The organism is Streptomyces sp. NPDC042002, assembly GCF_055588305.1.
Genome location: NZ_JBVJCT010000003.1, coordinates 1 through 55,313 on the forward strand (window position 1 = coordinate 1; position 55,313 = coordinate 55,313).

55 protein-coding genes and 1 pseudogene are annotated in these 55,313 nt (G+C 70.1%); 31 read left to right on the top strand and 25 right to left on the bottom strand.

The features are described 5' to 3' along the window. Nucleotides 1-140 precede the first annotated feature (140 nt). On the bottom strand, nucleotides 141-1,829 hold the full coding sequence (locus tag ACZ6KY_RS05315) for a chitinase (RefSeq protein ID WP_469309385.1): 1,689 nt from the start codon (nucleotides 1,827-1,829) through the stop codon (nucleotides 141-143). Nucleotides 1,830-2,202: 373 nt separating this feature from the next. On the opposite strand from ACZ6KY_RS05315, the gene ACZ6KY_RS05320 reads away from it, so the two are divergent. From ACZ6KY_RS05320 to ACZ6KY_RS05390, 15 genes and pseudogenes are all read left to right on the top strand, one after another. Then, nucleotides 2,203-3,084, top strand: coding sequence for a hypothetical protein (locus ACZ6KY_RS05320; protein WP_469308984.1), 882 nt, complete (start codon nucleotides 2,203-2,205; stop codon nucleotides 3,082-3,084). A gap of 170 nt (nucleotides 3,085-3,254) precedes the next feature. Beyond that, the gene (gene cpaB, locus ACZ6KY_RS05325) at nucleotides 3,255-3,968 is read left to right on the top strand and encodes a Flp pilus assembly protein CpaB (RefSeq protein WP_469308985.1); all 714 of its coding nucleotides are present in this window, start codon (nucleotides 3,255-3,257) and stop codon (nucleotides 3,966-3,968) included. Nucleotides 3,969-4,028: 60 nt separating this feature from the next. Continuing rightward, nucleotides 4,029-4,169: a hypothetical protein gene (locus tag ACZ6KY_RS05330; RefSeq protein WP_469308986.1), complete on the top strand. Its 141-nt coding sequence runs from the start codon at nucleotides 4,029-4,031 to the stop codon at nucleotides 4,167-4,169. 90 nt (nucleotides 4,170-4,259) lie between these two features. Continuing rightward, the gene (locus ACZ6KY_RS05335; protein WP_469308987.1) at nucleotides 4,260-5,879 is read left to right on the top strand and encodes an AAA family ATPase; all 1,620 of its coding nucleotides are present in this window, start codon (nucleotides 4,260-4,262) and stop codon (nucleotides 5,877-5,879) included. Continuing rightward, nucleotides 5,876-6,355, top strand: coding sequence for a TadE family protein (locus ACZ6KY_RS05340; RefSeq protein ID WP_469308988.1), 480 nt, complete (start codon nucleotides 5,876-5,878; stop codon nucleotides 6,353-6,355). Before ACZ6KY_RS05335 ends, ACZ6KY_RS05340 begins: the two co-directional genes overlap by 4 nt. A gap of 17 nt (nucleotides 6,356-6,372) precedes the next feature. Further along, nucleotides 6,373-7,713, top strand: a complete 1,341-nt coding sequence (locus ACZ6KY_RS05345) for a CpaF family protein (RefSeq protein ID WP_469308989.1) — start codon at nucleotides 6,373-6,375, stop codon at nucleotides 7,711-7,713. Between the two features lie 118 nt (nucleotides 7,714-7,831). Then, a complete protein-coding gene (locus ACZ6KY_RS05350; protein ID WP_469308990.1) occupies nucleotides 7,832-8,773 on the top strand; it encodes a type II secretion system F family protein in 942 nt (313 codons plus the stop codon). 13 nt (nucleotides 8,774-8,786) lie between these two features. Beyond that, the gene (locus ACZ6KY_RS05355; RefSeq protein ID WP_469308991.1) at nucleotides 8,787-9,677 is read left to right on the top strand and encodes a DUF5936 domain-containing protein; all 891 of its coding nucleotides are present in this window, start codon (nucleotides 8,787-8,789) and stop codon (nucleotides 9,675-9,677) included. Then, the gene (locus tag ACZ6KY_RS05360; RefSeq protein ID WP_469308992.1) at nucleotides 9,677-11,059 is read left to right on the top strand and encodes a sensor histidine kinase; all 1,383 of its coding nucleotides are present in this window, start codon (nucleotides 9,677-9,679) and stop codon (nucleotides 11,057-11,059) included. Before ACZ6KY_RS05355 ends, ACZ6KY_RS05360 begins: the two co-directional genes overlap by 1 nt. Continuing rightward, nucleotides 11,052-11,783, top strand: a complete 732-nt coding sequence (locus tag ACZ6KY_RS05365; RefSeq protein WP_469308993.1) for a response regulator — start codon at nucleotides 11,052-11,054, stop codon at nucleotides 11,781-11,783. Before ACZ6KY_RS05360 ends, ACZ6KY_RS05365 begins: the two co-directional genes overlap by 8 nt. 102 nt (nucleotides 11,784-11,885) lie before the next feature. Next, nucleotides 11,886-12,086 (top strand): hypothetical protein, encoded by a 201-nt coding sequence (locus ACZ6KY_RS05370; protein WP_469308994.1) that lies wholly within the window; start codon nucleotides 11,886-11,888, stop codon nucleotides 12,084-12,086. A gap of 41 nt (nucleotides 12,087-12,127) precedes the next feature. Next, nucleotides 12,128-12,691, top strand: coding sequence for a pilus assembly protein TadG-related protein (locus ACZ6KY_RS05375; protein WP_469309386.1), 564 nt, complete (start codon nucleotides 12,128-12,130; stop codon nucleotides 12,689-12,691). A 15-nt stretch (nucleotides 12,692-12,706) separates the two neighbouring features. Then, nucleotides 12,707-13,300 (top strand): hypothetical protein, encoded by a 594-nt coding sequence (locus ACZ6KY_RS05380; protein ID WP_469308995.1) that lies wholly within the window; start codon nucleotides 12,707-12,709, stop codon nucleotides 13,298-13,300. Nucleotides 13,301-13,303: 3 nt separating this feature from the next. Then, a complete protein-coding gene (locus tag ACZ6KY_RS05385) occupies nucleotides 13,304-13,951 on the top strand; it encodes an OmpA family protein (protein ID WP_469308996.1) in 648 nt (215 codons plus the stop codon). 63 nt (nucleotides 13,952-14,014) lie between these two features. Further along, nucleotides 14,015-14,110: pseudogene (locus tag ACZ6KY_RS05390) on the top strand (LLM class flavin-dependent oxidoreductase); the annotation flags it as partial. A gap of 340 nt (nucleotides 14,111-14,450) precedes the next feature. On the opposite strand, the gene ACZ6KY_RS05395 reads toward ACZ6KY_RS05390, so the two are convergent. Further along, nucleotides 14,451-14,795: a DUF192 domain-containing protein gene (locus ACZ6KY_RS05395; RefSeq protein WP_469308997.1), complete on the bottom strand. Its 345-nt coding sequence runs from the start codon at nucleotides 14,793-14,795 to the stop codon at nucleotides 14,451-14,453. Nucleotides 14,796-15,203: 408 nt separating this feature from the next. After that, the gene (gene mgrA / locus ACZ6KY_RS05400) at nucleotides 15,204-16,280 is read right to left on the bottom strand and encodes an L-glyceraldehyde 3-phosphate reductase (RefSeq protein ID WP_469308998.1); all 1,077 of its coding nucleotides are present in this window, start codon (nucleotides 16,278-16,280) and stop codon (nucleotides 15,204-15,206) included. A 144-nt stretch (nucleotides 16,281-16,424) separates the two neighbouring features. Here mgrA and ACZ6KY_RS05405 point away from each other — a divergent pair, with 144 nt between their 5' ends. The 4 genes from ACZ6KY_RS05405 (at nucleotide 16,425) to ACZ6KY_RS05420 (ending at nucleotide 21,532) form a co-directional block, all read left to right on the top strand. Continuing rightward, nucleotides 16,425-17,198: an isoprenyl transferase gene (locus tag ACZ6KY_RS05405; RefSeq protein WP_261702254.1), complete on the top strand. Its 774-nt coding sequence runs from the start codon at nucleotides 16,425-16,427 to the stop codon at nucleotides 17,196-17,198. 320 nt (nucleotides 17,199-17,518) lie between these two features. Next, nucleotides 17,519-18,844, top strand: a complete 1,326-nt coding sequence (locus ACZ6KY_RS05410) for a PhoH family protein (protein WP_469308999.1) — start codon at nucleotides 17,519-17,521, stop codon at nucleotides 18,842-18,844. Nucleotides 18,845-19,254: 410 nt separating this feature from the next. Then, a complete protein-coding gene (locus ACZ6KY_RS05415) occupies nucleotides 19,255-19,980 on the top strand; it encodes an aggregation-promoting factor C-terminal-like domain-containing protein (RefSeq protein ID WP_469309000.1) in 726 nt (241 codons plus the stop codon). Nucleotides 19,981-20,116: 136 nt separating this feature from the next. Continuing rightward, nucleotides 20,117-21,532, top strand: a complete 1,416-nt coding sequence (locus tag ACZ6KY_RS05420) for an AI-2E family transporter (RefSeq protein ID WP_469309001.1) — start codon at nucleotides 20,117-20,119, stop codon at nucleotides 21,530-21,532. Between the two features lie 138 nt (nucleotides 21,533-21,670). Here the strand turns inward: ACZ6KY_RS05420 and ACZ6KY_RS05425 are convergent, their stop codons facing one another. Continuing rightward, a complete protein-coding gene (locus tag ACZ6KY_RS05425; RefSeq protein ID WP_469309002.1) occupies nucleotides 21,671-22,204 on the bottom strand; it encodes an alkyl hydroperoxide reductase in 534 nt (177 codons plus the stop codon). A 6-nt stretch (nucleotides 22,205-22,210) separates the two neighbouring features. After that, the gene (locus tag ACZ6KY_RS05430; protein ID WP_469309003.1) at nucleotides 22,211-22,765 is read right to left on the bottom strand and encodes a peroxiredoxin; all 555 of its coding nucleotides are present in this window, start codon (nucleotides 22,763-22,765) and stop codon (nucleotides 22,211-22,213) included. A gap of 333 nt (nucleotides 22,766-23,098) precedes the next feature. On the opposite strand from ACZ6KY_RS05430, the gene ACZ6KY_RS05435 reads away from it, so the two are divergent. The 4 genes from ACZ6KY_RS05435 to ACZ6KY_RS05450 all read left to right on the top strand — a co-directional run bounded on the left by ACZ6KY_RS05435 (nucleotide 23,099) and on the right by ACZ6KY_RS05450 (nucleotide 26,190). Then, the gene (locus ACZ6KY_RS05435; protein WP_469309387.1) at nucleotides 23,099-24,007 is read left to right on the top strand and encodes a LysR substrate-binding domain-containing protein; all 909 of its coding nucleotides are present in this window, start codon (nucleotides 23,099-23,101) and stop codon (nucleotides 24,005-24,007) included. Nucleotides 24,008-24,186: 179 nt separating this feature from the next. Then, nucleotides 24,187-25,245, top strand: a complete 1,059-nt coding sequence (locus ACZ6KY_RS05440; protein ID WP_469309004.1) for a MarR family transcriptional regulator — start codon at nucleotides 24,187-24,189, stop codon at nucleotides 25,243-25,245. A gap of 53 nt (nucleotides 25,246-25,298) precedes the next feature. After that, nucleotides 25,299-25,757, top strand: a complete 459-nt coding sequence (locus ACZ6KY_RS05445; protein ID WP_469309005.1) for a roadblock/LC7 domain-containing protein — start codon at nucleotides 25,299-25,301, stop codon at nucleotides 25,755-25,757. A 4-nt stretch (nucleotides 25,758-25,761) separates the two neighbouring features. Continuing rightward, nucleotides 25,762-26,190 carry a hypothetical protein gene (locus ACZ6KY_RS05450; RefSeq protein ID WP_469309006.1) on the top strand — a complete coding sequence of 143 codons (429 nt, stop codon included), beginning with the start codon at nucleotides 25,762-25,764 and terminating at the stop codon, nucleotides 26,188-26,190. 91 nt (nucleotides 26,191-26,281) lie between these two features. Here the strand turns inward: ACZ6KY_RS05450 and ACZ6KY_RS05455 are convergent, their stop codons facing one another. From ACZ6KY_RS05455 to ACZ6KY_RS05475, 5 genes are all read right to left on the bottom strand, one after another. Then, on the bottom strand, nucleotides 26,282-28,615 hold the full coding sequence (locus ACZ6KY_RS05455; RefSeq protein WP_469309007.1) for an ABC transporter permease: 2,334 nt from the start codon (nucleotides 28,613-28,615) through the stop codon (nucleotides 26,282-26,284). Further along, nucleotides 28,612-29,301, bottom strand: a complete 690-nt coding sequence (locus ACZ6KY_RS05460; RefSeq protein WP_469309388.1) for an ABC transporter ATP-binding protein — start codon at nucleotides 29,299-29,301, stop codon at nucleotides 28,612-28,614. The genes ACZ6KY_RS05455 and ACZ6KY_RS05460 overlap by 4 nt, the downstream gene beginning before the upstream one ends. Before the next feature lie 5 nt (nucleotides 29,302-29,306). Then, nucleotides 29,307-29,834, bottom strand: coding sequence for a PadR family transcriptional regulator (locus ACZ6KY_RS05465; RefSeq protein ID WP_469309008.1), 528 nt, complete (start codon nucleotides 29,832-29,834; stop codon nucleotides 29,307-29,309). Nucleotides 29,835-30,040: 206 nt separating this feature from the next. Next, nucleotides 30,041-30,298: a type II toxin-antitoxin system antitoxin gene (locus ACZ6KY_RS05470; RefSeq protein WP_469309009.1), complete on the bottom strand. Its 258-nt coding sequence runs from the start codon at nucleotides 30,296-30,298 to the stop codon at nucleotides 30,041-30,043. Beyond that, entirely contained in the window at nucleotides 30,295-30,534 is a 240-nt protein-coding gene (locus ACZ6KY_RS05475) for a hypothetical protein (protein WP_469309010.1), read from the bottom strand. Before ACZ6KY_RS05475 ends, ACZ6KY_RS05470 begins: the two co-directional genes overlap by 4 nt. A 248-nt stretch (nucleotides 30,535-30,782) precedes the next feature. Here ACZ6KY_RS05475 and ACZ6KY_RS05480 point away from each other — a divergent pair, with 248 nt between their 5' ends. Further along, the gene (locus tag ACZ6KY_RS05480) at nucleotides 30,783-33,101 is read left to right on the top strand and encodes a transglycosylase domain-containing protein (RefSeq protein ID WP_469309011.1); all 2,319 of its coding nucleotides are present in this window, start codon (nucleotides 30,783-30,785) and stop codon (nucleotides 33,099-33,101) included. A gap of 107 nt (nucleotides 33,102-33,208) precedes the next feature. Here ACZ6KY_RS05480 and ACZ6KY_RS05485 read toward each other — a convergent pair whose 3' ends face one another. The 5 genes from ACZ6KY_RS05485 to ACZ6KY_RS05505 form a co-directional block, all read right to left on the bottom strand. Beyond that, complete coding sequence (locus ACZ6KY_RS05485) at nucleotides 33,209-34,672, bottom strand: catalase (protein WP_469309012.1); 1,464 nt, start codon at nucleotides 34,670-34,672, stop codon at nucleotides 33,209-33,211. A 328-nt stretch (nucleotides 34,673-35,000) separates the two neighbouring features. Further along, nucleotides 35,001-37,172, bottom strand: coding sequence for a SpoIIE family protein phosphatase (locus tag ACZ6KY_RS05490; RefSeq protein ID WP_469309013.1), 2,172 nt, complete (start codon nucleotides 37,170-37,172; stop codon nucleotides 35,001-35,003). A 397-nt stretch (nucleotides 37,173-37,569) separates the two neighbouring features. Then, entirely contained in the window at nucleotides 37,570-38,262 is a 693-nt protein-coding gene (gene fomD, locus ACZ6KY_RS05495) for a cytidylyl-2-hydroxypropylphosphonate hydrolase (protein ID WP_469309014.1), read from the bottom strand. A gap of 115 nt (nucleotides 38,263-38,377) precedes the next feature. Beyond that, a complete protein-coding gene (locus ACZ6KY_RS05500; RefSeq protein ID WP_469309015.1) occupies nucleotides 38,378-39,781 on the bottom strand; it encodes a class II fumarate hydratase in 1,404 nt (467 codons plus the stop codon). A gap of 240 nt (nucleotides 39,782-40,021) precedes the next feature. After that, complete coding sequence (locus ACZ6KY_RS05505; RefSeq protein ID WP_469309016.1) at nucleotides 40,022-41,689, bottom strand: fumarate hydratase; 1,668 nt, start codon at nucleotides 41,687-41,689, stop codon at nucleotides 40,022-40,024. A gap of 250 nt (nucleotides 41,690-41,939) precedes the next feature. Between ACZ6KY_RS05505 and ACZ6KY_RS05510 the strand changes: the two genes are divergently transcribed. Then, on the top strand, nucleotides 41,940-42,668 hold the full coding sequence (locus ACZ6KY_RS05510; protein WP_469309017.1) for a DUF1707 SHOCT-like domain-containing protein: 729 nt from the start codon (nucleotides 41,940-41,942) through the stop codon (nucleotides 42,666-42,668). A 214-nt stretch (nucleotides 42,669-42,882) separates the two neighbouring features. Further along, nucleotides 42,883-43,254, top strand: a complete 372-nt coding sequence (locus ACZ6KY_RS05515; RefSeq protein ID WP_469309018.1) for a WhiB family transcriptional regulator — start codon at nucleotides 42,883-42,885, stop codon at nucleotides 43,252-43,254. A gap of 467 nt (nucleotides 43,255-43,721) precedes the next feature. On the opposite strand, the gene glpX is transcribed toward ACZ6KY_RS05515, so the two are convergent. Beyond that, on the bottom strand, nucleotides 43,722-44,753 hold the full coding sequence (gene glpX, locus ACZ6KY_RS05520) for a class II fructose-bisphosphatase (protein WP_451808938.1): 1,032 nt from the start codon (nucleotides 44,751-44,753) through the stop codon (nucleotides 43,722-43,724). 126 nt (nucleotides 44,754-44,879) lie between these two features. On the opposite strand from glpX, the gene ACZ6KY_RS05525 reads away from it, so the two are divergent. Further along, a complete protein-coding gene (locus tag ACZ6KY_RS05525; protein ID WP_469309019.1) occupies nucleotides 44,880-45,398 on the top strand; it encodes a DUF4245 domain-containing protein in 519 nt (172 codons plus the stop codon). A gap of 129 nt (nucleotides 45,399-45,527) precedes the next feature. Here the strand turns inward: ACZ6KY_RS05525 and ACZ6KY_RS05530 are convergent, their stop codons facing one another. The 3 genes from ACZ6KY_RS05530 to xseA all read right to left on the bottom strand — a co-directional run bounded on the left by ACZ6KY_RS05530 (nucleotide 45,528) and on the right by xseA (nucleotide 47,784). Further along, entirely contained in the window at nucleotides 45,528-46,118 is a 591-nt protein-coding gene (locus ACZ6KY_RS05530) for a malonic semialdehyde reductase (RefSeq protein ID WP_469309020.1), read from the bottom strand. A 214-nt stretch (nucleotides 46,119-46,332) separates the two neighbouring features. Next, nucleotides 46,333-46,566, bottom strand: coding sequence for an exodeoxyribonuclease VII small subunit (locus ACZ6KY_RS05535; RefSeq protein ID WP_469309021.1), 234 nt, complete (start codon nucleotides 46,564-46,566; stop codon nucleotides 46,333-46,335). Nucleotides 46,567-46,575: 9 nt separating this feature from the next. Further along, the gene (gene xseA / locus ACZ6KY_RS05540; RefSeq protein ID WP_469309022.1) at nucleotides 46,576-47,784 is read right to left on the bottom strand and encodes an exodeoxyribonuclease VII large subunit; all 1,209 of its coding nucleotides are present in this window, start codon (nucleotides 47,782-47,784) and stop codon (nucleotides 46,576-46,578) included. A 145-nt stretch (nucleotides 47,785-47,929) separates the two neighbouring features. Between xseA and ACZ6KY_RS05545 the strand changes: the two genes are divergently transcribed. Together ACZ6KY_RS05545 and ppgK are read left to right on the top strand one after the other, a co-directional pair. After that, on the top strand, nucleotides 47,930-48,934 hold the full coding sequence (locus ACZ6KY_RS05545) for a 4-hydroxy-3-methylbut-2-enyl diphosphate reductase (RefSeq protein WP_469309023.1): 1,005 nt from the start codon (nucleotides 47,930-47,932) through the stop codon (nucleotides 48,932-48,934). Nucleotides 48,935-48,963: 29 nt separating this feature from the next. Then, nucleotides 48,964-49,713 (top strand): polyphosphate--glucose phosphotransferase, encoded by a 750-nt coding sequence (ppgK, locus tag ACZ6KY_RS05550; protein WP_469309024.1) that lies wholly within the window; start codon nucleotides 48,964-48,966, stop codon nucleotides 49,711-49,713. 57 nt (nucleotides 49,714-49,770) lie between these two features. On the opposite strand, the gene ACZ6KY_RS05555 is transcribed toward ppgK, so the two are convergent. Continuing rightward, nucleotides 49,771-50,241 (bottom strand): DUF6542 domain-containing protein, encoded by a 471-nt coding sequence (locus ACZ6KY_RS05555; protein WP_469309025.1) that lies wholly within the window; start codon nucleotides 50,239-50,241, stop codon nucleotides 49,771-49,773. A 305-nt stretch (nucleotides 50,242-50,546) separates the two neighbouring features. Here ACZ6KY_RS05555 and ychF point away from each other — a divergent pair, with 305 nt between their 5' ends. Then, entirely contained in the window at nucleotides 50,547-51,635 is a 1,089-nt protein-coding gene (ychF, locus tag ACZ6KY_RS05560) for a redox-regulated ATPase YchF (RefSeq protein ID WP_469309026.1), read from the top strand. Between the two features lie 183 nt (nucleotides 51,636-51,818). Next, nucleotides 51,819-52,466, top strand: coding sequence for a hypothetical protein (locus ACZ6KY_RS05565; RefSeq protein ID WP_469309027.1), 648 nt, complete (start codon nucleotides 51,819-51,821; stop codon nucleotides 52,464-52,466). A 54-nt stretch (nucleotides 52,467-52,520) separates the two neighbouring features. On the opposite strand, the gene ACZ6KY_RS05570 is transcribed toward ACZ6KY_RS05565, so the two are convergent. The 5 genes from ACZ6KY_RS05570 to ACZ6KY_RS05590 form a co-directional block, all read right to left on the bottom strand. Continuing rightward, nucleotides 52,521-52,784: a type II toxin-antitoxin system RelE family toxin gene (locus tag ACZ6KY_RS05570; RefSeq protein WP_126640886.1), complete on the bottom strand. Its 264-nt coding sequence runs from the start codon at nucleotides 52,782-52,784 to the stop codon at nucleotides 52,521-52,523. Further along, nucleotides 52,777-53,046: a type II toxin-antitoxin system Phd/YefM family antitoxin gene (locus ACZ6KY_RS05575; protein ID WP_015578585.1), complete on the bottom strand. Its 270-nt coding sequence runs from the start codon at nucleotides 53,044-53,046 to the stop codon at nucleotides 52,777-52,779. Before ACZ6KY_RS05575 ends, ACZ6KY_RS05570 begins: the two co-directional genes overlap by 8 nt. 231 nt (nucleotides 53,047-53,277) lie before the next feature. Continuing rightward, nucleotides 53,278-53,547 (bottom strand): hypothetical protein, encoded by a 270-nt coding sequence (locus ACZ6KY_RS05580; protein WP_469309028.1) that lies wholly within the window; start codon nucleotides 53,545-53,547, stop codon nucleotides 53,278-53,280. 62 nt (nucleotides 53,548-53,609) lie between these two features. Further along, the gene (locus tag ACZ6KY_RS05585; protein WP_469309029.1) at nucleotides 53,610-54,437 is read right to left on the bottom strand and encodes a hypothetical protein; all 828 of its coding nucleotides are present in this window, start codon (nucleotides 54,435-54,437) and stop codon (nucleotides 53,610-53,612) included. Beyond that, on the bottom strand, nucleotides 54,437-55,117 hold the full coding sequence (locus ACZ6KY_RS05590) for a response regulator (RefSeq protein WP_469309030.1): 681 nt from the start codon (nucleotides 55,115-55,117) through the stop codon (nucleotides 54,437-54,439). The genes ACZ6KY_RS05585 and ACZ6KY_RS05590 overlap by 1 nt, the downstream gene beginning before the upstream one ends. Between the last annotated feature and the right edge of the window lie 196 nt (nucleotides 55,118-55,313).

Genomic DNA, 55,313 nt, shown 5'->3' on the forward strand with positions numbered 1-55,313 from the left:
CCCCCCCCCCCCCCCCCCCCCCCCCCCCCCCCCCCCCCCCCCCCCCCCCCCCCCCCCCCCCCCCCCCCCCCCCCCCCCCCCCCCCCCCCCCCGGGCCCGGGAGGGGCACCGCCGGGGAAGGGGGAAGGAGGCGGTGGGGACTACAGGGAGTGCACGTGCGGACCGACCGCGTTCGACCAGGCGTTGCCCGCCGAGGCGTCCCAGTTGGTCGACCAGGTCATCGCGCCGCGCAGGCCCGGGTAAGCCTTGGAGGGCTTGAACGAACCGCAGTTGGTGAGCTTGGTCAGGCAGTCGAGGGCGTTGTTCACGATGGTCGGGGAGACGTAGCCGCTGCCCGCGCCGCTGGTGGAGGCGGGGAGGCCGAGGCCGACCTGGGACGGGGCGAGACCGCCCTCCAGCTGGATGCAGGCGAGCGCGGTCAGGAAGTCGACCGAGCCCTGCGAGTAGACCTTGCCGTCGCAGCCGAGCATCGAACCGCTGTTGTAGTACTGCATGTTGACGACGGTGAGGATGTCCTTGATGTTCAGCGCGGTCTGGAAGTACGAGTTCGACGTGGACTGCATGTCGATCGTCTGCGGGGCCATGGTGATGACCAGGGACGAGCCGGCCTTCGCGGACAGGGACCGCAGCGCCTGGGACATGTAGGTCGCGTTGAGGCCGTTCTCCAGGTCGATGTCGACGCCGTCGAAGCCGTACGTCTGCATCAGGGAGTAGACGGAGTTGGCGAAGTTCGTGGCCGACGCCGAGTCGGTCACCGAGATGGTGCCGTTCTGGCCGCCGATGGAGATGATGACCTTCTTGCCGGCGGCCTGCTTGGCCTTGATGTCGGCCTTGAACTGGTCGACGGTGTAGCCGCCGAGCCCGGCCGAGTCGAGGGTGAAGCTCACCGCGCCCGGCGTGCTGGTGGCATCCGCGAAGGCGACGGCGATGATGTCGTACTGCGACTGCACGGCGGAGATCTTCTGCACGGTCGCGCCGTTGTTGAAGTTCTGCCAGTAGCCCGTCACGGCGTGCGCGGGCACGGAACCGCCGCCGCCCCCACCGCCGCCGGACGCGGTCGTCGTCCCGGTGACCGCCGACGACTTCGCCGACTCACCCGCCGAGTTGGTCGCCGAGACCTGGAACGAGTACGCCGTGGAGGCGGCGAGCCCCGAGACGGTCGCGGAGGTTCCGGTCACCGCCTGGACCTTGGAGCCGCCCTGGTACACGTTGTAGCCGGTCGCGCCCGACACCGTGTTCCAGGCCAGCGAGACGGACGAGGAGGTCGTGGAGGACACGGCGAGGCCCGCCGGGGTCGCCGGGACCGTCGGGGCCGGGTCGCCGCCCCCGCCGCCGTCGGGGCCGAACACCGAGAGGTCGTCCGCGAAGTAGGCGGGCTGCCCGTACCAGCCGTGCGTCCAGACCGTCACCGACGTCGTCGAGGCGCCGGTGGTGAAGGTGGTCGTCAGCTGCGTCCAGGTGGTGTTGGGCGTCCAGGTCGAGACGTCCGTCGTCTCCGTGCCGCTCGCGCCGAGGTAGGTGTAGGCGCCCTGGACCCAGGCGCTCAGTGTGTAGGTCGAGTTGGGCTTCACGGCGACGGACTGGGAGCACTGGGCGAAGTCCTGCCCCGCGGGCGTGGCCTTCAGCGCGGCCGAGCCGCTGTGCACCGGCGAGGAGACGGTCGTACCACTGCCCGCCGAACACGTCCAGTTGCTCAGGCCGGACTCGTAGCCGCCGTTCTTGGCGTTGTTGATGTCGGCGGCCTGGGCCTGGCCTGCCAGGCCCGTGAGCGAGAGAACGGACGCGGTGACGGCGGCGGCGAGGGCTCCCGCCCATCTCCGCCCGGGCATACGGATGACGCGGTCCACTGGGTCCTCCAGGGAGAGGTGGGGGAGGGGAACGGAACGGTGGCCACCGCCGGTGGATACAAGTTGGTCCAGACCAATCGGGTTGTCAAGTCCTGTGGAGTTCTCAACACCCTTGCGAGGGTGTTGAGTTGCCCGAACCGGCTTACTCTGTGTTGATCACGTCCGCACCTTCGGTGAGATGATCTCGGAGATTCGGTGTTGAGCGGGCCATGCCGTGGATATGGTGCTGATGCAAGAGGACGTCACAGTGACGATCTGCGGCCGTACGTGGTCGTCGGTGATGCTCCATGGCGATAAAGGGGCGATCTGAGGCGGTGGTTGACCACCCCGCCGCAGCGAACGGGGTGTGTGCAGCGTGCCGACCGCGATAGCCGTCACCAGTCCCGATCTGGTGCTCCCACCGCACGACCGGCAGACCCCGCCGGCGGTCGTCCAGCCGCTCGGCACCCTGGAGAACTCCCTCACCGGGATGCACGCGCTCATCGAACAGCACGGGTACGTCATCTCCCTCTACCCGTCCTCCGCCGAGAGCGCCGTCACCCAGCGGCTGCACACCGTCCGCTCCGTCCTGGAGAGCGACCGCATCGCACTGCTCGGCGTCGACCTGCCGCCGCTCGGAATCGCCCTGCTGGCCCAGCAGTTGCGCCAGCTCTCCGTCTGCGACTTCAGCCCCGGGGTGCTCGCCTCCGCCGCCCGGCTGCTCGCCCACTACATCTACGCCGGCGCCCTGCTCGGCTCGGTCGCCAAGCTCGACCGGATCCCGGTCTCCCTGAAGTCCCACGCCAAGTCATGGGTGCCGGGCGCCCAGTTCGCCGTACTCGCCAATCCGCGGCCCGAGCTGATCAGGGTCGGCCAGGACGAGCTGCCCGGACCGGAGTTCGGCACCCGGCTGCTCTCGGCCGCGGGCCAGCCGCCCTCCGGCTGGGTGACCTCGACCCTCGCGCCGGCCTGGCAGGTCCAGGGCGTGACGACCGTCCCGCTGCCCGAGGAGTCGGTCCGCTGGTGGGGGACGTCACGGCTCGTCGAATTCGCCGCCGGGCTGTACGACGTCTCCGTCCTCTACCAACTCGTCTCGTCCGTCCGGCGGGACGAGTGCCGCTGGTGCGGCCTCGAACTCATCGGTGACCGCTGCGGGTTCTGCGCCGCCCCGTTGCCACCGCCTTCCGCGCAGGAGCTTCCGGCCACTGTTGTCCGGGCAGCCTCTTCGGTACGCGCTCTGCCCCGAGGCGCCACATAGGCCCCCTCGGTCACATCTGAACAGCACGCCAGGCACGACCGCCCGACCCCGCCGTCCCCGTAGATCGAGGTTGTCCGGATCATGCTGCATCACCCCGGAGGTCCCCCGGATCCCCGGTAGGAACGACAGCTCGGTCCACTCCCCGGTACCGCCCCACGAGGTGAGATTCAGTGAACTCGCGCCAGCGCCGCGGCGTCATCCTGCTGGTCCTCTCGGTCCTGTGCGCCCTCGGCGCCTTCGCCGGAGTCCTGTCGGTGATCCGCGACGTGAACTCCAAGGTCGGCCCGGAGGTCACGGCGTACCGCCTGAAGAACGACATCGCGCCCTACAAGGAGCTGTCGGCCGACCAGTTCGAGAAGATCTCGATGCCCGAGCGGTGGCTGTCGGCCACCGCCGTCACCGACCTCTCCCGGATCCGCGGGAAGATCGCCGTCACCAAGCTGGAGAAGGGCTCCCTGCTACAGGCCGACATGATCGTGGCCAAGCCCCGACTGGCCGTCGGGCAGCAGGAGATCGCCATCATGATCGACGCGTCGACCGGTGTCGCGGGCAAGATCGACCCCGGGTCGCGGGTCAACATCTACGCCACCTTCAAGGCCCAGAACGACAAGGGCAGGGACCAGTCCAAGGTGATCGTCGAGAACGCCCGCGTCATCGACGTCGGCAAGCTCACCGCCCTGGAGCCCGACCAGTCCAGCTCCGACCGGCGCAACAGCGCCACCCAGGCCGTTCCCATCACCTTCGCGCTGGACACCGCCGACGCCCAACGCGTCGCGTACGCCGAGTCGTTCGCCGAACATGTCCGGCTCGCCCTGGTCGCCGGCGGCTCCGACACGATCGTGGCGCCCGGCGACCGTACGTACACCCTCGACCAGGACAAGTAGGAGGCCGCGCATGAGGTCCATGCCCACGGTGCGGAGCCTGGGGCCGCGTACGAGGCCCACGTGTACGGCGTCGGCCCGCCCGCGACCGGCGTGCGCGGGGCCGACGCCTACGGGGTCGACGCCCACACGACCGGCGTGCGCGAGGCTGACGTCTACCGGGCCGGATCCCCGTCCGGGAGCGTCGGCGCGGCAGGCGCCTGACCGGCGACGCCGGTGGTCCGTAGCGTCGCAGCCCCGTGGGGCGGGGGGCCGATGGTCCGGTGCGCGGCACGTGTGTGAGGGGCTTCGGCGATGACCATCCGTATCCTTCCCGCCGTCGGCGACATCGACTCGGCCCGCGCGCTCACCACCCTGCTGAGCCAGCTCGCCGACACCGAACCCGCCCCGCCCGTACCCGACTCGACGGCCCTCCTCGACACCCTCGCGCGCCTCGCCGCCGAGTCCCTCGACGAGCTCCCCGAAGTGGTCCTGGTCCATGAACGCATCGGCCCCGTACCGGCGTTGGACCTCATCCGCGACCTGGTGATGCGCTTCCCCGCGGTCGGCGTCGTCCTCATCACCGCCGACACCGGCAACAGCGTCCTCACCGCCGCCATGGACTCCGGCGCCCGCGGCATCATCGGCCTGCCCCTCGGCTACGACGCCCTCGCCGAACGCGTCCAGGCCGCCGCCGCCTGGTCCGCCGGCATGCGCCGCCACCTGCACAGCGGGGCGCCCGAGCTGTACGCGGGCCCCGGCGGCACCGTCATCACGGTGACCGGCGCGAAGGGCGGCGTCGGCGCGACCGTCACGGCGGTCCAACTCGCCCTCGCCGCACAGGCGTCCGGCCACAACGTGGCGCTGCTCGACCTGGACCTCCAGTCCGGGGACGTGGCCTCGTACCTCGACGTGCAGTTCCGCCGGTCGGTGGCCGACCTGGCGGCCATCACCGACATCAACCCGCGCGTCCTCCAGGACGCCGTCTACACCCACGACAGCGGCGTCGCCCTGCTGCTGGCCCCCGCCGAGGGCGAACGCGGCGAAGAGGTCACGGACCGCGTGGCCCGCCAGGTGCTCGGCGCGCTGCGCTCCCGTCACGACGTGGTGATCGTCGACTGCGGCTCCCAGATGAACTCGGCCACCGCGGCGGCCGTCGAGATGGCCGACCAGGCACTGCTCCTCGTCACCCCCGACGTCATCGCCGTACGCGCCGCCAAACGCATGGTCCGGATGTGGGACCGCCTCCAGATCCGCAAGGCTGAGGAGACCACGACGGTCGTGAACCGCTTCGCCCGCGGTACGGAGATCCAGCCGTCCCTCGTCGAACGCGTCACCGGCACCAAGGTCGCCCGCTCCGCGGTCCCCGCCGCCTTCAAGGAACTCCAGTCGGTCGTCGACGCCGGACGGCTCCAGGACCTGGACGCCCGCTCGACCGTCAAGCAGGCGCTGTGGGCACTCGCCGCCGAACTGGGACTCGTGGTCCCCCAGGAAGGCGGGGGCGGCGGCAGACGCCGCAAGGCGTCCGTGTCGGACCGGGGCGCGCTCTCGCTCCGCCGCCGGGGCGGCGACCGGGGAGCGGTCACCCTCGAATTCGCCGGGATGTTCCCGCTGTTGCTCGTCGTCATGACGATCCTGTGGCAGTGCGTGCTGTACGGCTACTCGTACTCGCTGGCCGGGAACGCGGCGGACGAGGCGGCACGGGCCGCCACCGCGGCGTACGCGGTGAACGGCGACGTCCCGGGCGCGTGCGCGGCGGCCGGGAGCAGGCATCTGCCGGGCTCCTGGAAGGACGCGGGCATCGACTGCGGCCCGGCGGGCCCGGTCATGAGGGCCACCGTCGACGTCGAGGTCCCGCTGTTCTTCCCCGGCTTCGACGCGGGCTTCCACGTACGGGGCACGGCGGGCGCGGCGCTGGAGGGGGACACCGGATGAAGACACACCTTTGGCGCGGACTCCGCGCCCCGCACGGCTTACGGGCATCGACCGGGCTCCGCCCCTCGCGCGGTATCCGTGCCGCGCGGCGGCACGGGCTCCGCCCCTCAGGCCGCTTCCGTGCCGCGCGCCGGCTCCGGGGCGACCGGGGTGTCTCCATCCTGGAGTTCGTGGGGTTCCTGCCCATCCTGCTGATGATCGGGATGGCGACCATCCAGCTCGGTCTCATCGGGTACGGCATCAACCAGGCCGGTTCCGGGGCGCGGGCCGCCGCGCGGGTCGCCTCGCAGGGTGGCGACGGCGGGGCGGCGGGACAGGCCGCGGTGAGCGGATGGCTCGACCCGAATGTGTTGTTGGAGGGAGGGCCCGGGGCCGACCTCACCACGGCCACGGTCACGGTCACGGTCCCCAACGTCATCCCCCTCTTCGACCGTTACCCCGTCACCCGCCACGCCACCATGCCCACCGACGACTGACCGGGAGGAGCCGCACCATGAGCCTGCGTTCCCGAATCGCCGCCCCCGACGAGGGGGGACCCGCCCGTGAGGACGGCCACCTCGTCGCCGTCTACCGGGCCAAACTCCTCGAAGAGATCGACCTCGCCGAGATGTCCAGCCTGGCGGCGGCCGAACGCCGGGTCCGTCTCGAACGCGTCCTCGGCCACATCATCAGCCGCGAGGGCCCGGTCCTCTCCACCGCCGAACGCTCCCAGCTGATCCGCCGGGTGGTCGACGAGGCCCTCGGGCTCGGCGTCCTCGAACCGCTCCTCGCCGACGCGTCCATCACCGAGATCATGGTCAACGGCCCGGACTCGATCTTCGTGGAGCGGGCCGGCCGCGTGGAACAGCTGCCGCTGCGCTTCGCGTCCAACGAGCAGCTCATGCAGACCATCGAACGCATCGTCTCGACGGTCAACCGCCGCGTCGACGAGTCCAACCCGATGGTCGACGCCCGCCTGCCCACCGGCGAGCGCGTCAACGTCATCATCCCGCCGCTCGCCCTGACCGGCCCCACCCTCACCATCCGCCGATTCCCCCGCGCCTACACGCTCTCGGAGCTGATCGGCCTCGGCTCCCTCGACGAGCAGACGCTCATGCTGCTCGCCGCCTTCGTCCGGGCCCGCTTCAACGTCATCGTCAGCGGCGGCACCGGCAGCGGCAAGACCACCCTGCTGAACGCGCTCTCCGGCCTGATCCCGTCCCACGAGCGCATCATCACCATCGAGGACTCCGCCGAACTCCAGCTCCAGCAGGAGCACGTCATCCGCCTCGAGTCCCGCCCCCCGAACGTGGAGGGCAAGGGCCAGATCACCATCCGCGACCTGGTCCGCAACTCGCTGCGTATGCGCCCCGACCGCATCATCGTCGGTGAGGTCCGCGGCGGCGAGACCCTCGACATGCTCCAGGCCATGTCGACCGGCCACGACGGCTCCCTCGCCACGGTCCACGCGAACTCCGCCGAGGACGCCCTCATGCGGCTCCAGACCCTCGGCTCGATGTCCGAGGTCCAGATCCCCTTCGAGGCGCTGAAGGACCAGATCAACTCCGCCGTCGAGGTCGTCGTCCAGCTCTCCCGGCACGCCGACGGCTCCCGCAAGGTCACGGAGGTCGCGCTGCTCGTCTCGCACGGCCGAGAGCAGTTCCGCGTCACCCCCGTCACCCGCTTCGTGCCCCGCCCGGTCGGCCCCGACCGTGTCGTCCGGGGCCACTTCGAGCATCTCCCGCTCCCGCGCTCGATCGCGGAGAAGCTGTACGTCGCCAACGAGCCGCTGCCGCCCGCCTTCGGCGTCGCCGAGGCCATCGACGTACGCAACACAAGGCAGGCCATCGGATGACGCCCCCCACCTCTGATTCCTCCAGGCCCGAGCCCTCCACCCCCGTGCCTCCCACCTCCGAGCCGTCCGCCCGGAAACCCTCCGCCCCCAAGCCCCCCACCTCCGAAGGGAGGCAGTCATGAACGACCCCGCCCTCCTCGCCCTCGGCGGGACGCTCCTCGGCGGCACGCTCGCCGTCGCGGGCGTGCACGCCTACGCCTCGGGCCGCGCCCAGCGCCGGGAGCTCGTCGACCGCCTCTCCGGCGGCGGTCCGCTGCGCACGGCGGGCGGCCGGGTCCGCCGCTTCGCGGGCGTCGACCGCCGGCTGCGCCGCACCCGCCTCGGCCGAACGATCCACCTGCGCCTGACGGCCACCGGACTCGACCTCACGGCGGGGGAGTTCTTCACCTACGTCGCCGTCGTGGTCGTCGCCCTGTGGCTGATCGCGGCCGCGACACTCGCCCCGTTCTTCGGTCCGATCGCCGCCGTCCTCGGCGTGTGGAGCGCGGCCGTCTTCCTCAACTGGCAGCGTCAGAAGCGTATCGAGGCGTTCATCAACCAACTCCCCGACGTGGCACGCCTGCTGGCGAACGCGACGGCGGCGGGCCTCGCCCTGCGCACCGCGCTCGCCATGGCGGCGGAAGAGCTGGAGGCTCCGGCGGGCGAGGAACTCGCGCATGTGGCGGACCAGTTGATGCTGGGGCGCACCATCGACGACGCCCTCGGTGAACTGTCCGAGCGGCTGCCCTCCCGTGAGCTGATCGTCCTCGTCACCACCCTCGTCCTCGCCAACAAGGCGGGCGGCTCCGTCGTCAGCTCCCTGCGCAACCTCACCCAGACCCTGGAGGACAGGAAAGAGACCCGCCGAGAGGTCCGCACGATGCTCTCCGAGGTCAACGCGACCGCCTTCACGGTCCCCTTCCTCGGCATCGGGTCGCTGGTCCTGATCAACTCCTCGAACGAGGGAGCCCTCGCCCGCGTCACCGGCTCCCCGCTCGGCCAGGGCCTCGTCCTGCTCGCCCTCGGCCTCTACACCGTGGGCTTCTTCGTCATCCGCCGGCTCGGCAAGATCGAAGTCTGAGGGAGGGATCACGTTGCTGCCGCTGCTGCTCGCCGTCCTGATGGGCGCGGCCGTCGCGGGCGTCCTCCTGGGCGTCCGGATGATCCGCGCCGACGTCAAACTCCCCAGCGACCTCCAGCTCGCCCTGGAAGTCGGCGGTACCCGCGTCTCGGTGGCGGACTCGGCCGTCGACCGCCTCGGCATGCGCTTCGCGCCGACCGTCCTGCGCCTGATGGGCCCCCGGCGCGTGGACGCCAAGCGCCGCCGCATCGACATGGCGGGCAACCCCGGCGGTCTGACGCTGAACCGCTACGCGGCCCGCCGCGCGGTGTACGGCGTCTTCGGCGTCGTCCTCGGCCTGGTCTTCCTCTCCAACGGCCAGCTTCTCTTCGCCGCGCTCACGCTGGCCTTCGGCCTGGTCGCCGCGGACGCCCTCATCTGGCAGGCCGTCCGGGAACGCAAGGAGGTCATCGACCGCACCCTGCCCGACTTCCTCGACGTCCTCGCGGTCGTCGTCTCCGCGGGCCTCGGCTTCCGTCAGGCCCTGGACCGCGTCGCGGAGAGGTACGAGGGGCCCTGGGCGGACGAACTGCGCATCACCCTGCGCCAGATGGACATGGGCGTCAGCCGCCGCCAGGCCTTCGACGAACTCCGCAGGCGCAACTCCTCCGAGCAGGTCGCCCAGTTCGTCTCGGCCCTCCAGCAGGGCGAGGAGCTCGGCTCACCGATCGCCGAGACCCTCATCCAGCTCGCCACGGACATGCGCCGCACCGACGCCCAGAACGCCCGCCGCCGCGCCGCCAAGACCATCCCCAAGGCCACCATGGTCACCCTCGTCTTCATGCTCCCGGCCACGATGATCCTCATCGCGACAGGCATGTTCCTGGGCTCGGGAACGAACTTCGGCTCGATCCTGGGGCGCTGATGAACGCCTTCCCGAGCAGTCGAGGTCACGCGGGCCGGGAGAGCCGACGGTGGTCCTGGTCCTCCCTGTCCGCGCGAAGCCGCGAGCGGGGCACCGGCTACCTCGCGGACGACGCCCCCGCCCCCGGCGGCATCCGCCTCCAGCTCAACGCCCTCCAGGCCCTGTGCCGTCAGGCCTTCGCGGTCCGCCTCGCGGCCATCGCGATCGGCGCCCCCTTCGCGATGTCGAACGCCACGGACGGCCTCCCGCGCTACGCGGTCCTCGCCGCGGCCGTCCTCGGCGTCATGGGCTCCTACGCCATGCTCCGGGACTGGGACCGCTTCGGCCCCCGTCTCCTCGCCCACCCGACCCTGATGGCCCTGGACCTCACCTTCGGCGCGGTCCTGCTCCTGACCGCGTCCCCGGCCTCCCCTCTCGCCTACGCCACGGTCTGCACCCCGCTCCTGTCGGGTCTGCTCTACGGCTGGCGCGGCGCGGGCGTCTTCACCGGATTCCAGCTCGTCGTCCTGTTCACGGTGTTCAGGGCCTGGGAGCACCGGCCGGGCGCGGGCGCCAACACCCTCCTCATCGCGGGCTTCTGCGTCGGCGCCGGCATCATCGGCGTCACCCTGCGCAATCTGATGTTCCGCTTCGGCACGGCGAGTCAGGCCCTGTCCGAGGCGACCAGCAGGCTCGCCGTCGCGGCGGCCGTGGACTCCGAACGGGCCCGCCTGGCACGCGAGATGCACGACTCGGTCGCCAAGACGCTGCACGGCCTCGCACTGGCGGCGGAGGCCCTGGCCGCCTCGGCGGACGCCGCGGACCCGCGGGCGCTCAAACGTCAGGCGACGGTCGTGGCCGACGCGGCGCGCCTCGCCGCCGCGGAGTCCCGCACCCTCCTGTCGGACCTGCGGCGCCACACCGACCTGACCGACCCGGACACCGACCTTCTTCCCGAACTCCGCTTCATGGCGGCCGACTTCGAGGCCCGCACCCGCCTCGCCGCCGTCGTACGGCACCGGGGCGCGGACCCGGTCCTTCCCAGCACCGCCGCTCACCACGTCCTCGCGGTCGTGTCCGAAGCCCTGGAGAACGCCCACCGCCACGCGGGCGCGAGCGCGGTGACGGTCGAACTCGACGTATCGGCACACGAGTTCTCGTTGCGTGTACGGGACGACGGGGCGGGACTGCCGACGCCCGCGACACCCGCCACCCTCGACGCCTGGACGAGATCCGGCCATTTCGGTCTGCTCGGGATGACCGAACGGGCCGCCTGTGTCGGCGGGCGCATCGCGCTGGACCGATCCCCGCGAGGGGGCACCGAGGTCCGGCTGACCCTCCCGCTCCCGTCGGCCGCCCTTCCCTCTCCCCCCACTCCCCAAGAGGAGGCCGCACATGTCTGACCAGGCACTTTCCGGGCCGCCCCTGCGTGTCCTCGTCGCCGACGACAACCCGGTCGTACGGGCCGGCCTGACCGCGCTGCTGGACGCGCACCCCGACATCGCCGTCGTCGCGGCGGCCCGGGACGGAGCGGAGGCACTGGCCTGCGCCACCCGTCTCATCCCGGACGTCGTCCTGCTCGACGTCCGCATGCCCGGCACGGACGGCCTCACCGCGCTGCCCGAACTGTGCCGGATCGCCCCGGTGATGATGCTGACATACAGCCGCGAACCCGAGGTCGTGGCGGAAGCCCTGCGCAGAGGCGCGTCCGGCTATCTCGTCCATGGCGAGTTCACGGCGGCCGAACTGATCGCCGCCGTACGGGATGTTCGCCACGGGCGCCCGACTGTCCCGGATTCACTCGGACTTTCGTACCAACCGACCTCTTCCTCTTCGCAGCTGCAATCAACTGTGGCACAGTCGTCGGAAGCCAGGCCCGTACCAACGGCGGGACTTCACCGTCACGCCGTCCATCAGCCCGACTTCGGCCTGAGTTCGAGGGAGGTGGAGGTGATGGACCTCATCGCGGCCGGCATGAACAACCGCCAGATCGCCGCCACCTGCTTCATCGCCGAGAAGACCGTCAAGAACCACATCAATCGCATCTTCGCGAAGCTGCACAGTTCTTCGCGCAGCGAAGCGATCGCCCACTGGCTGGGCACCGCCCACGAGGGGTGGGGCCGATGACCCCCCAGCCGAGAAGTTGGGCCCCTGGGCCCACCCGGAGTAGGCGCCAACTCACGTACGGTGCTCGGGTCGTTAGTGGCATCGGCCGGGAGGGCAGTCCTGATGAACAGGTTCACCATATGGACGCGAACGGTGATCTCCCGGACACGGGGCATCAACCGGGACGCGGGGGCGGGGTTCGTGGAGTACGCGGGGTTGATGATCCTCATTGCGGGGATCTTCACCATGATCCACGGCTTGGGGCTGGACGGCGTGATCTCGGGAGCCATCATGACTGCGGTCAGCAACGTCACCGGTGGCTGACCGACCCACGTTCGCGTGGTGACCGAGGGCAGACCCTCCCCATCTACATCTGGCTGACAGGGATTCTGCTCTTCGCCGCATTCGCTTTCTTCGCCTTCGCCCAAGCAGCGTCCGCCCGCAATGGAGCTCAATCCGCGGCGGACGCTGCGGCATTGGCAGCGGCACAGAATGCCCGGGATGAGCTGATGGACCGTCTGGCGGGCGCTGTCGGCAAGGACGACAACTGGCTGGGCTGGCTGAACGGCGATCAGAAGGCCGACGGGGCTGGAGCGGGCGCCGCAGCCCAGCAGCTCGCCGCCGCGAACAACTCCAGCCTTCAAGGTGTTCAGTTCGTCATGAGGAACGGCTATCCCGGGTACCAGGCCGACATCCTCACGAACTACACCGTCGGCCACTCCATCATCCCTGGCACCGAGGGCACACACGCGAAGGCCCATGCCATCGCCGTGATTCAGCCGCGCTGCGAATTCGATCCGGCCGCGGATCCGAAGAAGCCCGTCGAACTCGACTGTGGCGGGGAGACCTTGAACATCGACCCCGGAGACTTCAACCCGGACGACCTACCGGACGCGTCGGTGCTGTTCTCCGTGCACCTGGCCGAGTGAGAGGAAGCCGTACCGATGGACTTTCGGCACACCAGGAAGGGCCGTACGGCGCTGAGCGCGGTAGCGATCACGGCTGGGCTGCTTCTCACGGTGGTCGGTTGTGGCGGGGGAGGTGATGGGAAGTCCGACAAGGGGGCCTCGTCCCCGTCGGCTCCCGCCCAGAGCGGCAGCGGTGGCGACAAGGCGGAGTCTCAGACGCCCGAGGCCGACGCGGTGCTCGCCGAGGTCAAGGGCGAGAACGGGTTGGTGCTCACCGTCACCTCTGCCAAGCGTGATGGCGGCGGGTTCGTGACGGTCGAGGGAACGGTCACCAACAATACGGACACGCTCTGGGTCGCGGCCGACTGGCGCGGCGACGAGAAGGAGTTGGCGAGGAACGGCGGATCCATCGCCGGCGCCAGCCTGATCGACCAGAAGGGCAAGAAGAAGTACCTCATCCTTCGGGACACCTCAGGCCGTTGCCTGTGCACGCAGTTCACCGGTGGCGTCCGCCAGGGCGCAACCACCCAATGGTTCGCCCAGTTCCCCGCACCCCCCGCCGACACCACCGCCGTCGACTTCCAGGTCGGCTCCATGCCACCCGCCTCCATCGAGATCTCCGAGGGCTGAGCCATGGCCCTCCCGCCCCGCGGCGCCGCGACGACGTTCACGGCCCTCGCCGTGCTGATCACCCTCGGTCTCCCGGGCCCCGCGTACGCCGACGGCGGTGACCCCAGCGCCCCGCCCGGCAGCGTCACCACCCCTTCGCCCCCCGAGGTCGACGCCACCAGTCCGGGGCTCAAGCTCGCCGACGGTGCGACGCTGGCGCCCGCCAAGGTGCTGGACATCAAGTCGGTCGTGGAGGACCTCGGGGGTGAGGAGCGCCGGGAGGACACCAACTCGGATGTGACGTTCGCGCTCCAGGCGGAGGTCCTCTTCCCCAAGGACAGCTCGAAACTGAACCCGGACTCCCAGTCCCGTATCCAGGCGATCGCGGACGAGATCAAGGCCCAGCACGCGACGACCGTCCGCGTCTTCGGATTCACCGACAACCTCGGCTCGTACGCGCACGGTCTGGTCCTCTCCAAGAACCGTGCGGAACAGGTGCACGACCAGCTGGCCGCCGCGCTCGGTTCCGCGGAGTCGGACATCACCTTCGAGGTGCGTGGCTACAGCGAGGACTACCCGATCGCCGACAACACCTCGGAACAGGGCCGCCGCAAGAACCGCCGCGTGGAGGTGACCTTCCCCAGGGGCCCGGCCGACGGGAACAGCGCCTGACGCGCGTCACCTTCTCCGGTGCCCGGCCTCCTGCGCTACGCGATCGACCGCGCCGCCGACACCACCTCCGACACGGTGGTCCTCCAGCCCACCGCCGACGAGCCGGACCCCGAGGGCCTCGTCCGCTTCGCGGCCGAACAGGTGCGCCCGCTGGCCCCTCGGAGGCCGGGCCGGACGCCTCGGGTGGGGCGCTCCCGCGAGGCGCGCCACGCGGGCGGACAGGCTGATCGACGCGCGCCTGAGCAGATTGACCGAAAACATCCCGTTGAGGGTTGCTCGGCGTGAGATGTCCGTCCGGATGGCGGACGGGGCTCGGTCGGGAGCCGGGCGGTGCGCACCACATCCGCACGGGTTTTCCACATCGTTATCGAGCGTGTGTCGCCATGAATGTTCGGCTCACGTAAGTTCGGACCAAGGTAATTCGCGTGAGCAAATCTGCGCGTGTGGCACCGCGCGGAGGAGGGGGCTGCGCGGTGCCGCCCTGCCCGGTGACGTGCTGTCAGCCGTCCTGGACCATGATCCGCGTCCCGCGCCGCACTCCCCACAGTCGCATCGCCCCGGCCTCCGCCTCCAGGACGTGCCGGGCCCGCGGCCGGGGCAGCCCCAGCCGGCCCGGACGCATCGTGCGCACCGCCAGGACCCGCGACGACCGGTCCAGATAAGCGACGTCGATCGCGAACCGCATCCCCAGCGTGTGCACCGAGTTCGCCGGTGTCAGCAGCAGCGCGCCCTCGATCCCCGGGCGCCCGAGCAGTCCGCGCCGCCGGGCTCGCGGGCTCGCGGCGACCTCCAGGGGCACCGGCCCGGCCGTCCCCTCCGTCGTGTCCGTCGTGAACGTGGCCATGGGTGCGAAGTTAGCGGCCGGGTCAAGCGGGAGCGCGCCACGCGGATCACTCGCCCGGAGTACATGGGGACAAGTCGGCGCCACGCCCCACAAGCGGGCGCAGACCCATTGGATCTCTCCCGATCCTCCGCGATTCCCTTTGAATCCGCTGTGATTCGGCCATGATCACACCCGGAATCGATGGTTCCGCGCCCATCGTGGCGTCGCCGGGCGACTCCGGAGAGTAGTTGTGGCACGCGGATGCACGCAGCATCACTTACGAAGGGTTATGGTGGAAACCCCCCCTCGGGCCGGTCCGTCTCCCCCCCCACGGACCGGCCCGTTTTTTGTGCCCGCGACGGCCCGTCCGGCAGGCGCCCCCGTGCGCCCCCCGGACCGGCCGCCTCGCGCGGCGGGGAATTCGGTGACTCAGTGCCGTCCGGCCCAGATGTTCGTCCCCGGCGTCGACACCGCGAACGTGTCGATCTCCTTCAGCTCCTCGTCCGTGAGCTTCGGGGCCGTCAGTGCCGCCACGTTCTCCTCCAGCTGCCGCACGCTGGACGCGCCGATGAGGGCGGAGGTCATCCGTTCGTCGCGCAGCACCCAGGTGAGCGCGAGCTGGGCGAGGGACTGGCCGCGCCGGGCCGCGATGTCGTTCAGCCCGTTCAGCCGGCGTACGACGTCCTCGCTCAGCAGGTCCGGGTCCAGCGACTTGCCCTGGGTGGCGCGCGAGCCCTCCGGGATGCCCTTGAGGTACTTGCCGGTCAGCAGGCCCTGCGCGAGCGGCACGAAGGAGATGCAGCCCATGCCGGCCGCCTCCAGTGTGTCGAGCAGGCCTCCCCCAGACTCCGTCCGGGGGGACCCCCATCTCGCTTCGCTCCCCTCGGTCCAGCGGTTGATCATCGAGTACGAGGGCTGGTGGATGAGCGGGCGGACACCCATCCCGGTGAGGATCCGGGCCGCCTCCGCCGTCTGCTCGCTGGTGTACGAGGAGACACCGACGTACAGCGCCTTGCCCTGCTGGACGGCGGACGCGAGCGCGCCCATCGTCTCCTCCAGCGGGGTGTCCGGGTCGAAGCGGTGCGAGTAGAAGATGTCGACGTGGTCGACGCCCATCCGCCGCAGCGAGGCGTCCAGGGAGGACAATAGGTACTTGCGGGAGCCCCACTCGCCGTAGGGCCCCGGATGCATGAGGTAGCCCGCCTTGGTCGAGATGAGCAGCTCGTCCCGGTAGGGCGCGAAGTCCTCCTTCAGCAGCTTGCCGAAGTTGATCTCAGCCGAGCCGGGCGGCGGCCCGTAGTTGTTGGCGAGGTCGAAGTGGGTGACGCCGAGATCGAAGGCGCGGCGCAGGATCGCGCGCTGGGAGTCCAGCGAGCGGTCGTCGCCGAAGTTGTGCCACAGGCCGAGCGAGATCGCGGGCAGTTTGAGACCGCTGCGGCCCGTACGCCGGTATTCCATCGAGTCGTACCGCTCCGTCGCGGCCCGGTACAGAGAGGGGTCGTTCATGGGGACGAACCTATGTCAGGGTGCACGGGTCCCTCGGCAGCCCTCGCGTTCCACGGGGGTAGGCTTCGCCCCGGGGGATCGTCATATGGACAGGGACTGTGCTCGAGCGCGTCTGTCCGATCCGCACAAAGGGGCTGACAACACGTGACCTTGCGCGACAACCTGCGCCGCCTGCTGGTCAGGTTCTATGCACGCAGGGTGGAAGGCCACCTCGACCACGACCAGGTGCCCAAGCACATCGGCGTCATCATGGACGGCAACCGGCGCTGGGCGAAGGCGGCGGGCTCCACCACCGCCCAGGGCCATCGGGCCGGAGCCGACAAGATCGGGGAGTTCCTCGGCTGGTGCTCCGAGACCGATGTCGAGGTCGTCACCCTGTGGCTGCTGTCCACCGACAACTTCGACCGCCCGCAGGAGGAGCTCGGTCCGCTCCTCGGCATCATCGAGGGCGTCGTCCGCACCCTGGCGGCCGACGGCCGCTGGCGGGTGCACCACGTCGGCACGCGGGACATCCTGCCCTCCCCGATGCAGTCGGCCCTCAAGGAGGCCGAGGAGGCCACCGCGCACGTCGAGGGAATAGTCGTCAACGTCGCCATCGGCTACGGCGGCCGCCAGGAGATCGCCGACGCCGTGCGCTCGATGATCCTCGACGCCGCAGACAAGGGCACCTCGATGGAGGACCTCGCGGACCGCGTCGACGTCGACCTCATCGGCAAGCACCTCTACACCGGTGCCCAGCCCGATCCCGACCTGGTGATCCGCACCAGCGGTGAACAGCGGCTGTCGGGATTCATGCTCTGGCAGACCGCCCACTCCGAGTACTACTTCTGCGAAGTCTTCTGGCCCGCCTTCCGCAAGGTCGACTTCCTTCGCGCCCTGCGTGACTACGCGGCGCGACACCGCCGTTACGGAGGCTGAATTCCGGGGTGTCCCGCGTGGCCCGGGACACCCCGCGGGGACGTACGTCATCGGGAGTTAACGAACGCGCCGTCATATGCCGTGGCATGGCTTCGCTCGTTCGAGGGCATAAGCCTTGCAGGTCGACGCCCGAACCACGGGTGTCGTATCTCAGCGGACGGCTCGGGGCCGTCCGCCCGGGAGGCCCTTTGCACCAGCCCGACCGTGCGGTCAGTACGGACGAAGCGGAGGGCCGGTTTTCGGCCCGCGCATCGGTGCCGGTAACCGGTCCAGATCTCCTTCGTCGCTCCCCGACCTCATCCGAGGGGGTACGTCCTTCCGTGGTGACCAGCACAAAGCGCCGCACGCCTGACCGGCGCACCTATGTTCTCGACACCAGCGTCCTGCTGGCCGACCCGAATGCCCTGAGCCGCTTCGACGAGCATGAAGTAGTGCTCCCGATCGTCGTGGTCACGGAGCTGGAGGCCAAGCGGCACCATCCCGAACTCGGCTACTTCGCCCGGCAGGCCCTGCGTCTGCTCGACGAGTTCCGGGTCCGGCACGGCCGCCTCGACTCCCCGATCCCCGTCGGGGAACTCGGCGGGACGGTACGGGTCGAGCTCAACCACTCGGACCCCAGCGTCCTGCCCAGCGGGTATCGCCTGGGGGACAACGACTCCCGCATCCTCGCGGTCGCCCGCAATCTCCAGGCCGAGGGATTCGACGTCACCGTCGTCTCGAAGGACCTGCCGCTCAGGATCAAGGCGTCCTCCGTGGGTCTCCTCGCCGAGGAGTACCGCGCGGAGCTCGCCATCACGGGCTCCTCCGGCTGGACCGGAATGTCCGAACTGAACCTGGCCGGCGAGCAGGTGGACATCCTCTTCGAGGAGGGGCACGTCTACGTCCCCGAAGCGGCCGACCTGCCCGTGCACACGGGTCTGACGATCCAGTCGGAGCGCGGCAAGGCCCTCGGCCGTGTCACCGCCGACGGTAACGTCCGGCTCGTACGCGGCGATCGGGAGGCGTTCGGCATCAAGGGCCGCAGTGCCGAGCAGCGCATCGCGCTCGACCTGCTGCTCGACCCGGACATCGGGATCCTGTCGATGGGCGGCCGGGCCGGCACCGGCAAGTCCGCGCTCGCGCTCTGCGCGGGCCTGGAGGCCGTCCTCGAACGCCGCCAGCACCAGAAGGTGATGGTCTTCAGGCCGCTGTACGCGGTGGGCGGGCAGGAGCTCGGCTATCTGCCCGGCTCCGAGTCCGAGAAGATGAGCCCCTGGGCCCAGGCGGTGTTCGACACGCTCTCCGCGGTCACCAGCCGCGAGGTCATCGAGGAGGTCACCGCGCGGGGCATGCTGGAGGTCCTGCCGCTCACGCACATCCGCGGCCGCTCGCTCCACGACGCGTTCGTGATCGTGGACGAGGCCCAGTCCCTGGAACGGAACGTCCTGTTGACCGTTCTGTCCCGGATCGGCGCCAATTCGCGGGTCGTTCTGACCCACGATGTGGCGCAAAGGGACAATCTGCGTGTCGGACGGTACGACGGAGTGGTCGCCGTCGTGGAGAAGTTGAAGGGCCACCCGCTCTTCGCGCACGTCACGCTGAATCGTTCGGAGAGGTCCCAGATCGCGGCACTCGTGACCGAAATGCTGGAGGACGGGCAGATCTGATCCCGACTGTCCCCACCTGGCCAAAGGGTGGTGGATACACGCTGGTTGGCGCCGTCCGGCAAAGGCGAAGAGCCTAGCCGGGCGGCGTCTTGCCGCGCTGGCGTTTCCAGGAAACAGCTGAGGCAAACGGGGTGTGAGCTTTCACACGCGATGCGGAATTGCCGTGCGGCGTCGGGTTACGGCTAAAGTCTCACTCCTGTCAGGCCCCGCATACGACACAGCTGTATCCCCAGCGGTACGGCAACACCGGAACCTCAGAACTCCATAGAGCCGTCGTATGCCGCCCGCGCACCACGCGGCGCTCCCCGAGCGGGAGTTGCCCACCGGGCCCGTGTCTCCCCGTGACCCCGCAGTTGGGAGGCCAGCGCCGAGGGGCACGATTGCGTCCGCGAGGGTCACCTAAACGGGCGATGCTGGAAGGAAACCGTGTGAGCCGGATTTCGGTCCGGGGATTCGCAGTGGCTTCGGCCACGGCGGTCACCGCCGTCGGAAGCGTGGTCGGAGTTGCCTCGGGCAGCGTCGCCCAGCCCTCGAACGATGCAGAGGCGACGGCGAGCGACTCGACTCTCCTCGCAGACATACCTGCGGGCCAGCAGGCCCAGGTGCAGACCGCGTCACTGACGCAGCAGGCCGATGCCCAGGCCATCGCCGCGGACGCGAGCGCCAAGAAGGACGCGGAGGAATCCGCCCGCAAGCAGGCTGCCGACGACGCCGTCGCGAAGCAGCAGGCTGCGGCGAAGGCCGAGAAGGCCGAGAAGGACGCCGCGGCGCGCAAGAAGGTAGAGGAAGCGGCCAGCCGCTCCGCGACGCGTGACGCCTCCACCTTCTCCGTGCAGTCCTCGTACACCGTCGCCCAGATCCAGGCGATGGCGGCGCAGATGGTGCCGAGCGGTCAGTTCCAGTGTTTCAGCAACATCGTGAACCACGAGTCGAGCTGGAACTACCACGCTGTCAACGCCTCCTCGGGTGCCTACGGTCTCTTCCAGGCCCTGCCCGGCTCCAAGATGTCGTCCGTCGGTTCCGACTGGCAGACGAACCCGGCCACGCAGATCAAGTGGGGCCTCAACTACATGAACAGCCGGTACGGCAGTCCTTGTGACGCGTGGTCGTTCTGGCAGGCCAACAGCTGGTACTAGGCTCCGCGCCTTCCACCGGCCGCTCAACCTTGCGAAGCCCCTCCCCGTCCTAGGGGGAGGGGCTTCGGCCATGTACGGTCGGACCCGACGACTCCCGGGGGGACTGGTGGGGAGCAGCGGGGGAAAAGGACATCTCATGTCGCGTGTACCAGGATGGATCGGCAGACTCGGCGCCGGACTCACCGAGCTGGGTGAGCGGTTGGACGAACGCCGGGCCGAGGTCGAGCTGGAGTCGCAGGGCCCCCTCGACGGCGAGGGCGTCGTCCTCGACGCGCGCGCTCCCCTCGAAGCGCCCGGCACCGTCCCGGAGGCTCCCGGGTCCCCCAAGGACGCGGTGGCGGACGCCGAGCCGTCCGCGCTCCCGGTCCAGCGCCCGCCCGAGGAGACGGCCGCGACAGGCACGTACGTCCTGACGTCCCAGCGTCCCGACCCGGCCTTCGCCGTGCCGTGGGGAGTGCGCGTCGCCGCCGAGGCCGGCTGGCGGCTGCTCATCCTCGCGGGCACCGTCTGGGTGCTGATGCGCGTCATCAGCGCCGTACAGCTGGTGGTGCTGGCCTTCGTGGCCGCGCTGCTCATCACCGCGCTGCTCCAGCCGACGGTGGCCCGGCTGACGCGTTACGGGGTACCGCGCGGACTCGCCACCGCGCTCACCGCGATCCTCGGCTTCGTCATCATGGGGCTGATCGGCTGGTTCGTGGTCTGGCAGGTCCAGGAGAACATCGACAACCTCTCCAACCAGATCCAGGACGGCATCGACGAGCTGCGCAAGTGGCTCCTCAAGGGCCCGTTCCATGTGACGGACAAGCAGATCAACAAGATCGCGAAGAACCTCCGCGAGGCGATCGGCGCGAACACGGACCAGATCACGTCGGCGGGCCTGCAGGGTGTGACGGTGGTCGTCGAGGCCCTCACGGGCATCCTGCTCACGATGTTCTCGACCCTCTTCCTGCTCTACGACGGCAAGCGGATCTGGGAGTGGTCGCTCAAGCTCGTCCCGGCCGCAGCCCGGACCGGGGTCGCGGGCGCGGGCCCGCGCGCGTGGCGCACACTCACGGCGTACGTCCGCGGCACGGTGATAGTGGCCATGATCGACGCGATCTTCATCGGTCTCGGCATCTACTTCCTCAAGGTCCCCATGGCCGTGCCGCTCGCCGTCTTCATCTTCCTCGGCGCGTTCATCCCGCTGGTGGGCGCGGTGATCTCCGGGGCGCTGGCCGTGGTGGTCGCGCTGGTGACCCAGGGCGTCTTCACCGCCGTCATGACCCTCGTCGTGGTCCTCGCCGTCCAGCAGATCGAGGGCCACATCCTGCAGCCCTTCATCCTGGGCCGCGCGGTCCGCGTCCACCCCCTCGCGGTGGTCCTCTCCGTCGCCGCGGGCGGCATGGTCGCCGGCATCGGCGGAGCGGTCGTCGCGGTCCCGCTGGTCGCGGTGACCAACACCGTGGTCGTGTACCTGCGTTCGTACGCCCGTGAGGCGGACCTGCGCCATGCCCCGGAACCCCGGGGCGCCACCGCGCTGGACGCGTCCCCGGCCCACCGCCTGACTCCGTAACGGCCTTCCCTCCCCCGGGCGGCCCTTCGGGCGGCCCGGGGTTCACGGACGACACCGCGCCGACACGCGGGGCCCCGCTCACCACACAGGTGAACGGGGCCCTTGTCGTCGGAGCGGCCACGGACCGCGCGGCGCGGTCTACTCGGCGAGAACCGCCTCGGCGTCCAGGGTGGCGCCGACGGCCTGGAGGACGGCGGCGATCTTGAACGCCTCCTGGATCGTCTCCCGGTCGACGCCGGCCTTGCGGAGCACCTGCTCGTGCGAGTCGAGGCACTGCCCGCAGCCGTTGACGGCGGAGACGGCGAGCGACCAGAGCTCGAAGTCGACCTTGTCCACGCCCGGGTTGCCGATGACGTTCATCCGCAGACCGGCCCGCAGCGTCCCGTACTCCGGGTCGGAGAGCAGGTGCCGCGTCCGGTAGAAGACGTTGTTCATCGCCATGATCGCGGCGGCCGACTTGGCGGCCGTGTACGCCTCGGGCGACAGCTGGGCCTTCGCCTCCGGCTCCAGCTCACGCAGCACGCGCGGCGAACGCGAGGCGATGGCGCAGGCCAGCACCGTGCCCCAGAGCCGCTGCTGCGGGAGGTCGCTGTTGCCGATCACCGAACCGAGGTTCAGGCGCAGGTCCTTGGCGTAGTCCGGTACGGCGGACTTCAGTTCGTCGAGGGACATGGAAGGTCACTCACCGGCCAGCAGGGCGACCGCGTCGAGCGTGTTCTCGCCCTTGGTCCAGTTGCACGGGCAGAGCTCGTCCGTCTGGAGAGCGTCCAGGACCCGCAGGACCTCCTTGGGGTTACGGCCGACGGAGCCGGCGGTCACCATGGAGAACTGGATCTCGTTGTTCTGGTCGACGATGAAGACGGCGCGCTTGGCGAAGCCGTCCTCGCCCTCGATGCCGAGGTCACGCATGAGCTCGTGCTTCGAGTCGGCCATCATCGGGAAGGGCAGGTCACGCAGGTCGTCGTGGTCCTTGCGCCAGGCGTGGTGCACGAACTCGGAGTCGCCGGAGAAGCCGAGCACCTGCGCGTCACGGTCGGCGAACTCCTCGTTCAGCTTGCCGAAGGCCGCGATCTCGGTCGGGCACACGAAGGTGAAGTCCTTGGGCCACGCGAAGACGATCTTCCACTTGCCCTCGTAGGTCTTGTGGTCGATCTGCTCGAACTCCTGACCCTTCTCCAGCGATACGCAGGCGGTCAGGTCGAACTGGGGGAACTTGTCACCGACAGTGAGCACGCGCTCTCCTTGCAGCGAGGGATAGCCCTTTTTGGGGGCCTTTCCCTGGGGGGTGGACGAAGGTGATGTTGGCACAGCCCGCATTGATTCGGGAAATAGCTACACTCGGTCGCGTTGATCGGGTGCGACTATCAGTGACAGCCGGTGAACCGACTCGGAGTGAGAGGTACGGCCATGGCGAGCCCCATCGGCACCCCCGGCGCGACCGGCGGGACGGACATCCCGGGGCGGGGAGGCGCCGCCGGAGTGACGGGTTCGCCCCTCGGCAGGGCGGGGTCCGTCGGCCGGGCGGGCGGCAAGGGCGGCGGCCGCCGCAGTCCCAGCTTCGCGCAGCTGCGCGCCTTCACCGCCGTGGCCGAGCATCTGCACTTCCGCGACGCGGCCGCCGCGATCGGCATGAGCCAGCCCGCGTTGTCCGGCGCGGTCTCCGCCCTGGAGGAGATCCTCGGGGTGACCCTGCTGGAGCGTACGACCCGCAAGGTGCTCCTGTCGCCCGCCGGTGAGCGTCTCGCCGTACGCGCCAAGGCGGTGCTGGACGAGGTCGGCGCGCTGCTGGAGGAGGCGGAGGCCGTGCGCGCGCCGTTCACCGGAGCGCTGCGCCTCGGCGTCATCCCCACCGTCGCCCCCTACCTCCTGCCCACCGTCCTGCGGCTCGTCCACGACCGCTACCCCGACCTCGACCTCCAGGTCCACGAGGAGCAGACGGCCAGCCTGCTGGAGGGCCTCACGGCCGGACGGCTCGACCTGCTGCTGCTCGCCGTCCCCCTCGGCATGCCCGGTGTCGTCGAACTCCCGCTGTTCGACGAGGACTTCGTACTGGTGACCCCGCTCGACCACTGGCTCGGCGGCCGGGAGGGCATTTCGCGCGAGGCACTGCGCGAACTCCGACTGCTGCTGCTCGACGAGGGGCACTGCCTGCGCGACCAGGCCCTGGACATCTGCCGCGAGGCCGGACGCGCGGACGCCCCCGTCACCACCACCGCCGCCGGCCTGTCGACCCTCGTCCAGCTGGTCGCCGGCGGCCTCGGCGTGACCCTGCTGCCGCGCACCGCCGTCAAGGTGGAGACGACCCGCAGCAACCAGCTCCTCACCGGGTACTTCGCGGATCCGGCGCCCACCCGGCGGATCGCGCTCGCGATGCGGGCGGGCGCCGCGCGGGGCACCGAGTACCAGGAACTGGCGGAGGCCCTGCGCGAGGCGCTACGCCCTCTGCCCGTACGGGTGTTGGGCGCGGAGGCCTGAACTGCCGTACATAGTCGGTCAATCGAACGACCGATGAAGTCCTTCGGCAGGCGGGATATTTCAACTTCCGTCAGGTAGTGCGACTCTCGCCGGGATATCCGCCCCCGGCTGATACACATACCCCCTCAGGGTGACTCGTCAGGCGTCTGTGCGAAGTGCCGGAAGTTCCAAGGGGAGTGATGTCGGGCGTTCGGGATTCCCTTGGCAGGGTCGGATACGACCTGCTGTCGCGCGCGCTGAACGAATGCCAGGGCGTGCGGGCGACGGGAAAACTGCGGGTGTCCGGAAAGCCCGGGGGAGTCTTCCATCTCCGCGACGGCTGTGTCGTCGCCGTCGAGAGTCCGGGTGCCCCCGGTCCCGAGGCGCGGCTGCTGCGCTCCGGCCGTATCAGCGGTGAGCAGTGGGCCGAACTGCTCCGCGAGGCCGGCGGCACCCGCTGGCCGGAGGCGGGACTGATCGCGCACGGTTACGCGGGGGCCGCGCAGCTCCGGGTCGTCTGCATGATGGCGATGCAGGACGCGGCGTTCGCCGTCGTGGCCGGCGATGTGGAGGCGTGCGACCCGCTGGACGCCGCCTTCGAGCCGTACGCGCCGGTCGCCCTCGGTGAGGCGCCGGGGCGGTTGCTGCAGGACGCGGCGAGGAAGCTCGCGGCCGTCGCCGCCCTGCCGCAGCCCGTACGACCGGACCGGGAACGCCCCGTGCCCGCCGCGGTGCCGGACGGGATACGCGAGCAACTGCCTCCCCCGCAGAAGGAGTTACTGGCCCACGCCGACGGCCGCCGGACCGCCCGTGACATCGCCTTCGCGACCGGCCTCGGCGCCTACACCGTGACGGTGGGGATGGCCCGGATGCTCGGCGAGGGTCTGCTGGAACTGCCGGAGGAGCCCGAGTCCGCCGCCCCCGTCACCGTGCGGGACCTGCCGACCGGAGCGCTCCGGCAGCGGCCGTCCGGCGCCCCGCCCGCGATGGACCCCACGGTGTTCTCGGCCCTGTCCTCCGTGGTGGCGACCGGCCGGCCCCCGGCACCGGAGCCCCGCCCGGCCCCCGGCCCGGATCCCGGGGCGAGCGCTCCGTTTCTGCCCCGCAGAGAGCCCGGCGCGCATGCTCCGTCCCTGCCCCGCCGTGAACCCGGCGCGAGCGGAATCACCGAAACGCTCGCCCCCGAAAGGACCGGGGCGAGCTGGAAAGGATTCTTCCGACTTCGGCACCGGATCTGGACCCCGGACTCCGGTACGTGAAACCGCATGCCTGCAATCGATCGAATGCGCACAATCATCAGGGAGTTCATTACATGAATCACGATTCATTGGCCAGGGAAATGAGAGGGCTCCGGGAACAGGTGCCCGGAATCACCGATACGGCGGTGGCGGCGGCCGACGGAATGCTCATCGCGGCCGACACCGCCGACACCATCGACCCGGAGAGCCTCGCCGCGATCGCCGCCGCCGGCCTCGGCATCGCGCGCCGCGCGACCGCGGTGACCGGCCGGGGCGCGTTCCGGCAGACCGTGACCTACGGCAGCCAGGGTCTCGCGGCCTTCTACGCGGTCGGCGACACCGCTTTGATGATCGTCCTCGGCGACGAGGGCATCGACCTCGAACGGCTCCACGAACACACCCGGCCGGCCCTCGGCCGTATCGGATCGATCCTCACCGGGACCGACCCGGACCCCGACCCGCTCGCCGGGACCCCGACCGCATCCGACGCGCCCGTCGGCGCCGTGACCGAGACCGCGACCGAAGGGGTATGACGACATGGCCAGCAAGCGAATGACGACGGGGTTCTCCGACCAGATCATAGGACTGGTCAAATCACTGCGCACCGACGCGCCGGACTGCGTCGCCTCCGGAGCGGTCGACATGTCGACCGGAATGCTGCTGGCGTACGAGACCGTCGACAACCATCCCCCGGAGGTCCTGGACCTGCTCGCGGGCGCGACCCTCGACCTGTTCCAGGGGCGCACGGTCCAGATGATCGAGGACGTCTTCAAGGAACGCCGCGGCATCGAGTCCGACTCGCACTTCTTCCAGGAGATCCTGGTCAACAGCGACAACCTGACCCATCTGTTCGTGCGCATGAACGAGCAGCAGGACGTGGTCGCCGTGGTCGTCTGCCGCAAGGCGGTCAACGTGGGCATGCTCTTCGCGCAGGTCCGGCGTGTGGTGCGGGAGTACAGCATCTGAACCCCGAACGCGAGCCGGTGGCCCTCCCCGGGCGGGGAGAGCCACCGGCGGCGGCAGGCGAAGCGGACGGCGTCCCGCGCGGACCGTCCGGCTACTCCGTACGCAGTCCGTCCGGCCGCATCAGCCGGATCAGCGGCGGCAGGCTGAGCAGGGTCACCAGGAGGACGACTCCCGCGCCGATACCGGTCATCGACAGCACGCTCGCCCAGTCCACGGTCACCGAGGTGCCCGTCATCTTGAGCAGGACCGTGCCGAGGGTGAGTCCCACGGCCATCGCGAGGCCGAGCCCCAGGGCGATCGGGATCGCGGTCTGCCACAGCACCGACAGGCTCAGCGTGCGGCGCCGGGTGCCGAAGGCGACCAGCGCCGACAGCAGCTTCCTGCGCTCGCGCAGCTGCTCCAGCTGGGAGATCAGCAGGCTCGCGCCGATCAGCATGAGGACGCAGGTCGCGCCGACGGACAGGCCTGTCCGGATGGACGTGAACTTCTGGGACTGGGTCGTCGCCGTCCAGGAGCTGGCGTCGGCCAGCGGCCCGATCCTCGCCGCGCTGTTGCGGACCAGTTCACGGACGTCCGGCACCGACTCGTCGAGCTGGAGATAGACCGTTCCGCGCACGGTGGACGCGGCCGGCCCGGAGAGCGCGCCGGGCGTGAAGAGGAAGCCGCCGCGCTCGTCGCCCGAGGGGTCCTTGCGCGATCCGGCCGGCTTGACGCCCTTCGGCACCGTCCAGACGATCTCCTTGCCCCTGGCGGTGGGACCGTAGGACGGGTCGATGTAGAGCTTGGCGCCGGGCTTGTCGAACTTCGCGGTGCTCGTGTCCCACTCGACGCCCTCCACCGCGAAGACGTCGCCGTCCTTGCAGGAGGGCAGCTCGGCCGCCTCGCGCAGGGCCGCGCAGTCGCCGACCGTCGCGGTCGACTCGTTCGCGGGTTCGTCGCGCCTGTCGCCCACGTCGGTCCGCCCCAGGGCGGTCGTGTGCGTGACGCCCTTCGTCCCGGACAACTGCCGGACGGCCTGGCCCAGCGAGACCCCGGCCGGCACCTCGACGGCCATCTGGGCCCGCGTGAGGTCGTTCTTGTTGACCTTGGTGTAGTCGTTGTCGACCCCGGCGAACAGCATCTGAAGGGCTATCGCGCCGGCCACCGCCACCGCGATGCCGTTCACCAGACGGGCCGCCGAGCCGCTGCTCAACTGGAGCCTGCGGACGGCCAGTTGCCAGGCGACGCCACCGGAGTTCAGCCGGGCCACCACCGCCTCGACCACCCAGGGCAGCAGCGCGGTGATCCCGACCAGCAGCAGCAGGACACCGCCGATGACGAGGTACTGGTTGAAGTTCCCGTTGGACCGCCCCTGCCCGATCATCGGGTACAGCATCGCGAGGCCGCCCAGCGGCAGCAGCAGCCGCCACCACAGCCGGCGCCGCGAGGGCCGCGCCGTGCGCACCACGCCGAGCGGTTCGATGACGACACCGCGCAGCGCGAGGAGCGTCACCGCGACCGCGGCGGCCGGGACCGCGAGCGCCACCAGCGCCACCAGGGCGGGTGCCGGATCGAGGTCGCCCGGGAAGACGCTGATCCTGAAGACCATGACCAGGCCCGCGATCTGACGTCCGATCAGGAAGAATCCGGCGCCGAGGACCAGCCCGACCAGCGCTCCGGCCAGCGCCTCACCGGCCGCGATCCGCCGGGCCATCCGCCCGTCCGCGCCGACCAGCCGCAGCGCCGCCAGCCGCCGGTCGCGCCGCTCGCCGCCGAACCGTACGGCCGCGGCGATGAAGACGCCGACCGGCATCAGCAGCACCACGAAGACGATCAGTACGAGCAGCAGCAGGACGGGGTCCATCGGCTCGGACCGGTCGGCCGAGCCGAACGTGTCGATGCGTTCCGTCCGGCCGGTGCTCGTGCCGGTCGCGCTCAGGTCGTCGGCGCCCGCGTAGTAGGCGAGTTCGTGCGGACCGACGAGACCGCTGTCGGCGATCGTGCCGCTGACCCGGTGACCGAGCCTTTCGCGCAGGAGCCTGCCGTCCGCGGACTTCAGCAGCCGGTCGAGAGCGGGCGAGACGACCATGTCACCGGCCGCGGGGAAAGCGGACACACCCGGCGGCAACGGCGCCCGGGAGCCCTCGGGTTCGACCAGCCGGCCGCGTACGTCCTCGTCGCGGAAGACGGTGTCCGCGTTCGCGACGATCAGCGTACGGTCCGACTTCTTCTTGACCGTCGAGCTGTACGTCATGTCGTTGCGGGCGCTCTCCCGGTCGTGCCGGGAGGCCAGCGCGCTCGGGAGCGCCGTGGTGAGCAGCAGCAGCGCCACCCCGAGCCCGACCCCGAGGGCCGTCAGCAGGACCCGCACCCACGCCTCACGGCCCCCGGTCACCGCGAACCTGGCGCCCATGGCGAGGTCGCGGGACCACTGGCGGACACTCATACGATCCGCTCCATGTCCCTGGATTTGCCGTCCCGTACGACGATCTCGCGGTCCGAGTACGCGGCCACGCGCGCCTCGTGCGTGACGAGTACGACGGCGGCGTTCGTCGAGCGGGCCGCGTCGGTCAGCAGCTCCATCACGCGTTCGCCGTTGAGGGAGTCGAGCGCGCCGGTCGGCTCGTCGGCGAACAGCACCCGCGGGCTCGTGACCAGCGAACGGGCGACCGCCACGCGCTGCCCCTGACCGCCGGAGACCTCACCGGGCCGCTTGCCCGAGAGGTCGTCGACCTCCAGCCGTTCCATCCACGACAGCGCGGTGCGCTCGGCCTCCTTGCGGCCCGTGCCGTTCAGCCGCAGCGGCAGCGCGACGTTCTCGACACAGCTCAACTCCGGTACGAGCTGGCCGAACTGGAAGACGAACCCGAACTCCGAGCGGCGCAGCGCACTGCGCTGGGCGTCGTTCATCGTCGCCATCTCGCGGCCGTTGTACGTGATCGAGCCCGCGTCGGGAGTCACGATCCCGGCCAGACAGTGGAGCAGGGTGGACTTGCCGGAACCGGAGGGACCCATCACGGCGACGACCTCGCCGGGGTGGATGGAGAACGCGGCGCCGTCCAGCGCGGTGGTCGGGCCGTACGTCTTGCGCAGCTCCGACGCTATGAGCAGGGAACCCGGAGGGGGCGTGATCGTGGTCATCGGGCCGTCACCGCCTCGGCGAGTTTGTCGAGGCGCGCGGCGGCCAGTTCCAGCCACCGCAGATCGGCCTCCAGATGGAAGAGGGCGTGGTCGCAGATCAGCTGATCCGCCAGGTCGCCCTTGCGCTTGCGTTCGGTGAGCATGCGCATCATCCGCAGATGCTCCGAACGCTGGGTGTCGAGGAGCTCGCTCGCGTCGCGGTGGGTCAGCAGGGCGAGGACGACCTTCGTGTACAGGGTCGACTGGAGGTACGGCTCGGGCGTCTCCGGCGTCGCGAGCCAGCGCTGTACGTCGGTGATCCCGGCTTCGGTGATCGCGTACCGCTTGCGCTCGGGGCCGTCGCCCGCCTCGATCCCGTCGATCTCGACGAGCCCGTTCTTCAGCAGCCGCGACATCGTCGAGTAGACCTGGCCGTAGTGCAGTGGCCGGTCGTGACCGAACTTCTCGTCGAAGGCCCGCTTCAGGTCGTAACCGTGGCGCGGCCCGGACTCCAGGAGCCCTAGGAGGGTGTGACCGATGGACATGCGAAGCACTCTACACACGGCGTATACATCGCGTGTATACGCGCCGCGTATAGGTCGCAGGAGAGACGCCTGAGAGGGGGAGAACCCGCTGGCCACGGCCGATTGTCACGGTTCTGGAACTGGCCCGCCCGGCGTTCGGGGGCGAGGTGCGCGGGCCGAACAAGGGTGGTGGCAGGGGAGCGCCGGCGCGGAATGCCGTCCCCCGCCTACTCCTCCCAGTCCTCCGGCTCCCCGGGAACAGGCGGTCGTCCCCGGCGGGGAATCGGAGCCGCGCCGCCGGGCAGGCGCCCCGACTCGGCGAGCGCGCGGCGCAGCAGGAACTCGATCTGCCCGTTGGCCGAGCGCAGTTCGTCGCCCGCCCAACGGGCCAGGGCCTCGTACACCAGCGGATCGAGCCGCAGCAGCACCTGCTTGCGCTGCGGCGGCTGCCGGCGCGGCGGGTTTTCCTCCGCGGGAGCCGTCACTGGTGGAACCCCGGGTTCGGCGGGACTCCCACCGCGCCGACGGCGCGCGGGGCGGCGCCGAGGAGCGGTCCGAGGGGACCGGGAAGCGGCACGAGCCCCCCGCCGATGCCGTGCGCGGCGAACTCCCGTACGCGCGTCGCCGACGGGTCGGGCGCGTCGCCGGGTGTCCCTGCGGCGGATACGCCCGGGGCGGGTGAGGAGTCGTGGGAGGCGTGTGGCGACCAGGGTGACGGCAAGGAGGGTCCCCCTCTCGTACGGCATGGCTTCCGTATATCTAACTGATATCACTTTACCGGTCATGGCAACCTTCCGCCCCTCCTGCTCGTCGGATTCAGTGAGTCGGGTGCGTATGGCGTGCTGATTGTCACGTCCGGAAAAGACCGGATCAGCTGCCCTTTGTCATAGCGCGCGGTGTTAGCTTTCTGAGCTGACCTGACCGACGAACTTGTGTGCCACACGAGAAAGAAGCGGAGCGGATCGACCCATGGGACGAGCTGAAGAGAGACGAGCGCGGCAGGCGCAGGGCCGCCGCGCGGCGCCCCAGCGCTCGTCGGGGCATGAGTCCGCGGACCCCGGATCCGGCGCGAAGGCGGGCGGCAAGGCCCGCCGCACCGGTATACGCCGGTTCGTGAACTGGAAGTCGATCCTCGGGACCTTCCTCGGCTTCTGCCTGCTCGGCATGGTCGGCTTCGTCGTGCTCTACATGGTCGTGTCCGTGCCCGAGGGCAACGCGGCCGCCAAGCGGCAGAGCAACATCTACAAGTACAGCGACGGCTCGATGCTCGCGCGCACCGGCAAGGTCAACCGCGAGATCGTCGACCTGTCCAAGGTGCCCAAGAGCGTCCAGAAGACCTTCGTCGCCGCCGAGAACAAGACCTTCTACAAGGACTCGGGCGTCGACCTCAAGGGCACCGCCCGCGGTCTGATCAACACCCTCTCCGGCAAGGGCAAGCAGGGTGGTTCGACGATCACCCAGCAGTACGTCAAGAACTACTACCTCAGCCAGGACCAGACCGTCACGCGCAAGCTGAAGGAAATGGTCATCTCGCTGAAGCTGGACCGCCAGAAGTCCAAGGACGACATCCTCGCGGGCTACATCAACACCAGCTACTACGGCCGCAACGCGTACGGCATCCAGGCGGCGGCGCAGGCCTACTACCGCGTCGACGCGAGCGACCTCAAGGTCGAGCAGGGCGCCTACCTCGCCTCGCTGCTCCAGGCTCCGAGCCAGTACGACTGGGCGGTCGCCTCGAAGACCGGCAAGAAGCTGGTCGTGGCCCGCTGGAACTACACCCTCGACAACATGGTCCAGCAGGGCTGGCTCGACGCGGGCAAGCGCGCGGCCATGAAGTTCCCGGTCCCGAAGGACCCCACGGGCGCCCCGGGCATGGAGGGCCAGACCGGCTATCTGGTGGAGGCGGCCAACAACGAGCTGGCCAAGCAGCTCGTCACCCAGGGCACCGCGGGCGACCTGAGCGTCGCCCACGCCATGGTCGACGCGGGCGGCTGGACCGTCACGCTCAACGTGGACAAGAAGAAGCAGGCCATGCTGCTGAACACCGTCAAGCAGCAGCTCACCAGCAAGCTGGACCCGAAGAAGCGCAAGGTCGACGCCAACATGCAGGCCGGTGCCGTCTCGGTCGACCCCAAGACCGGCAAGGTCCTCGCGATGTACGGCGGCAAGGACTACTTCAAGCACTACTTCAACAACTCGACGCGCCGTGACTACCAGGCCGCCTCGACGTTCAAGCCGATGATCCTCGCGGCCGCCCTCGCCGAGGAGGCCAAGACGCACTCCGGCCAGCCGATCACCGCGAACACGATCTACGACGGCACCAACCGCCGTCCCGTCGTCGGCAGCGACATCGGCTTCGCGCCGCCGAACGAGGACGAGCACAGCTACGGCCCCGTCACCGTGCAGACCGCGATGAACAAGTCCATCAACTCCGTCTTCGCGCAGATGGGCGTCGACGTCGGCATGGACGAGGTGCTGAAGGTCGCGGGCAAGCTCGGCATGAACACCAAGGGCCTCCAGGCGGTGCCCGCGCAGACCCTCGGCTCCATGGGCGCGAGCCCGCTGGAGATGGCGGGCGCGTACGCCACGCTCGACAACCACGGCAAGAAGGTCACCCCGGCGATCGTCGCCTCGGCCGAGCACAAGGACCGTACGGTCACGATGCCGGACCCGATCGGCACCCAGGTCATCAGCGAGGAGGCCGCCGACACGGTCACCTCGGTGCTGACCGGCGTGGTCGACGACGGTACGGCCCGCGTCTCGGTGCGGGAGAACCCTTCCCGTGACGGCCAGCAGGTCGCAGGCAAGACCGGTACGTCCGACAACAACAAGTCGGCCTGGTTCACCGGCTACACGCCGAAACTGGTCACCTCGGTCCTGCTGTTCGGCGAGGACGCGAAGACCCACAGCCAGGTCTCCATGAAGGGTGCCACGGGCCTCTACCTGGAGGGCGGCCGTGTCAACGGCGGTGGCTACCCGGCGAAGATATGGGCGGCGTACACCTTCGAGGCGATGGCCGGCCAGGTCAGCAAGTTCGACCTGAACACCACGACGGGCGCGGCGGTGGCGCCGACCGAGACTCCCACCCCCACCCAGACACCGTCCAGCACACCGTCCCCGACCCCGACCACCGAGGCGCCGTCGTCGGAGCCGCCGACCACCAGCAGCCCGCCGACCCCCACGACCCAGCCGCCCACGACCCAGCCGACGACGACGAGCCCGTCCACACCGACGAGCTCACCGACCGACGGCGTCCCGGACAATCCGTTCGACCAGACGGGTCAGTAGCGCCCGAGCGCACGGAAGGAGGGGGCACCCGGAACTCCGGGTGCCCCCTCCTTCCGTGCCCGGGGTGCGCGGCCTCTCGTGCCCGAAGTGCCCGGCGCCGGGCCGGTTCAGCCGCCGTCGACGCCGTGCGCGATCCGGTCGCCGGTCTCCTTGTCCACGTTGCGCCAGTACTGGACGGCGCGGTCCAGGACCGGGCGGGTCACACCGGCCTTGAGGTGGCCGCTCACGTTGTCCACCAGCCGGTCCCGGGCCGCGTCGTCGAGGACCTGGCGGACCATCGTGCCCGCCTGGCCCCAGTCGTCGTCCGCGCGGTGCGGCTTGTACGCCTCGCGCACCAGCTCACCGGCGGTCTGCCAGCTCGCGGGGTCACCGAACCGCCCGTAGTCGGCCGCCGGGCCGCCGTAGGAGTTCGGCGCGTAGGGACGGGCCGCCTTCGACGGCTCGTAGCGCATCGGACCGTCCTTGGCGTACGAGTTCACCGGGGCGTGCGGCCGGTTGGGCGGCAGCTGGGCGTAGTTGGGGCCGATCCGGTACCGGTGGGTGTCGGGGTACGAGAACAGCCGGCCCAGCAGCATCTTGTCCGGCGAGGGCCCGATGCCCGGCACCAGGTTCGAGGGCTCGAAGGCGGCCTGCTCGATGTGGACGAAGTAGTCCTCGGGATTCCTGTCCAGCACCATGCGGCCCACGTCGATCAGCGGGTAGTCCCCGTGCGGCCAGACCTTCGTCAGGTCGAACGGGTTGAACCGGTAGTCCGCCGCGTCCTCGAACGGCATGATCTGGACCTTCAGCGTCCAGCTCGGCGCGTTCCCGGACGTGATCGACTCGTACAGATCCCGGCGGTGGACGTCCGGGTCCGTCCCGGCCAGCTCGTCGGCCTCGGCCTGGGTGAGGAACTCGATGCCCTGGTCGGTCTTGAAGTGGTACTTCACCCAGAACCGCTCACCGCCGCCGTTGATCCACATGTAGGTGTGGGAGCCGTAGCCGTTCATGGTGCGGTACGTCTTCGGGATGCCCCGGTCGCCCATCAGCCAGGTCACCTGGTGCGCCGACTCGGGCGAGAGGGTCCAGAAGTCCCACTGCATGTCGTGGTCGCGCAGCCCCGTCACCGGATGGCGCTTCTGCGAGCGGATGAAGTCCTGGAACTTGATCGTGTCGCGGACGAAGAACACCGGGGTGTTGTTGCCCACCAGGTCGTAATTGCCGTGCTCGGTGTAGAACTTCAGCGCGAAGCCGCGGGGGTCGCGCCAGGTGTCGGGCGAGCCCTGCTCGCCGGCGACGGTCGAGAACCGGGCCAGCATCTCGGTGCGCCTGCCCGGCTGGAAGAGGTCGGCCCGGGTGAACTGGCTGACGTCGTTGGTGACTTCGAAGAATCCGTACGCGCCACTTCCCTTGGCGTGCACCACCCGCTCGGGCACCCGCTCCCGGTTGAACTGCGCCATCTTCTCGATGAGGTAGTGGTCCTGGAGCAGGATCGGGCCGTCGGGGCCGACGGTGAGCGAGTGTTCGTCGCTCTCCACCGGAATCCCGACGTTGTTCGTGGTGTACGGAGCCTTCCGGGATGCCTGCGTCACGAGCGTCCTCCCGTCGGAGTCGAGGTCGTCAGGTCGCTTCGCCCACCCCAGCAGTCAACGCCGCCGACACCATGTCGGCAACATGGGGACGGGGCCGGCACCGACACGTGCGGCGTCGGCATCGGTACCGGCACCAGCACGGTGCGGCGGCGGTACCGTCCGGCACCGGCAGAGTCCGGTACCGGCACGGTTCAGCGCGCACAGTCAGGCACCGGCAGGGCCCGGCACGGTTCAGCGCCGAGAGCGGTCCGGCACCGGTTCGGTGCCGACAGCGGCCCGGCACCGGTTCAGCGTCGGCCCGCCGGGGCGGGAACGGACGGGTACCCGGTCAGTTCCGGTTCAACTCGAACCAGACGACCTTTCCCGTACTCAGCCGGGTCGCCCCCCACCGCCGTGCCAGCCGGTTCACCAGGAACAGCCCGCGGCCGCCCTCGTCCGTGGCCCGCGCCTGCCGCAGCCGCGGAAGCTGCGGCACGTCGTCACCGACCTCGCAGCGCAGCACGTCCGTCCGCAGCAGCCGCAGCGTCACCGGCCGTGACGCGTACCGCACCGCGTTCGTCACGACCTCGCTGACCAGCAGCTCCACGGAGTCGGTCATGTCCTCCATGCCCCAGCGGGCCAGTGCCCGCCGGGCGAGGCGCCGGGCCCGGCCCGGCGCCGCGTCCTCCGGCTCCAGGAACCAGTACGCGACATCGCTCGGCGCGATCCCGTCGAACCGCGCCGCGAGCAGCGCGATGTCGTCGTCCCGGTCACCCGGGCCGAGCATGTCCAGCACCTCGTCGCACAGCGCTTCCAGCGGCGGCGGATGATCGGGTCCGGTCAGCGCCGCGACCGCCGCGAGCTTCTCCCGCAGCTGCTCTATCCCGGTCCAGACGTCCCGGAGCCGCGACTCGACCAGGCCGTCGGTGTACAGCAGCAGCGTCGCCCCGGCGGGCGCGTCCAGCTCCACCGCCTCGAAATCGACCCCGCCCACACCGATGGGGGCACCCGGCGGCACCCGCAGCACCTCGGCCCGCCCGCCCAGATGCAGCAGCACCGGCGGCGGATGGCCCGCGTTGGCGATGGTGATCCGGTGCGACACCGGGTCGTAGACCGCGTACAGGCAGGTCGCCATGCGGTCGGTGCCGAGCCGCTGCGCCTGCTCGTCCAGATGGTGCAGCACCTCCTGCGGCGGCAGATCGAGCCCCGCCAAGGTCTGCGCCGTCGTCCGCAGCTGGCCCATGATCGCCGCCGACGTCATGGAGTGGCCCATGACGTCACCGACGACCAGGGCGACCCGGCTGCCGGGCAGCGGGATCGCGTCGTACCAGTCGCCGCCCACCCGCGCCGTCTCCGCGGCCGGCAGATAGCGGGACGCGAGCCGTACGCCCGTGGGCCGCGGCAGCGTCTCGGGCAGCATCGTGCGCTGGAGCTCGTCGGCGATGTACGCCTCACGGCCGTACAGCACCGCCTTGTCGATACCGAGCGCGCTGTGCGTGGCGAGCTGCGCGGCGACCAGCAGATCGTCCGCCTCGAAGGCGAGCCGCTCCGGACGGCGCAGGAACAGCGCCGCCCCGATCACCCGGCGCCGGCCGCGCAGCGGGGCGAGGATCGCGCGCTGCCCGCTCGGCACCGGCAGATCGTCGCCGAGCAGCTCGGGCAGCGCGGCGCGCGCGGCGGGCGCGTCCGCGAACACCGGCCGCACCCCGCGCAGCACCTCGGCGAGCGCGCCGCCGGGGCGCACCTCGCACAGCTCGGCCGTCATCGCCGACAGCTCACTGGGCTCCGGCCGCAGCACGGACAGGAAACCACTCTCGGTGTCCCGTTCCTCGGGAATCCGGTCCGTGCGCCGCAGCCGCAGCACGAGAGGCCCCGTCGGCCGCTCGTCGCCGACCGGCAGCGGGTCGCGCAGATAGACGAGGATCGCGTCCGAGAAGGTCGGCACGGTGGCCCGGCACAGCCCCATCACGATCTCGTCGAGGTCGATGCCCCGGGCGATCCGCCGGGTCGCGGCGCCCACGAAGCGCAGCCGGTCCCCGTCCCGCCGCATCGGCATCGGGCCGCCCTGCGGCAACGTCTGCCCGGAACGGCGCTCCTTGCCGCCGGAGGTCCGCGAGACCCGGTCCTGCTCGGCGTCCGGCTGGATCGGGATGCCCTCAGGCGCGGGCCGGGGGCGGTGCGGATCCGGCTCGGTCGCCGAGGGCTGCGAGTGCTCCGGGCCGGGCCCGGAGGACGCGGGCGAGGGCACGTCAGTGCCCGAGGACGCGGACATGCCGGCGTCGGCGGGCACCTTGCCGCCGGCCTTGCCGCGCTTGCCGCGCGGCGACGCCGTACCCGAACTCCTCGGGGCGTCGCCCGTGCGGGCCTGTACCGGTAACGCTCCGGAACCCGGCAGCTGGGACGGCTGCTCCGGGGTACGCAGGAGCGCCCCGCGAGGGTCCGCGGGGGCGGGCGGCCGGCCGGCGCCGCTCTGCCGGCGCTCGTGCGAGGTGGGGTGCTCCGTCACGCGTGTCGAATCCATCCGTCCGGGGCTGCGCGCCGTGCGCGCAGTTCGTCCCGCAGCCCCGATACCCGGAATGTGTGCCCCAGGAACGGATTCTGCGTGTCGTCAGGGCCGGGACCGACCGCGACAGCGGCCGTCGCCCGGCACGGTACGGCCCGCGGGCGGCCGGAAACGGCCCGCGCCGACAGGAGGGCGGTGGCCGAAGCCCCCGCCCGCACGGCCGTCGTGGCGAGCCCGCGCGGTGCGGCCGATACCTGGCCGACCACGCCGCCGTACGCCTCGTACCCCTCGCTCACGTCCTGCCGCCCCTCGGTGACATATGGTCAAGCCCGGCTCATCCTGCGGGAGTTGTTGCTGCCGTGCGCCCTTGCGGAAGACGATCCTACGGTTGTACCACGGGGGCGCATCAAGGGTCTCATGAGGACACGTGCGCGGGCGTACGGTCCCAGTCATCCGGCAGAGCGGGAACCGGCCAGCCCGGATCGGGCCTCCAGTGCTGCCACCCGTCCGAGAACGGCGCGCCCCAGGCGCGGATCACCTCCACCGCGGACCACCCCGCTTCCCGCACCCGTGCCGCCAGTTGAGCATCCATCAGACCGGCCCGCTGCGCCATGGCGAATTCGTCCTCGTCGAGCCAGCGCCAACTCCGGTCCGGGTGGACCGAGATGTCGAGGAAGTGATCCTCGGAGTCCACTCCGCCCGCCCAACGGGCCAGCGGAGCCTCCAGGTTCACGTACCAGTTCTTGAAACGCCAGCCCTGGTCCCAGAACAGCCAAACCGACCACGGGTCGCCGGGCCGCGCCAGCTTCAGCACCCCGGTCCCGAACCACTGGTCGCGCCGCACCGCGCGAGGCTTCGTGTAGCGCGACTCCAGCGGCTCTCCATGAACCGGCGAACCGTCGGCGAGCACCGGCTTCACACACTCCGTGCCCGGCGCCATCCACACCGCGAGGAGCTCGGCGTCGTCCCGCACGACCGTCACGGGACGGCAGATGTGGACGCGCTCGCCGGCGTTCTCCCGGTACCGCCACAGGATCTGGCTCCCGGGCTTCCAGTGCGCCCCCGGCCCGCCCGCTTCCGCTCGTGTCACCGCTCCACCCTCTGCCATGACCAGATATTAGGTGTCCCACGCATACGACGCTGCGGCACCCGTCACGGTTCGCGCCATCGGCGAACTGCTGTTACGGAGCTGTCATCAGGCGTTTCTCCAAGGATGCGGCCCGTTACGGGTGCGTCATCCGCAGGACATCCAACGCCTCGTCCAACTGCTCAAGGGTCAGGTCCCCGCGCTCCACGTACCCCGACTCCAGCACCACCCGGCGAATCGTCTTGCGCTCCGCCAGCGCCTTCTTCGCGACCTTGGCGGCCTCCTCGTACCCGATGTACTTGTTCAGCGGTGTCACCACGGACGGCGACGACTCCGCGTACTCACGGGCCCGCTCGCGGTGCGCGACGATCCCGTCGACCGTGCGGTCGGCGAGCAGCCGCGTGACGTTCGCGAGGAGCCGCACCGACTCCAGGACGTTCTTGGCGATCACCGGCAGCATCACGTTGAGCTCGAAGTTCCCGGCCGCGCCCGCGACGGCGACGGTCGCGTCGTTGCCCATCACCTGGGCGGCGACCATCAGCACCGCCTCGGGAAGGACCGGGTTCACCTTGCCCGGCATGATCGAGGACCCCGGCTGGAGGTCCGGGAGGCTGATCTCGGCCAGTCCGGTGCGCGGCCCGGACGCCATCCACCGCAGATCGTTCGCGATCTTGGTCAGTCCGACGGCGATGGTCCGCAGCTGCCCGCTCGTCTCCACGATCCCGTCGCGCGCCCCCTGCGCCTCGAAGTGGTCGCGGGCCTCCGTCAGCGGCAGCCCGGTCGCCCGCGCCACCGCCGCGATCACCGCGGCGGAGAACCCGGGCGGCGTGTTGATCCCCGTGCCCACGGCCGTCCCGCCGAGCGGGAGTTCGGCCAGCCGCGGCAGCGAGGCCCGAAGCCGCTCGACCCCGTACCGCACCTGGGCCGCGTACCCGCCGAACTCCTGGCCGAGCGTCACCGGCGTCGCGTCCATGAGGTGGGTGCGCCCGGACTTCACCACATCGGCGAACTCCTCCGACTTGCGGCCGAGCGAGGCGGCGAGATGCTCCAGCGCGGGCACGAGATCGTGGGTCACGGCGGCGGTCGCGGCGATGTGGATGGAGGACGGGAACACGTCGTTGCTCGACTGCGACGCGTTCACCTGGTCATTGGGGTGGACGTCCCGGCCGAGACGCTCGGTGGCGAGCGTGGCGATGACCTCGTTGGCGTTCATGTTGGAGGACGTCCCGGAACCCGTCTGGAAGACGTCGACCGGGAAGTGCGCGTCCCAGCGCCCCTCGGCGACCTCCGCGGCCACCTCCTGGATCGCCTCCGCGACATCCTTGCCGATCACACCCAGCTCGCCGTTCACCTTCGCGGCGGCCGCCTTGATCCGGGCGAGGGCCTCGATGTGCGCGCGCTCCAGGCGCTGCCCCGAGACCGGGAAGTTCTCCACGGCGCGCTGCGTCTGCGCCCGCCACTTCGCCTCCGCGGGCACCCGCACCTCGCCCATGGAGTCATGCTCGATCCGGTACGCGCCTTCGCCCTGGCCATCTGTCATCGGTGACACCTCCATGGGGGACAGCGTCCCGGAGCCCACGGGTGTTCCCGCCCGGCACGCACGAAGCGGTTCCTCCGGGCGGGCCGGCGCCGTGCGGCCGGGGACGACCGAACGGCCGCCCGGTCGGCGGCCGTTCACCCGGCTCGTACGACGTCCGTACGTACGGGGCTCCCCGTACGGCGTCCCGCGCGCCTCACCCGTACGGCGTCCCGCGGAAGGGGTACGCCGTACGGGCCCGCACTACGCCAGTCCCGGGCCCCGCACCGGGATCGTCGTGAAGGTCGGCGCCGGAGCGGGATCCTGGAAGAAGTCGTTGCCCTTGTCGTCGACGACGACGAAGGCCGGGAAGTCCTCGACCTCGATCTTCCAGACGGCCTCCATGCCGAGCTCCTCGTACTCGACGACCTCGACCTTCTTGATGCAGTCCTGGGCGAGGCGGGCGGCCGGGCCGCCGATGGAGCCGAGGTAGAAGCCGCCGTGCGTGTCACAGGCGTCCGTGACCTGCTTGCTGCGGTTGCCCTTGGCCAGCATCACCTTGGAGCCGCCCGCCGCCTGGAACTGCTCGACGTAGGAGTCCATGCGGCCGGCGGTCGTCGGGCCGAAGGAGCCGGACGCGTAGCCCTCGGGCGTCTTGGCCGGGCCCGCGTAGTACACCGGGTGGTCCTTCAGGTACTGCGGCATCTCCTCGCCCGCGTCCAGCCGCTCCTTGATCTTGGCGTGCGCGATGTCGCGCGCCACCACGAGCGGGCCGGAGAGCGAGAGGCGGGTCTTGACCGGGTACTTCGTCAGCGCGGCGAGGATGTCGTCCATCGGCTGGTTGAGGTCGATCTTCACGACGTCGCCGGCCTCGTCGAGATGCTCGTCCGTGGTCTCCGGCAGGAAGCGCGCGGGGTCGGTCTCCAGCTGCTCCAGGAAGACGCCCTCGGCGGTGATCTTCGCGACGGCCTGGCGGTCGGCCGAGCAGGAGACGGCGATGGCGACCGGGCAGGACGCGCCGTGGCGGGGCAGGCGCACCACGCGTACGTCGTGGCAGAAGTACTTGCCGCCGAACTGCGCGCCGATGCCGATCTTCTGGGTCAGCTCGAAGACCTTCTCCTCCAGCTCCTTGTCCCGGAAGCCGTGCCCGAGCTCGGAGCCCTCGGACGGGATCTCGTCCAGGTAGTGCGCGGAGGCGTACTTCGCGGTCTTCAGCGCGTACTCCGCGCTCGTGCCGCCGACGACGATCGCCAGGTGGTACGGCGGGCAGGCGGCCGTCCCGAGGGAGCGGATCTTCTCCTCCAGGAACTTCATCATGGAGCCCTCGTTGAGGACCGCCTTCGTCTCCTGGTAGAGGAACGACTTGTTGGCGGAGCCGCCGCCCTTGGCCATGAACAGGAACTTGTAGGCGCCGCCGTCGGTGGCGTACAGCTCGATCTGCGCCGGCAGGTTCGAGCCCGTGTTCTTCTCGTCCCACATGGTCAGCGGGGCCATCTGCGAATAGCGCAGGTTCAGGTTCAGGTAGGCGTCGTAGATGCCGCGCGAGAGGGCCGCCTCGTCGCCGCCCTCGGTGAGCACGTTCTGGCCGCGCTTGCCCATGACGATCGCGGTGCCGGTGTCCTGGCACATGGGCAGGACGCCCGCGGCCGCGATGTTCGCGTTCTTCAGCAGGTCCAGCGCCACGAACTTGTCGTTCGCCGAGGCCTCCGGGTCGTCGATGATGCGGCGCAGCTGGGCGAGGTGCGCGGGCCGCAGGTAGTGCTGGATGTCGTGGATGGCCTCCGTGGCGAGCTTGCGCAGCGCCTCCGGCTCCACCTTGAGGAACGTGCGCCCGTCGGCCTCGAAGGTGGAGACACCCTCGGAGGTCACCAGCCGGTACGGGGTGGTGTCCTCTCCCTGGGGGAGCAGATCGGTGTACGCGAACTCAGGCATCTCGGCCCATTCCTCACTCGACAGACAGCTTTGGGGCTCGTTCGCCTCGGGCGCGCCCCTTCGGCTCACTCGCCGGAGGCCGGCCGTCATCGGCAGCGTCCACCAGCGTAGAACCTGACGCGGGCGCCGATGCTGTGAGGTAAGGCTCAGTTCGGGCGCCGGACCGACGGCCCGGACGGACGGCGGGTTTTCCGCACGGGCGGCGGGAGAGGGGTAGTCGCGATCTATCGCGTTTGGGTACGCTGTGGTCGTGGACCTTCAAAAGAGCCCCGACGCGACCCCCGCCACGGCGGCGAAGCCGGCCGAGCTGCGTGCCTCCGACGCCGACCGCGACCGGATCACCGACATCCTGCGCGAGGCCGTCGCCGAGGGCCGTCTGACCGCGGAGGAGCACGCCGAGCGGGTGGAGGGCGTGCTGGCCACCAAGACGGTGGGTGAGCTCGACCGGTTCGTCCGGGACCTGCCCGCCGCCCACACCGGCCGCGCGACCTCCGCGTACGCCTCCGCGCCCAACCGGCCCGCCCAGGGCGCGATCCCGGTGGAGGCCGACGAGAACGTGGTGGCGGTGTTCAGCTCCGCCGTCCGCAAGGGCCGCTGGCGGGCGGGCCGGCGCATCCACGCGTACTCGGTCTTCGGCAATGTCGAGATCGACCTGAGCGAGGCGATCTTCGAGTACCAGCAGGTCGTGATCAAGGCGATCTCGGTCTTCGGCAACGTCGAGATCTTCGTCCCGGAGAATGTGTCGCTGCGGGGCAGCGGCGGGGGCGTGCTGGGCAACTTCGAGGTGGACACGCTGGATTCGGGCGACCCCGACGCGCCCGTGGTCTACATCGACGGCCTCGCCGTCCTGGGGAACGTCGAGGCGAGACCCAAGCGCGGCAAGCTGATCTCGGACATCCTCGACCGGGTCACGAGCCGGGTCAACGAGCGGGTGGCGGACCGTCTTGACCGGAGTTTGCGCAAGCACCTGGACCGTTGACGCCTGTGAACGCGCGGACGGCGGACGCGGGGCGGTCCGGCGCGGGGTGGTTCGGTGACGAACGATCGATCATGCCCGAGAACGGCCGGGCTTCGGAACGCAGTGCATAGGCGCGCGCACAGCGGGTAGGGCTTGCTGCATCGTCTCTTGGAGGGTGCTGTGGAACTTTCCGCGGTGCCCGGCACGCTCGCGAAGCCGTCGTCAGGAGTAGACCGTGCTGCAACCGCCGCATCAGTCCCTGCAGGTAGCTGCCGTTCCGGCCCAGCGGGCGCCAGTGCGGGACAGGGATCAGGAAGCGCCATGGCACACGGAGGCGGTGTGCCGGCGCGACGAAGCCGGCCTGTTCTTCGCCCCCTCCAAGGAGCCGACCGCTTCCCGGCTCTCCCGTGAGGAGGCCGCCAAGCGCGTCTGCGGCCGCTGCCCGGTCATGGTCGAGTGCCGCGAACACGCGTTGCTGCAACCCGAGCCGTACGGCGTCTGGGGCGGCCTCACCGCCGCCGAGCGCCGCGTCGTGCTCGCGCGGCGCCGCCGCCGCGACCTGGAACTCAAGAAGACCGCCCGCGGCACGATAGCCCAGGCCGGCTGACCCACCCGGGGCAGCCGAGCCGACCCCCCGCGCGAAAGCCGGCCGGCCCCGCGCGGGGGCAGCCGAGCCGACCCCGCATGTGAAGCCGGCCGCCCCACTCGCGTGGGCCGACTGTCCACACGCGTGTGGACACCGGGCACGAAGGCGGGCCTCGACGCCCACTGACCCGCCCGCACACGGCTGCCGGGCCGACTCGCGCGCCCCGAAGCCGGCTGGCCGCGCGCGGGGCTCCCGGGCTGACGTACGCGCGAGGAGCCCGGCCGGCTCACCCGCGGGGAAGCCGTCTGGAACGTGAGGGTGGAGCCGGCCCGACTTGCCCGCGGGGAAGCGCACCGGCGCGCGGGTGTGGAAGCCGGGCCTGCCTGCCTGCTGGGGCTCGGTCGGCGTGAGCGTGGAAAAGGGCGCCCCTCCGCACAAGGGGCGCCCCTTCGCGCCTCGCGGCGCCCGGCCCCGTTCGGCCGGCGGTCCTACTTGGCGCGATCGAAGTCGATCGCGCTGTACGCGCGCAGCTTGCTCAGCCGGTGCTCCGACGTGATCTGGCGGACCGTCCCCGACTTGGACCGCATCACGATCGACTCGGTCGTCGCGGTCTCGGAGCGGTAGCGCACGCCGCGCAGCAGCTCGCCGTCGGTGATTCCGGTCGCGACGAAGAAGACGTTCTCACCGGAGACCAGGTCGCTCGTGGTCAGGACGCGGTCGAGGTCGTGCCCGGCGTCGACCGCCCGCTGCCGCTCCTCGTCGTCCTTGGGCCACAGCTTGCCCTGGATGGTGCCGCCCAGGCACTTGACGGCGCAGGCCGAGATGATGCCCTCGGGCGTGCCGCCGATGCCGAGCAGCAGGTCGATGCCGGTGCCCTCGCGCAGCGCGAGAATGGAGCCCGCGACATCGCCGTCGGAGATCAGCTTGATGCGCGCGCCGGTCTCCCGGATCTCCTTGATGATCCCGTCGTGGCGCGGCCGGTCGAGGATGACGACGGTGACGTCCTCGGGCGTGACCCGCTTGGCCTTGGCGACCCGGCGGATGTTCACCGACACGGGCGCGTTGATGTCGACGAAGTCGGCGGCCTCCGGGCCGGTGACGAGCTTGTCCATGTAGAAGACCGCGGACGGGTCGAACATGGTGCCGCGGTCGGCGGCGGCCAGCACGGCGATCGCGTTCGTCATGCCCTTGGCGGTGAGCGTGGTTCCGTCGATCGGGTCGACGGCGATGTCGCACTCGGGGCCGGTCCCGTCGCCCACGCGCTCCCCGTTGAAGAGCATCGGGGCCTCGTCCTTCTCCCCCTCGCCGATGACGACGACGCCGTTCATCGAGACGGTGGAGACGAGGGTGCGCATGGCCCGGACGGCGGCGCCGTCGGCGCCGTTCTTGTCGCCGCGGCCGACCCAGCGGCCCGCGGCCATCGCGGCGGCCTCGGTGACACGGACGAGTTCGAGGGCGAGGTTCCGGTCGGGGGCTTCCGACGGGACTTCGAGTTCGGAGGGCAGATGATGCTCGGTCATCGAGACGCACCTTTCTGATACGACGACGGCCGGATGAGGGTGATGTCCCGACTCTATCGCCAGGCTTACAAAATGAGCAGGGGGGCCCACGGATGAGCAGGCCAGGGCACCTGAGACGATAGGTCCGTGGCAGGTATGAAAGGCAAGCAGTCGGTCCGGGACATGATTCTTTCCCTGGGCCTCATCGGGCTCATGGCGGGCGTTATCTACATCTTCATCCCGCATGACGACTCCAAGCCCGATCTCCAGCGTGTCGACTTCCAGGTCGAGCTGCTGACGGCTCGCCGCGCGGCGAGCTATCCCGTGGCGGCGCCCGAGGGCCTGCCCTCGGCGTGGAAGGCGACCTCGGTGCGCTACGACGGCAGCGAGTTCGACGCCTGGCATCTGGGCTTCCAGGCTCCCGACGGTCAGTACGTGGCGGTCGAGCAGTCCACTCAGCGGCCCGCCGTGTTCATCGACACGGCGAGCCAGGGCGCGCGGCAGACGAAGGCCACCCAGCGCATCGGCGACCGGACCTGGCGGCGCTACGCGGGCGACCACTACGACGCCCTCGTCCTGGAGGGCAAGGGCTCCACGACCGTGGTGACCGGCACGGGGTCGTTCGGCACGCTGGTGAAGATGGCGCAGGCACTGAAGACGTCGTAGACCGAGGTCGTCGATCCCGCACACGATCGTTGGTCCCGCGTGCAACGAGAAGGGCCCCCGGCCGTAGGTAGCCGGGGGCCCTTCTCATGCGGGTGCGGGGTCGAACAGTGGTGCCGGTGGAGCCGCTGGTCAGACGGTCGTGATGACCTGGTCGGCGTCCAGGCGCGGGCCGCGCGGGAACCAGGCGTCCTCGCCCGGCTTGCCGATGTTGACGATCATCAGCGGGGTGTGGTCGTCGTCCAGGAACTCCTTCTGGACGCCGGCGAGGTCGGCACCGGTCATCGGGCCCGCGGCGAGACCGGCGGCACGGACGCCGATGATGAAGTACGCGGCCTGGAGGGCGGCGTTCATCGCGGCGCTGCCCTCGCGGACCGGGCGCTCGGAGAAGAAGAGGTCCTTGGCGGCGGGGAAGTGGGGCATGAGCGTCGGCAGTTCCTCGTGGAACTCGTTGTCCGCGGCGAGGATCGCGACCAGCGGGGCGGCGGCGGTCTTCGCCCGGTTGCCCTCGGCGAGGTGCTGCACGAGGCGCTCACGGGCCTCGGGGGAGCGGACCAGGGTGATGCGCAGCGGCGACTGGTTGAAGGCGGTCGGGCCGTACTTGACCAGGTCGTAGATCGCCTGCACCTGCTCGTCGGTCACCGGCTCGTCGGTGAACGTGTTGGCCGTGCGGGCCTCGCGGAACAGCAGGTCCTGAGCGGTGGGGTCAAGGACGAGAGACATGAGGAACCTTCTCGGTATGTGCGGTGGATCCCGGGAGGATCTGTTGGCGAGTACGACAGTACGACGAAGAGGTTTAAAGTTCAACCAAAAACGGGGCGTCGTGATCCGCTTCACAGACACGGGATCGGAAAAGGGAGGCTGTCGCGGCCGTTACGCGGAGCCGCTGGATACCTGGATACTCGGAGCCGCTGGTTACGCGGAGCGGAGCCGCCGCTTACTCGGAGCCGGTGTCCTTTTCCTGCGGCTCCTCCTCGGCCAGGGCCGCGTCCAGGCGGGCCCGGGCGCCCTCCAGCCAGCGCCGGCACACCTTGGCCAGCTCCTCGCCCCGCTCCCAGAGCGCCAGGGACTCCTCCAGGGTCGTACCGCCCGCCTCCAGGCGGCGTACGACCTCGATCAGCTCGTCCCGTGCCTGCTCGTACCCGAGCGCCTCGTCCACCTTGCTGGTCATGCGCCCACCCTATGCATCGACTCGAACCGTGAACTCACCCTCGGCGACCCGCGCCCGCAGCGTCTCGTCCGCCGCCACCTCGGCCGGGTCCCGGACCACGGAGCCGTCGTCCTTCTGCAGCACCGCGTACCCCCGCTGGAGGGTCGCCGCGGGGGAGAGGGCCACCACGCGCGCGTGGGTGTGCGTCAGCTCCGAGTCCGCGCGGTCCAGGAGATGCCCGACGGTGCGCCGGCCCCGGTCGAGCAGGGCGGCGACCTGGTCCGCCCGCTCGTCGATCATCCGGTGCGGATCCTCCATCGAGGGCCGGGTCAGCGTGTGCGCGAGGCCGCGCTCCTCGCGGTCGACGAACGACCGCACGCACCGCCGCGCCCGGTCCCTCAGGAACCGCACCCGCTCGTACTCCTCGCCGACGTCCGGCACGACCTTCTTGGCGGCGTCGGTCGGGGTGGACGCCCGCAGGTCGGCCACATGGTCGAGCAGCGGGTTGTCGGGCTCGTGTCCGATGGCCGACACGACGGGCGTACGGCAGGCCGCGACCGCCCGGACGAGCTGCTCGTCGGAGAACGGCAGCAGATCCTCCACGCTGCCGCCGCCGCGCGCCACGACGATCACGTCGACCTCGTCGAGCGCGTCCAGCTCCTTCACCGCCTGCACGACCTGCGGTACGGCGTGGACGCCCTGCACGGCGACATTGCGCACCTCGAAGCGGACGGCGGGCCAGCGGCGCCGCGCGTTCTCCAGCACGTCCCGCTCGGCCGCCGAAGCGCGCCCGCACACCAGCCCGATGAGCTGCGGCAGGAACGGCAGCGCCTTCTTGCGGTCGGCCGCGAACAGTCCCTCGGCCGCCAGCGACTTCTTCAGCTGCTCAAGACGGGCGAGGAGCTCGCCCACGCCCACCGGCTTGATCTCGACGGCCCGCAGGGACAGCTGCCCGCGCGGCGCGTACCACTCCGGCTTCGCGTGGACCACCACCCGGGCGCCCTCGCTCACCACGTCGGCGACCGCGTCGAAGACCTGCCGGTAGCAGGTCACGCCCACCGAGATGTCGTACGACGGGTCGCGCAGCGTCAGGAAGACGACGCCCGCGCCGGGGCGCCGCGACAGCTGGGTGATCTGCCCCTCGACCCAGACGGCGCCGAGCCGGTCGATCCATCCCCCGATGAGCCGTGACACCTCTCCGACGGGCAGCGGAGCGTCCGCGGACGTGTTGAGAGCCATGCGCCCGAGCGTAGTGGCCACCACCGACAACGCCCGCACGCCCGGCACGAGCCGGATGGGACCGGCCCCGGTGGCGCCGGCCGTCCCGAGCACCTCTCCGAGGAGGCGATCCCTGGCCTGCCGGGCGCGGCCTTACGATGGGGGCATGACTGCTTCGCCTGGCCGCCGTGTCCTGCTCGCCGCCCCCCGTGGCTACTGCGCCGGCGTGGACCGTGCCGTGATCGCCGTCGAGAAGGCCCTGGAGCAGTACGGGGCCCCGATCTATGTCCGACACGAGATCGTCCACAACAAGTACGTCGTGCAGACCCTGGAGAAGAAGGGCGCGATCTTCGTCGAGCGGACGGCGGAGGTCCCCGAGGGGTCCATCGTCATGTTCTCGGCGCACGGCGTGTCCCCCGTCGTCCACGACGAGGCCGCCGCGGGCAAGCTCGCCACGATCGACGCGACCTGCCCGCTGGTCACCAAGGTCCACAAGGAAGCCGTCCGCTTCGCGGGCGAGGACTTCGACATCCTCCTCATCGGGCACGAGGGCCACGAAGAGGTCATCGGCACCTCCGGAGAGGCACCCGACCACATCACCCTGGTCGACGGCCCCGAGGATGTCGCCAAGGTCGAGGTCCGTGACCCCTCCAGGGTGGTCTGGCTCTCCCAGACCACCCTCTCGGTCGACGAGACCATGGAGACGGTCGACGCCCTGAAGGAGAAGTTCCCGCTGCTCATCTCCCCGCCGAGCGACGACATCTGCTACGCCACGCAGAACCGCCAGCTCGCCGTGAAGCAGATGGGCGCGGAGGCCGAACTGGTCATCGTCGTCGGATCGCGCAACTCCTCCAACTCCGTGCGCCTGGTCGAGGTCGCCAAGCTCGCCGGTTCCCGCGCGGCGTACCTCGTGGACTTCGCCGACGAGATCGACGAGGCGTGGCTGGAGGGCGTGAGCACGGTCGGCGTCACCTCCGGCGCCTCCGTCCCCGAGATCCTCGTGGAGCAGGTCCTGGAGTTCCTGTCCGAGCGCGGCTTCGAGGACGTGGAGATCGTCAAGGCCGCCGAGGAGTCCATCACCTTCTCGCTCCCCAAGGAGCTGCGCCGCGATCTGCGTGCCGAGGCCGCCGCTCTGGTGGAGCAGCGCACCGGTGGTACGCCCGGGAAGTGACGGTCAGTCGTACGACGTAACGTGGGTCCATGAAGATCTTCGGTGTGGACATTGGCGGATCCGGGATCAAGGGTGCCCCTGTGGACCTTGATCGCGGGGACCTGGCGGAGGAGCGTTTCAAGGTGCTCACTCCGCACCCTGCGACGCCCGACGCGGTGGCCGACGGCGTCAAGGACGTCATCGGCCACTTCGGCTGGACCGGCCCGGTGGGCATCACCTTCCCGGGCGTGGTGACCGGCGGTTCCACCATCCGTACGGCGGCCAACGTCGACAAGGCCTGGATCGACACCGACGCGCGCGCCTTGCTCGGCGACCGGCTGGGCGGCCTGCCCGTGACCGTGCTGAACGACGCGGACGCGGCGGGCGTCGCCGAGATGGAGTTCGGGGCGGGGAAGGGCCGCCGGGGCACGGTCATCCTGCTCACCTTCGGCACCGGCATCGGCAGCGCCCTGTTCATCGACGGCGAACTGGTCCCGAACACCGAGCTGGGGCACCTGGAGCTGAACGGCCACGACGCGGAGACGCGCGCGTCCACCAAGGCCAAGGACGACAACGAACTGACCTGGGAGCACTGGGCGCGCCGCGTCACCAAGTACCTCGCCCATGTCGAGATGCTCTTCTCCCCGGAACTCTTCATCATCGGCGGCGGCGTCAGCCGCAAGGCCGAGAAGTTCCTGCCGCTGATCGAGGACATCAAGGCGGAGATCGTCCCGGCGCAGCTCCAGAACAACGCGGGGATCGTGGGCGCGGCGATGCGAGCCGCGCAGCTCGCTCAGTAGCGGCCGACGGCGGTCACGCCGCCGCCCGCGAGGGTGCGGGTGGCGGCGGTACGGGGGTCAGCGGGCCTGCCGGTCGGGCGGCAGGCCGCGCGTCGCCGCCCGCCGCTGGGCGGCCCTGCGGTTCATCAGGCGGACCCTGCGGACGGTCACGACGAGGCCCGCGACCAGTGTCCCGCCGTACAGCCAGCCGGCCTGGAGGGCGAGGCCGGTGACCAGGCCCATGAGGCGGCCGTCGACGCCGCCCCCGCTGTCGTCGGTGATCGGCAGCAGCCCGAAGGTGAAGGCGATCGGCACGACCACGGGGGCGGTCATCAGGTCGCCGGGCCGCACCCACAGCGCGGTCAGCACGCACACCGGCAGGAACAGCACCCCGTAGACCGTCGCCGACCCGTCGAACAGCAGGTGGTCGAGGCAGGCCAGCGCGAACATCGACGCGCCGCAGAACAGTCCGCCGCCGAGCCCGGTCAGCCGGGGACGCGACGTCCGGCGCGTCTCCCGTACCCCGGCGGGCGCGGGACGCCGCGCCACCGGGGCGTCCCGTCGGACACCGCCGCCCGCGGCCCGCCCGGCCTGTGCCGGAACGGGTGCGCCGCGTCGCGGTCTGTACTGGGGGGGACGCGTCCTGTGTTGCTCCACTGGACCAACTTAGGTCGTTTTATGTGTGGAATGGCTCATCGGACACGCCGGAGACCAGCCGAAGGCGAGGCCGTGGAAAGAGCTTGGCCATGCGTTCGATACCTCGCGGGCCGGGGCCGGGTCACGCCGTAGACTGGTGGATCGGCCCGCTCTCCTGGAGGGCCTTTCGCCCATCCTCTCGTACGGGAAGTCGCAACGTGTCGCTCACGATCGGAATCGTCGGTCTGCCCAATGTCGGCAAGTCGACCATGTTCAACGCCCTGACCAAGAACGACGTGCTCGCGGCCAACTACCCGTTCGCCACGATCGAGCCGAACGTCGGCGTGGTCGGCGTCCCCGACGCCCGTCTCACCAAGCTGGCCGAGATCTTCTCCTCGCAGAAGATCCTCCCGGCGACCGTCGACTTCGTCGACATCGCGGGCATCGTGAAGGGTGCCTCGGAGGGTGAGGGCCTGGGCAACAAGTTCCTCGCGAACATCCGCGAGTCGGACGCGATCTGCCAGGTCATCCGCGCGTTCAAGGACGAGAACGTCGTGCACGTCGACGGCAAGGTCTCGCCCAAGGACGACATCGAGACGATCAACACCGAGCTGATCCTCGCCGACCTCCAGACGATCGAGAAGGTCCTGCCGCGCCTCCAGAGGGAGTCGCGCATCAAGAAGGACATCGGCCCGAAGGTCGCGGCGGTCGAGGCGGCCCAGGCGATCCTGGAGCGGGGCGACACCCTCTTCTCCGCGGGCATCGTGCAGGGCTCCGGCAACGAGGAGCTGCTGCACGACCTGCACCTGCTCACCACCAAGCCGTTCCTCTACGTCTTCAACGTGGACGAGGACGAGCTGGTCGACGACAACTTCAAGGCCGAGCAGAGCGCCCTGGTCGCCCCCGCCGAGGCGATCTTCCTCAACGCCAAGCTGGAGGCGGACCTCGCCGAGCTCGACGAGGAGGACGCGAGGGAGCTCCTGGAGTCGGTCGGCGTCGAGGAACCGGGCATGGCCACCCTGGCCCGCGTCGGCTTCAACACCCTCGGCCTGCAGACCTACCTGACGGCAGGCCCCAAGGAATCCCGCGCCTGGACGATCAAGAAGGGCGCCACCGCCCCCGAGGCCGCCGGTGTCATCCACACCGACTTCCAGAAGGGCTTCATCAAGGCCGAGGTCATCTCCTTCGCCGACCTGGTGGAAATGGGCTCGGTCGCCGAGGCCCGCGCCAAGGGCAAGGCCCGCATGGAGGGCAAGGAGTACGTCATGCAGGACGGGGACGTGGTGGAGTTCCGCTTCAACGTGTGAGCGGATGAAATAACACCACGTCGCTGATGTGGCAAACAAGCAGATCAGAAGGGGCCGGGCTCTCAAGAGCCCGGCCCCTTCGCCCATACCGTGCTGGTTCGGTGCTGGATTTTCTGATGATTAGTCACCTCTGCTGGGCCCTGAGGATGGAACCGCACGAACGGGATCGGTAGTCACGGGCGCGTGCACGACCTGTTTTCAAAACCGGTGCTCCCCGACTGGGGTTTTCTCGCGCTGGTCGTTCTGATCCTTGCTCAAGATATTGCCGGGCCTGAAGTTGCTCGGTTCCACATGCTGTGGGATGAAGCGGCAATTGGAGAGCAGAAGGATGTGTCCAGCGATAGTACTGAAGGCGCTAGGACGGCTGACGCTACCGATGGAACACCGGCTTCCTGGGGTGACGACGTAACTCGTGCGTTTGCAGATCATGAAGATGCTGTAAAGCAGGCAGCTTCGGCTCACGCTACTCAGCCGATAAACTCTTCGAGGAGACCATGGGCGCCACCCCTTGCGGCTTCCCTGGGCGCCAGAAGGAATCTAGGGCGCTGCCGGTACTTCTTGTACGTCGATGCCGGCATGCCAACGTTCGCCGAAGCGATCGCTGCCATGGGCCTCGCGCCGAACACGCGCGAGACGCTGCGCAAGAACTTCATGCGGCCTGAAAATTTCTCTCTCAGTATGCTGCACAAGTTTGTTGGAGCACTGTCGGAAATGGCGCCTTATCAGGATCCCGAGCACATGGTTCCTGTCATCACGGCGCTTTGGAACAGCGCTCAGTGGGAACGGAGTAGTGAGACGGAACGGCGCCCGCATGTAGGTGTGGAAGGCTAAAGGTTTGCCTCTGCTGGGCCTGTGCTGGATGTTCAGACGCTGGATCAGTCGGGATCAGGTGTCGTAAACGGTGGAGCGATGCCCGACGTGGACGACCCACACCACGAGCTCTCCCTTGTCGATCGTGTAGACGACCCGGTAGTCGCCGACCCGCAGTCGACGGCGTTCTGGCTGTGACACGAGTGCGGTGGTGTTAAAGCCGAGGGGGTCACTCTCCAGTTCGGTCAGTTTGGTCAGGATGCGTAGGGCCATGTCGCGAGGGATCTTCCGGAGCTCGGCCTGTGCCTCTGGCCGGAAGACGGTTCGGTATTCACTCACCGCGCGCCAGCGTCTCCCTCATGATGTCCTCGATCGGGATGCCCGGTGCCGGGTTGGCCATGCGTTCGTCGATGATCCGGTTGATCTCGCGTTCTTCCCATTCCTGGTACTTGCGCAGCACCTCGATGGAGACGACGGCGGCAATCTGCTTGCCCCGTCGGGTGATCACGGTGGGCATGTCATCTCGATCGGCGCGCTCCACGACCTCGGCTAGGTGCGCACGTACGTCGCGGATGGACTCTATGGGCAGTGGCTGCGTCATGCGCTCAAGTGTACCGAGTGTGCAATGTGTACACAACTTGCTCCGGGTGGAGCGGGTTGTGCCGTGCTGGATGAGCTGGGTAACTCGTTACCGTGCTGGATAGGTGTTGGACAGCCACTTCCAGTACTGCGTTTACGCAGGTGGGAGCTCTGTACCGCAGATTCCGCTTCAACGTCTGACGTTCCGTCAGGGGAATGGGTGCCGGTCGATGAGGTCACTGGTGGGGTGTGTTCATGCGGCCTCGATGAGGTCGGAGCGGACGGCGAAGCCGAGGACGTCGGCCTGCCGGGTGATGCGGCGCACGGCGTGCTCGGGGCCGTACTTGGTGTGGTAGTCGCCCCCGAGGCCGGTGCAGGGGACGCTGTCGGTGAGGATGTGCCAGACGGCGGTCAGCATGGAATGTTCGAGGGCGACCAGGGCTTTCTTCTTGCCCAGGCGGGGCGCGAGCCGGTGGTGACGGGCGCCGAGGTAGGTCTTCTCCTCGGTGCGCGAGGCGGCCATCGCGGCGGTTCCCCGTGGGGCGTCGAGCCATCGGTTGCCGTGGCGTCGTCTGGTGGAGTGACCTACGCCGAAGGGGATCTCGGCACGCGCAGAGGCGTTGGGCGAACGTCATGACGGTGGCCGTCGCCGTCCCTGTGACCGTGCCCCCGCGGATCCGGCACATCGTGCCGCCCCGCCAGGAGTTCCTGGAGGCGGACCTTCGCTGCGACGACCGGTTCGCGGAGGCGTGATTCACGGAGGTGGGCTCGGCGTTGTTTGGCGGGGGTGTAGCGCCAGCGGGACCAGGGAGCCTCGGGGCGGCTCAGGCGGATCGCGCCGATGATCAGGAGCGGGAGGCAGAAGACGCCCAGCAGACCCGTCCAGTGCTTGCCCTTGAGCAGTGTGATCACGGCGAGTGCGAGGGAGCCCACCACCCCGGCCGCGAGGCCCGCGCCGCCACCGGCGAAGCCGTACAGGCCCAGCGGGCGTAGCCCGGTCAGCACCATGCCGCTGAGCGCGACCGCCGCGAACACCGCGTCGATCGAGGTGCGGCCGCGCTCCGTCCAGTACACGTCCTCCAGGTGCAGGATCAGCGCGAACTCGTCCAGGACGAGACCGCAGCCCACTCCGAAGAGGAGCGCGAGCGCGGCCCGCCACAACAGCATGCTGTCCGGTACGGCGAGCCCGCCGATGCCGGCGGTCACCATGAACACCACGCCGAACACGATGTGGTGGACGTGCAGTCCGCCGAGCCGTACGTTCCCCGGCCACCAGCGTGCTCCCGCCCGGATCAGCCGTACGCTCACCCGGATCCCGACGAAGGCGGCGAGCAGTCCGATGAGGAAGGCGAACAGCGGCAGCCGCCCGGTGGCCACGATGTGCGCGTCGAACCACGGCGGGGGCGGTGCCATCAGGTGCCCGAGCGGTAGAGGTGTTCGGGCCGCCCGCTGTCGCCGTAGCGCAGGGTGAGTTGCAGTCTGCCGCTCTCCGTGAGGACCTTGAGGTAGCGCTGCGCGGTGGAGCGGCTGATCCGTGCCCGGTCGGACACCTCCTGGGCGGAGATGTGCCGCTCGGCCCCGTACTCCTCGACGATCTGTGAGACCAGCGCGGACGTGCGCTCCGAGAAGCCCTTGGGCATGGTTTGTTCGCTCTCGGGCCTGCGCAGCGCACCGAGCATGCGGTCGATGCGGGCCTGGTCCATCTCCGTGCCGTCGTCGATGGTGGAGCGCAGCTGCGCGTACGCCTCCAGCTTGTCGCGCAGGCCCTCGCTGGTGAAGGGCTTGACCAGGTAATGCAGTACGCCGGCGCGCAGCGCCTCGTGCACGGAGCCGGGCCGGCGGTCCGCGGTGACCATGATGACGTCGATGTCGTGGCCCTGGCGGCGCAGCCGGCGGGTCAGCGACAGGCCGCTCTCGTTGGGCAGGTGCTGATCGAGGAGGATCAGGTCGATTCCGCCGCGCTCGACGGCGGCGAGAGCGGGCGCGGCACTGTGCGCGATGCCAGAGACCCGGAATCCCGGTACTTCGGAGACGTAATGAGCATTGATCTTGGCTACGTAGAAGTCGTCGTCGACGACCAGGACATCGATCACGTCGTGTTCCTCCGTTTGCTGTGCGGCTGCGCGGGTGCCTGCCGACCGCCTTCCGGCCCGGTCGTGTCCTCCTGGGCGGGGGGGGGGGGGGCCCCCCCCCCCGCCCCCCCCCGCAGCCCGGCGAGCAAGAGCAACGCGCTCCCTGTCTCGCCTGGTCCCTTCCAATTGCTTCCCTCCCCCCCCGACACCTTCGGGC

Excerpts from the sequence above, each read along its gene's own strand:
- ACZ6KY_RS05580 (WP_469309028.1), bottom strand. The coding sequence starts at position 53,547 with ATGGCCGCCTCGCGCACCGAGGAGAAGACCTACCTCGGCGCCCGTCAC.
- ACZ6KY_RS05585 (WP_469309029.1), bottom strand. The coding sequence starts at position 54,437 with ATGGCACCGCCCCCGCCGTGGTTCGACGCGCACATCGTGGCCACCGGG.
- ACZ6KY_RS05370 (WP_469308994.1), top strand. The coding sequence starts at position 11,886 with ATGAACAGGTTCACCATATGGACGCGAACGGTGATCTCCCGGACACGG.
- ACZ6KY_RS05335 (WP_469308987.1), top strand. The coding sequence starts at position 4,260 with ATGACCATCCGTATCCTTCCCGCCGTCGGCGACATCGACTCGGCCCGC.
- ACZ6KY_RS05340 (WP_469308988.1), top strand. The coding sequence starts at position 5,876 with ATGAAGACACACCTTTGGCGCGGACTCCGCGCCCCGCACGGCTTACGG.
- ACZ6KY_RS05385 (WP_469308996.1), top strand. The coding sequence starts at position 13,304 with ATGGCCCTCCCGCCCCGCGGCGCCGCGACGACGTTCACGGCCCTCGCC.
- ACZ6KY_RS05500 (WP_469309015.1), bottom strand. The coding sequence starts at position 39,781 with ATGACAGATGGCCAGGGCGAAGGCGCGTACCGGATCGAGCATGACTCC.
- xseA (WP_469309022.1), bottom strand. The coding sequence starts at position 47,784 with ATGGCTCTCAACACGTCCGCGGACGCTCCGCTGCCCGTCGGAGAGGTG.
- ACZ6KY_RS05365 (WP_469308993.1), top strand. The coding sequence starts at position 11,052 with ATGTCTGACCAGGCACTTTCCGGGCCGCCCCTGCGTGTCCTCGTCGCC.
- ACZ6KY_RS05545 (WP_469309023.1), top strand. The coding sequence starts at position 47,930 with ATGACTGCTTCGCCTGGCCGCCGTGTCCTGCTCGCCGCCCCCCGTGGC.
- ACZ6KY_RS05445 (WP_469309005.1), top strand. The coding sequence starts at position 25,299 with ATGAATCACGATTCATTGGCCAGGGAAATGAGAGGGCTCCGGGAACAG.
- ACZ6KY_RS05480 (WP_469309011.1), top strand. The coding sequence starts at position 30,783 with ATGGGACGAGCTGAAGAGAGACGAGCGCGGCAGGCGCAGGGCCGCCGC.
- ppgK (WP_469309024.1), top strand. The coding sequence starts at position 48,964 with ATGAAGATCTTCGGTGTGGACATTGGCGGATCCGGGATCAAGGGTGCC.
- ACZ6KY_RS05415 (WP_469309000.1), top strand. The coding sequence starts at position 19,255 with ATGCTGGAAGGAAACCGTGTGAGCCGGATTTCGGTCCGGGGATTCGCA.
- ACZ6KY_RS05350 (WP_469308990.1), top strand. The coding sequence starts at position 7,832 with ATGAACGACCCCGCCCTCCTCGCCCTCGGCGGGACGCTCCTCGGCGGC.
- ACZ6KY_RS05450 (WP_469309006.1), top strand. The coding sequence starts at position 25,762 with ATGGCCAGCAAGCGAATGACGACGGGGTTCTCCGACCAGATCATAGGA.
- ACZ6KY_RS05465 (WP_469309008.1), bottom strand. The coding sequence starts at position 29,834 with ATGTCCATCGGTCACACCCTCCTAGGGCTCCTGGAGTCCGGGCCGCGC.
- ACZ6KY_RS05455 (WP_469309007.1), bottom strand. The coding sequence starts at position 28,615 with ATGAGTGTCCGCCAGTGGTCCCGCGACCTCGCCATGGGCGCCAGGTTC.
- mgrA (WP_469308998.1), bottom strand. The coding sequence starts at position 16,280 with ATGAACGACCCCTCTCTGTACCGGGCCGCGACGGAGCGGTACGACTCG.
- ACZ6KY_RS05530 (WP_469309020.1), bottom strand. The coding sequence starts at position 46,118 with ATGTCTCTCGTCCTTGACCCCACCGCTCAGGACCTGCTGTTCCGCGAG.
- ACZ6KY_RS05575 (WP_015578585.1), bottom strand. The coding sequence starts at position 53,046 with ATGACGCAGCCACTGCCCATAGAGTCCATCCGCGACGTACGTGCGCAC.
- ACZ6KY_RS05425 (WP_469309002.1), bottom strand. The coding sequence starts at position 22,204 with ATGTCCCTCGACGAACTGAAGTCCGCCGTACCGGACTACGCCAAGGAC.
- ACZ6KY_RS05315 (WP_469309385.1), bottom strand. The coding sequence starts at position 1,829 with ATGCCCGGGCGGAGATGGGCGGGAGCCCTCGCCGCCGCCGTCACCGCG.
- ACZ6KY_RS05395 (WP_469308997.1), bottom strand. The coding sequence starts at position 14,795 with ATGGCCACGTTCACGACGGACACGACGGAGGGGACGGCCGGGCCGGTG.
- ACZ6KY_RS05440 (WP_469309004.1), top strand. The coding sequence starts at position 24,187 with ATGTCGGGCGTTCGGGATTCCCTTGGCAGGGTCGGATACGACCTGCTG.
- ACZ6KY_RS05380 (WP_469308995.1), top strand. The coding sequence starts at position 12,707 with ATGGACTTTCGGCACACCAGGAAGGGCCGTACGGCGCTGAGCGCGGTA.
- glpX (WP_451808938.1), bottom strand. The coding sequence starts at position 44,753 with ATGACCGAGCATCATCTGCCCTCCGAACTCGAAGTCCCGTCGGAAGCC.
- ACZ6KY_RS05420 (WP_469309001.1), top strand. The coding sequence starts at position 20,117 with ATGTCGCGTGTACCAGGATGGATCGGCAGACTCGGCGCCGGACTCACC.
- ACZ6KY_RS05535 (WP_469309021.1), bottom strand. The coding sequence starts at position 46,566 with ATGACCAGCAAGGTGGACGAGGCGCTCGGGTACGAGCAGGCACGGGAC.
- ACZ6KY_RS05490 (WP_469309013.1), bottom strand. The coding sequence starts at position 37,172 with ATGGATTCGACACGCGTGACGGAGCACCCCACCTCGCACGAGCGCCGG.
- ACZ6KY_RS05505 (WP_469309016.1), bottom strand. The coding sequence starts at position 41,689 with ATGCCTGAGTTCGCGTACACCGATCTGCTCCCCCAGGGAGAGGACACC.
- ACZ6KY_RS05345 (WP_469308989.1), top strand. The coding sequence starts at position 6,373 with ATGAGCCTGCGTTCCCGAATCGCCGCCCCCGACGAGGGGGGACCCGCC.
- fomD (WP_469309014.1), bottom strand. The coding sequence starts at position 38,262 with ATGGCAGAGGGTGGAGCGGTGACACGAGCGGAAGCGGGCGGGCCGGGG.
- ACZ6KY_RS05360 (WP_469308992.1), top strand. The coding sequence starts at position 9,677 with ATGAACGCCTTCCCGAGCAGTCGAGGTCACGCGGGCCGGGAGAGCCGA.